This is a genomic window from Ruegeria sp. AF1, from assembly GCF_056542125.1.
The window spans coordinates 1-57,671 of sequence record NZ_JBQFZG010000015.1; the positions used below are offsets into that span (position 1 = coordinate 1).

Annotated in this window: 50 protein-coding genes and 1 tRNA gene; 25 read left to right on the forward strand and 26 right to left on the reverse strand. The window is 56.1% G+C overall.

The window, feature by feature from the left end; genetic code table 11:
• Positions 1-34: 34 nt before the first annotated feature.
• Positions 35-111 (forward strand) — tRNA-Met (locus ACR0BK_RS16475).
• On the opposite strand, the gene ACR0BK_RS16480 is transcribed toward ACR0BK_RS16475, so the two are convergent.
• From ACR0BK_RS16480 to ACR0BK_RS16530, 11 genes are all read right to left on the reverse strand, one after another.
• Positions 68-1,720 (reverse strand): recombinase family protein, encoded by a 1,653-nt coding sequence (locus ACR0BK_RS16480; RefSeq protein WP_480555556.1) that lies wholly within the window; start codon positions 1,718-1,720, stop codon positions 68-70. The genes ACR0BK_RS16475 and ACR0BK_RS16480 overlap by 44 nt on opposite strands.
• Positions 1,717-2,760 (reverse strand): tyrosine-type recombinase/integrase, encoded by a 1,044-nt coding sequence (locus ACR0BK_RS16485; protein WP_480521523.1) that lies wholly within the window; start codon positions 2,758-2,760, stop codon positions 1,717-1,719. The genes ACR0BK_RS16480 and ACR0BK_RS16485 overlap by 4 nt, the downstream gene beginning before the upstream one ends.
• Positions 2,760-4,457 carry a tyrosine-type recombinase/integrase gene (locus tag ACR0BK_RS16490; protein WP_480521525.1) on the reverse strand — a complete coding sequence of 566 codons (1,698 nt, stop codon included), beginning with the start codon at positions 4,455-4,457 and terminating at the stop codon, positions 2,760-2,762. The genes ACR0BK_RS16485 and ACR0BK_RS16490 overlap by 1 nt, the downstream gene beginning before the upstream one ends.
• A 166-nt stretch (positions 4,458-4,623) precedes the next feature.
• Positions 4,624-4,830: a helix-turn-helix domain-containing protein gene (locus ACR0BK_RS16495; protein WP_480442453.1), complete on the reverse strand. Its 207-nt coding sequence runs from the start codon at positions 4,828-4,830 to the stop codon at positions 4,624-4,626.
• A 180-nt stretch (positions 4,831-5,010) separates the two neighbouring features.
• Positions 5,011-5,844: a hypothetical protein gene (locus ACR0BK_RS16500; protein WP_480555495.1), complete on the reverse strand. Its 834-nt coding sequence runs from the start codon at positions 5,842-5,844 to the stop codon at positions 5,011-5,013.
• A 971-nt stretch (positions 5,845-6,815) separates the two neighbouring features.
• Positions 6,816-7,673: a DUF302 domain-containing protein gene (locus tag ACR0BK_RS16505; RefSeq protein WP_480521425.1), complete on the reverse strand. Its 858-nt coding sequence runs from the start codon at positions 7,671-7,673 to the stop codon at positions 6,816-6,818.
• Between the two features lie 16 nt (positions 7,674-7,689).
• Entirely contained in the window at positions 7,690-8,064 is a 375-nt protein-coding gene (locus tag ACR0BK_RS16510; protein WP_480521427.1) for a DUF4345 domain-containing protein, read from the reverse strand.
• A 126-nt stretch (positions 8,065-8,190) separates the two neighbouring features.
• Positions 8,191-9,753 (reverse strand): arylsulfatase, encoded by a 1,563-nt coding sequence (locus ACR0BK_RS16515; RefSeq protein ID WP_480521429.1) that lies wholly within the window; start codon positions 9,751-9,753, stop codon positions 8,191-8,193.
• A gap of 279 nt (positions 9,754-10,032) precedes the next feature.
• A complete protein-coding gene (locus ACR0BK_RS16520) occupies positions 10,033-10,491 on the reverse strand; it encodes a hypothetical protein (protein WP_480474019.1) in 459 nt (152 codons plus the stop codon).
• Positions 10,492-11,174: 683 nt separating this feature from the next.
• Positions 11,175-11,498, reverse strand: coding sequence for a DUF4440 domain-containing protein (locus tag ACR0BK_RS16525; protein ID WP_480555496.1), 324 nt, complete (start codon positions 11,496-11,498; stop codon positions 11,175-11,177).
• 96 nt (positions 11,499-11,594) lie between these two features.
• Positions 11,595-12,497: a LysR family transcriptional regulator gene (locus ACR0BK_RS16530; protein ID WP_480555498.1), complete on the reverse strand. Its 903-nt coding sequence runs from the start codon at positions 12,495-12,497 to the stop codon at positions 11,595-11,597.
• 231 nt (positions 12,498-12,728) lie between these two features.
• On the opposite strand from ACR0BK_RS16530, the gene ACR0BK_RS16535 reads away from it, so the two are divergent.
• The 4 genes from ACR0BK_RS16535 to ACR0BK_RS16550 all read left to right on the forward strand — a co-directional run bounded on the left by ACR0BK_RS16535 (position 12,729) and on the right by ACR0BK_RS16550 (position 17,671).
• Complete coding sequence (locus ACR0BK_RS16535) at positions 12,729-13,151, forward strand: hypothetical protein (RefSeq protein ID WP_480555500.1); 423 nt, start codon at positions 12,729-12,731, stop codon at positions 13,149-13,151.
• Positions 13,152-13,191: 40 nt separating this feature from the next.
• The gene (locus ACR0BK_RS16540) at positions 13,192-14,775 is read left to right on the forward strand and encodes a sulfatase-like hydrolase/transferase (RefSeq protein WP_480521047.1); all 1,584 of its coding nucleotides are present in this window, start codon (positions 13,192-13,194) and stop codon (positions 14,773-14,775) included.
• A gap of 60 nt (positions 14,776-14,835) precedes the next feature.
• A complete protein-coding gene (locus ACR0BK_RS16545; protein ID WP_480521049.1) occupies positions 14,836-15,636 on the forward strand; it encodes an outer membrane protein in 801 nt (266 codons plus the stop codon).
• A gap of 334 nt (positions 15,637-15,970) precedes the next feature.
• Positions 15,971-17,671: a tetratricopeptide repeat protein gene (locus ACR0BK_RS16550; protein WP_170442127.1), complete on the forward strand. Its 1,701-nt coding sequence runs from the start codon at positions 15,971-15,973 to the stop codon at positions 17,669-17,671.
• A gap of 57 nt (positions 17,672-17,728) precedes the next feature.
• Here the strand turns inward: ACR0BK_RS16550 and ACR0BK_RS16555 are convergent, their stop codons facing one another.
• Positions 17,729-17,881 carry a hypothetical protein gene (locus ACR0BK_RS16555; RefSeq protein ID WP_480555502.1) on the reverse strand — a complete coding sequence of 51 codons (153 nt, stop codon included), beginning with the start codon at positions 17,879-17,881 and terminating at the stop codon, positions 17,729-17,731.
• A gap of 261 nt (positions 17,882-18,142) precedes the next feature.
• On the opposite strand from ACR0BK_RS16555, the gene ACR0BK_RS16560 reads away from it, so the two are divergent.
• A complete protein-coding gene (locus ACR0BK_RS16560) occupies positions 18,143-18,658 on the forward strand; it encodes a GNAT family N-acetyltransferase (RefSeq protein ID WP_480473656.1) in 516 nt (171 codons plus the stop codon).
• Between the two features lie 100 nt (positions 18,659-18,758).
• Here ACR0BK_RS16560 and ACR0BK_RS16565 read toward each other — a convergent pair whose 3' ends face one another.
• Both ACR0BK_RS16565 and ACR0BK_RS16570 read right to left on the reverse strand, forming a co-directional pair.
• The gene (locus ACR0BK_RS16565; protein ID WP_480521566.1) at positions 18,759-19,391 is read right to left on the reverse strand and encodes a tyrosine-type recombinase/integrase; all 633 of its coding nucleotides are present in this window, start codon (positions 19,389-19,391) and stop codon (positions 18,759-18,761) included.
• A 201-nt stretch (positions 19,392-19,592) separates the two neighbouring features.
• Entirely contained in the window at positions 19,593-20,273 is a 681-nt protein-coding gene (locus tag ACR0BK_RS16570) for a DUF6629 family protein (RefSeq protein ID WP_480521568.1), read from the reverse strand.
• 674 nt (positions 20,274-20,947) lie between these two features.
• On the opposite strand from ACR0BK_RS16570, the gene ACR0BK_RS16575 reads away from it, so the two are divergent.
• The gene (locus tag ACR0BK_RS16575; protein ID WP_480555504.1) at positions 20,948-21,700 is read left to right on the forward strand and encodes a hypothetical protein; all 753 of its coding nucleotides are present in this window, start codon (positions 20,948-20,950) and stop codon (positions 21,698-21,700) included.
• Between the two features lie 73 nt (positions 21,701-21,773).
• Here the strand turns inward: ACR0BK_RS16575 and ACR0BK_RS16580 are convergent, their stop codons facing one another.
• The 3 genes from ACR0BK_RS16580 to ACR0BK_RS16590 all read right to left on the reverse strand — a co-directional run bounded on the left by ACR0BK_RS16580 (position 21,774) and on the right by ACR0BK_RS16590 (position 24,944).
• A complete protein-coding gene (locus ACR0BK_RS16580; protein WP_480519221.1) occupies positions 21,774-22,421 on the reverse strand; it encodes a response regulator in 648 nt (215 codons plus the stop codon).
• Positions 22,418-23,743, reverse strand: coding sequence for a sensor histidine kinase (locus ACR0BK_RS16585; RefSeq protein ID WP_480555505.1), 1,326 nt, complete (start codon positions 23,741-23,743; stop codon positions 22,418-22,420). Before ACR0BK_RS16585 ends, ACR0BK_RS16580 begins: the two co-directional genes overlap by 4 nt.
• 229 nt (positions 23,744-23,972) lie before the next feature.
• On the reverse strand, positions 23,973-24,944 hold the full coding sequence (locus tag ACR0BK_RS16590) for a zinc ABC transporter substrate-binding protein (RefSeq protein ID WP_480475368.1): 972 nt from the start codon (positions 24,942-24,944) through the stop codon (positions 23,973-23,975).
• 57 nt (positions 24,945-25,001) lie between these two features.
• Between ACR0BK_RS16590 and ACR0BK_RS16595 the strand changes: the two genes are divergently transcribed.
• Genes ACR0BK_RS16595 through ACR0BK_RS16605 form a run of 3 tightly spaced genes read left to right on the forward strand, consistent with a single transcriptional unit; the run spans position 25,002 to position 27,066 of the window.
• Positions 25,002-25,514 carry a Fur family transcriptional regulator gene (locus tag ACR0BK_RS16595; protein ID WP_480555507.1) on the forward strand — a complete coding sequence of 171 codons (513 nt, stop codon included), beginning with the start codon at positions 25,002-25,004 and terminating at the stop codon, positions 25,512-25,514.
• A 2-nt stretch (positions 25,515-25,516) separates the two neighbouring features.
• Positions 25,517-26,269, forward strand: coding sequence for a metal ABC transporter ATP-binding protein (locus tag ACR0BK_RS16600; protein ID WP_480555509.1), 753 nt, complete (start codon positions 25,517-25,519; stop codon positions 26,267-26,269).
• Complete coding sequence (locus ACR0BK_RS16605) at positions 26,269-27,066, forward strand: metal ABC transporter permease (RefSeq protein ID WP_480555510.1); 798 nt, start codon at positions 26,269-26,271, stop codon at positions 27,064-27,066. The genes ACR0BK_RS16600 and ACR0BK_RS16605 overlap by 1 nt, the downstream gene beginning before the upstream one ends.
• A 119-nt stretch (positions 27,067-27,185) precedes the next feature.
• Here ACR0BK_RS16605 and ACR0BK_RS16610 read toward each other — a convergent pair whose 3' ends face one another.
• The 7 genes from ACR0BK_RS16610 to xdhA all read right to left on the reverse strand — a co-directional run bounded on the left by ACR0BK_RS16610 (position 27,186) and on the right by xdhA (position 36,570).
• Positions 27,186-28,259, reverse strand: a complete 1,074-nt coding sequence (locus ACR0BK_RS16610) for a BMP family ABC transporter substrate-binding protein (protein ID WP_480555512.1) — start codon at positions 28,257-28,259, stop codon at positions 27,186-27,188.
• A gap of 32 nt (positions 28,260-28,291) precedes the next feature.
• Entirely contained in the window at positions 28,292-29,212 is a 921-nt protein-coding gene (locus ACR0BK_RS16615) for an ABC transporter permease (protein ID WP_209598075.1), read from the reverse strand.
• A gap of 2 nt (positions 29,213-29,214) precedes the next feature.
• Positions 29,215-30,297 carry an ABC transporter permease gene (locus tag ACR0BK_RS16620; protein WP_480496425.1) on the reverse strand — a complete coding sequence of 361 codons (1,083 nt, stop codon included), beginning with the start codon at positions 30,295-30,297 and terminating at the stop codon, positions 29,215-29,217.
• Between the two features lie 63 nt (positions 30,298-30,360).
• Positions 30,361-31,878, reverse strand: coding sequence for an ABC transporter ATP-binding protein (locus ACR0BK_RS16625; RefSeq protein ID WP_480496423.1), 1,518 nt, complete (start codon positions 31,876-31,878; stop codon positions 30,361-30,363).
• Positions 31,875-32,810: a xanthine dehydrogenase accessory protein XdhC gene (xdhC, locus tag ACR0BK_RS16630; RefSeq protein ID WP_480519212.1), complete on the reverse strand. Its 936-nt coding sequence runs from the start codon at positions 32,808-32,810 to the stop codon at positions 31,875-31,877. The genes ACR0BK_RS16625 and xdhC overlap by 4 nt, the downstream gene beginning before the upstream one ends.
• A complete protein-coding gene (xdhB, locus tag ACR0BK_RS16635; RefSeq protein WP_480555513.1) occupies positions 32,810-35,212 on the reverse strand; it encodes a xanthine dehydrogenase molybdopterin binding subunit in 2,403 nt (800 codons plus the stop codon). The genes xdhC and xdhB overlap by 1 nt, the downstream gene beginning before the upstream one ends.
• Positions 35,209-36,570 carry a xanthine dehydrogenase small subunit gene (xdhA, locus tag ACR0BK_RS16640; protein ID WP_480555514.1) on the reverse strand — a complete coding sequence of 454 codons (1,362 nt, stop codon included), beginning with the start codon at positions 36,568-36,570 and terminating at the stop codon, positions 35,209-35,211. The genes xdhB and xdhA overlap by 4 nt, the downstream gene beginning before the upstream one ends.
• A gap of 345 nt (positions 36,571-36,915) precedes the next feature.
• Between xdhA and dnaE the strand changes: the two genes are divergently transcribed.
• From dnaE to ACR0BK_RS16655, 3 genes are all read left to right on the forward strand, one after another.
• Positions 36,916-40,419 (forward strand): DNA polymerase III subunit alpha, encoded by a 3,504-nt coding sequence (gene dnaE, locus ACR0BK_RS16645; protein WP_480555515.1) that lies wholly within the window; start codon positions 36,916-36,918, stop codon positions 40,417-40,419.
• Positions 40,420-40,504: 85 nt separating this feature from the next.
• Positions 40,505-40,723, forward strand: coding sequence for a YMGG-like glycine zipper-containing protein (locus tag ACR0BK_RS16650; protein ID WP_480475390.1), 219 nt, complete (start codon positions 40,505-40,507; stop codon positions 40,721-40,723).
• Positions 40,724-40,734: 11 nt separating this feature from the next.
• Positions 40,735-41,106: a hypothetical protein gene (locus tag ACR0BK_RS16655; RefSeq protein WP_480475392.1), complete on the forward strand. Its 372-nt coding sequence runs from the start codon at positions 40,735-40,737 to the stop codon at positions 41,104-41,106.
• Between the two features lie 4 nt (positions 41,107-41,110).
• On the opposite strand, the gene ACR0BK_RS16660 is transcribed toward ACR0BK_RS16655, so the two are convergent.
• Positions 41,111-41,305, reverse strand: a complete 195-nt coding sequence (locus ACR0BK_RS16660) for a SlyX family protein (protein WP_209598067.1) — start codon at positions 41,303-41,305, stop codon at positions 41,111-41,113.
• 131 nt (positions 41,306-41,436) lie between these two features.
• Here ACR0BK_RS16660 and hisS point away from each other — a divergent pair, with 131 nt between their 5' ends.
• From hisS to hisG, 3 genes are read left to right on the forward strand one after another with little or no spacing between them, the layout of a single operon-like run.
• A complete protein-coding gene (gene hisS / locus ACR0BK_RS16665; RefSeq protein WP_480555517.1) occupies positions 41,437-42,924 on the forward strand; it encodes a histidine--tRNA ligase in 1,488 nt (495 codons plus the stop codon).
• 3 nt (positions 42,925-42,927) lie between these two features.
• Complete coding sequence (locus ACR0BK_RS16670; protein ID WP_209598065.1) at positions 42,928-44,016, forward strand: ATP phosphoribosyltransferase regulatory subunit; 1,089 nt, start codon at positions 42,928-42,930, stop codon at positions 44,014-44,016.
• Complete coding sequence (hisG, locus tag ACR0BK_RS16675) at positions 44,013-44,702, forward strand: ATP phosphoribosyltransferase (RefSeq protein WP_480505868.1); 690 nt, start codon at positions 44,013-44,015, stop codon at positions 44,700-44,702. The genes ACR0BK_RS16670 and hisG overlap by 4 nt, the downstream gene beginning before the upstream one ends.
• Here the strand turns inward: hisG and ACR0BK_RS16680 are convergent, their stop codons facing one another.
• Positions 44,703-45,134, reverse strand: coding sequence for a DUF1489 family protein (locus tag ACR0BK_RS16680; RefSeq protein WP_480505870.1), 432 nt, complete (start codon positions 45,132-45,134; stop codon positions 44,703-44,705).
• Between the two features lie 114 nt (positions 45,135-45,248).
• On the opposite strand from ACR0BK_RS16680, the gene ACR0BK_RS16685 reads away from it, so the two are divergent.
• The 9 genes from ACR0BK_RS16685 to ACR0BK_RS16725 all read left to right on the forward strand — a co-directional run bounded on the left by ACR0BK_RS16685 (position 45,249) and on the right by ACR0BK_RS16725 (position 57,161).
• On the forward strand, positions 45,249-47,531 hold the full coding sequence (locus ACR0BK_RS16685) for an adenosylcobalamin-dependent ribonucleoside-diphosphate reductase (RefSeq protein ID WP_480555518.1): 2,283 nt from the start codon (positions 45,249-45,251) through the stop codon (positions 47,529-47,531).
• Positions 47,532-47,935: 404 nt separating this feature from the next.
• On the forward strand, positions 47,936-49,096 hold the full coding sequence (locus tag ACR0BK_RS16690; RefSeq protein ID WP_226689775.1) for an abortive infection family protein: 1,161 nt from the start codon (positions 47,936-47,938) through the stop codon (positions 49,094-49,096).
• Positions 49,097-49,418: 322 nt separating this feature from the next.
• A complete protein-coding gene (locus tag ACR0BK_RS16695) occupies positions 49,419-50,900 on the forward strand; it encodes a hypothetical protein (protein ID WP_480555520.1) in 1,482 nt (493 codons plus the stop codon).
• Positions 50,900-51,733 carry a hypothetical protein gene (locus ACR0BK_RS16700; protein WP_480555522.1) on the forward strand — a complete coding sequence of 278 codons (834 nt, stop codon included), beginning with the start codon at positions 50,900-50,902 and terminating at the stop codon, positions 51,731-51,733. The genes ACR0BK_RS16695 and ACR0BK_RS16700 overlap by 1 nt, the downstream gene beginning before the upstream one ends.
• A gap of 31 nt (positions 51,734-51,764) precedes the next feature.
• The gene (locus tag ACR0BK_RS16705; RefSeq protein WP_480555523.1) at positions 51,765-52,850 is read left to right on the forward strand and encodes a hypothetical protein; all 1,086 of its coding nucleotides are present in this window, start codon (positions 51,765-51,767) and stop codon (positions 52,848-52,850) included.
• Positions 52,851-52,909: 59 nt separating this feature from the next.
• Entirely contained in the window at positions 52,910-54,358 is a 1,449-nt protein-coding gene (locus ACR0BK_RS16710; RefSeq protein ID WP_480555524.1) for a GmrSD restriction endonuclease domain-containing protein, read from the forward strand.
• A gap of 393 nt (positions 54,359-54,751) precedes the next feature.
• Positions 54,752-55,036, forward strand: coding sequence for a hypothetical protein (locus ACR0BK_RS16715; RefSeq protein WP_480555525.1), 285 nt, complete (start codon positions 54,752-54,754; stop codon positions 55,034-55,036).
• Positions 55,037-55,042: 6 nt separating this feature from the next.
• Positions 55,043-55,942, forward strand: a complete 900-nt coding sequence (locus tag ACR0BK_RS16720; protein ID WP_480555526.1) for a hypothetical protein — start codon at positions 55,043-55,045, stop codon at positions 55,940-55,942.
• Positions 55,902-57,161: an HNH endonuclease gene (locus ACR0BK_RS16725; RefSeq protein ID WP_480555527.1), complete on the forward strand. Its 1,260-nt coding sequence runs from the start codon at positions 55,902-55,904 to the stop codon at positions 57,159-57,161. The genes ACR0BK_RS16720 and ACR0BK_RS16725 overlap by 41 nt, the downstream gene beginning before the upstream one ends.
• The last annotated feature ends 510 nt before the right edge of the window (positions 57,162-57,671 follow it).

Consider the following 57,671-nt stretch of genomic DNA (forward strand, 5'->3'; position numbering starts at 1 on the left):
AAGTAGCCGAACAGGCAATAGACCACTAAAGTGTCGCGGGATGGAGCAGCCCGGTAGCTCGTCAGGCTCATAACCTGAAGGTCGTAGGTTCAAATCCTACTCCCGCAACCACTTCGGTCGAACAGAGTCTCGAACAAGCCGCCTCAGGGCGGCTTTGTTCGTTCTGGGCCAGACCAATCATCGCTGAAAGTGTCCCTTCCAGTTCGATCTGAACGCCCTCGTTGGTGTGCTCGACCGTGACACGTTCGATAAGGCCCCGGATGATCTCCAAAGCCCCGGTGCGGATCGAAGGATCCAATAGCGCCTGCGCAAGATCGGCGACCTTGGAGCGATAGAGTTCCGACAGGTTAGGGTGAAGGCGCACAGGGGGCGGTGCGGGTTCGGAGAGTTTTGCGTCCAGATCTGCGATCTGCGCTTCGAGATCTTCAAGCCTGGCCTGAAGACCTGAGGTGCGAATGCCTTCTGCAATCGCGTCATAAAACCCATTCAGTTTGCGCGCAGCTTTGTCCCGCTCGGATTGCAGACGGGTCCGGGCTACCTCCGCTGTGCCTGCTTCTGCGTTGGCGGCTTCGCTGAAGGACTTGATAAAAGCGGCCACTGCGTCGGGCTGCATCAGACGCTGACGAAGCAAATCCAGAACGGCGTCTTCCAGGACATTGCGGCGAATGGATTGCTTATGGGAACAAGTACCGAGTTTGCGAGCGGCAGAGCAGGCGAGGTAGTCGCGCCCGACAGTGGCGAGTGGCCCTCCGCAGGTTCCGCAGAATGCAAGTCCTGTCAGAAGGTGCTTCTTGCGACGCTTCTCCCAAAACTTGGTTTCCTTGATGGCTTTGACGCGGGGATCAGCCTCGATCTCGCCTTGCCGCTGCTTGACCGCCTCCCAAAGTTCATCCCCGACGATCCGCAGTTCGGGGACTTCCGTGATGATCCATTTGGACGGATCGTTGAGACGGGAAACACGTCTGCCGGTCTCCGGGTCCTTGATGTAGCGCAGCCGGTTCCAAACAAGGCGGCCGATGTAGAGCTCATTGTTGAGAAGGCCCGTCCCACGCACTCTGTGCCCTCGAATGGCCGTGTCACGCCATAACTTGCCACGGGGACCGGGAATACCTTCGGCGTTCAGGCGGCGCCCGATGGATTTGGGAGAATGCCCTTCGGAGAACTCTTGAAGCACCCGCCGGACAATCTCAGCTTCTGCTGCATTGATCATTCGTTCTCCCGTGACGGGTTGGCCGTCGGCCCCAAGACGCCGGACGACGTCGTAACCGTAGCTGTTGCCGCCGCCGGAACGGCCAAGCTCGACCCGTCCGCGCAGACCACGTCGAGTTTTGTCGGCCAGATCTTTGAGGAACAGTTGGTTCATGGTCCCCTTGAGACCCACATGCAACTCACTGATCTCGCCTTCGGTCAGAGTCATGATGCCGACCCCTGCAAAGCTCAGGCGTTTGAAAATCGCAGCGATGTCTGCCTGGTCCCGGCTCAACCGATCCAGCGCCTCTGCCAAGATCAGATCAACCCGTCCTTCCTGAGTTGCATTGAAGAGTGCTTGCAGCCCGGGACGCAACATGGACGCACCAGAGACCGCCCGATCAGAATAGGCGTCGACAACAGTCCAGCCTTCCCGCTCTGCACGTTCCCGGCACAAACGCATCTGGTCATCGATGGATGCGTCTCTCTGCATCTGGCTGGAGAAGCGGGCATAGATTGCAACTCGGGTCATCGTCTGGCCTTTCTCTTTAGGTCGATCAAAGCCGCGTAGTCGCGGCCCGCTTCAATGGTTTGGGCGTGGATGTAGTGGTGCTCGGCGGTTCCGAAGCTCGTATGCGCAAGAATTGGTCGAATTAGCTTGGCGTGTTCCGGAGAAGAGCGGGCCAAGGTTGTCGCGGCAGCATCCCGGAAGAAATGCGGTGGGATGCGGCGACCCGTCAGCTTCAGGGTCTGCTCCGCGATCCGGGGGCTCAGCGCATCTTGCTTTAATGGTGCGCCTGTCCTGCCGACCCACAAGACATCGTGTTGTTGTTGGCCACGCTCCATTAAAAAGGGACGGGCTTCGTTGACATAGCGACGCAAGAGCGGCTCAACGCTCTGGGGAACATCAGCCTCCCATGGCTGCCCTGATTTGGTCAGATCCCCCGGGAGCGCGACGGTCATGGTGTCTGCTGTGACATGCAAGGATATGCCAATTTGAAGGCCTGCGAAGGCGCGTCGCCGCATCGGCATCAAAGCCAGCATGGCTATCATGGTGCCATCCCGCAGGCACATCATACGGCGCAGCGGTGTTGGCGCCGCTTCTGCATGACCCGTCGCCAGAATCAGACCTACACGGAATAGAACCTCGCTGGACAACACACGCCCAAGTTTGCGATCCCGATCACCTCGACCCGCGGCGCGCTTCAATCCCGCTTTCAACTTCCGCTGAGCGGACCAGTCCTGCGTAGGGTCAGCCGCGGAGAGGATACGCAAAACGCCGTCAATGAACATCAACTGGGTCATTGGCCGGGTGTGTGAGAGGTCCCGAAGCCAAGCGGACATGCGCGGCAGAGTCGCGCGTCGAGCCGGAGGCAGTGTGATCGCCTTCGCATCGCATGTAATCAGCCATTGCAGCCATCGGGCATAGCGCAACTCCAAAGTCTTCAACGAGGTCGCGCGTAGATGTGAGAGCGCGCCGCAATCGTCAAGCGGTCCACCTCCCGCCTGAAGGTTGAGCCACATCTCCCGGTCTTGCGCGGGCCATTCGTCGAGCGGCAGAACAAGGCTCATCATCGACGCCCTTTCTTAGATTCTATCAGGTCGGCAAAGGCACGTGTTGCCGACCGTGCCTCAAGACCGGAATACATGTTGATGGTGTGGCTGACCTCCGAATGCCCGAGCAACCGGCGCGCAACCTCGTAGCCGCCGGGATTAGCGTCGAGCCAGTTCATCACCGCGAAATGTCGAAACAGGTGGGCGTTCATCTCCAACCCCGTCTCTTTCCGGATCCGTTTGGAGATGCGCGCAGCCAGAACGCCGGGATCAACCGAATGCTGACCATCCCTGCGGGGAAACAGCCAAGGCGTTCCAGCGGGGCAGAGTTCCGGACAGCGAGATTTGAGATGAACGTCGATCATGCGCAATACATCACGCGGGATCTCGAACTCGACAGGTCGCTCATTTTTTGTCTCGCCGTCTTCCAGAACCAGGTAGGCTCGGCCATCACCGGGACGGTGCAGGTGGCGTTCCAGGTGGATGTCAGCCAGGTTCTTCACGCGAACCGGGCAGACCAGCAAGATGGCGATGGCGAGCGCATCTTCGCGTGCCAGAGCCCAGCCATACGGCTTGGACGTGCCGCGTGGTCGCGCGAAAATCCGTTCAGGCAGGAGCAGCAGGCGCTGCTGATGCCGGTCCTCCTGCAACACCCGCAGCCGGCTTCGGTTTTTTTGGGTCATGCCAATCTGAGGCTTGACGGCCAGGCGCGCGGCAAGCCCGGCCAATGCATCGCGGGCGTCATCGGGTGCATTGAGTATCCGGGCCAGGTTGCGGAGCAACGCGGCTATCTCACTGATCATCTTTGTGGCCTGGTTGTTGGTGCGCGATAACATCTGGCGCAAACCCCGTTCAGCCATCACCGGATTGATCAGGACGTCCAATCCGCCAATCTCCGCGATCGGGATACCAGAGTGAACGAGTTCGGAGGCAAACCGAACCAACTGTCTTTGGTATTGGGACAGGGTCGCGGATCGGAGTGCTCTGTTCTGACCGTCATCTGCCAAGGGGTCTGGATTGGACAGACGATGCATCAGCTTTGCAAGAGCAGTTTGGAATGGCGCCGGAAAATCAGTCGCTGGAAAGGTGATGACCTTCCGACGCGTTTCCAGAGGCAGGATGGCCTTGGGCCATGCAGAAATACGTCGGACCGCCAGGTTCCAGCCGTTGACCGCAGCCCGATATGCGACATCCGGTGATTTGCTGATCTCATTATGCGCAAGGGCTTCTCGATAGGCCGCGGCATGGTCTGAACATACGTTGGCAGGCTCAACGCCCTGCCGGTTTAGAAAGTGCACGAAGCGGCAGAGCGCGGGTTGCAATGTCTTGTCACCGGACGCCAGTACATTCGCCCAGAGCGCTTTCCAGGCAGGACGCAGATCTTCGATCCGGTTGAAGCGCCGTTCCACCAGCCCGAAGTGAGAGAGCGCAGCCCGCGCATCACTGACCGCGTTTTGCCAACTCTTTGGTGTGAGACCGAGTGTGGCTGGGGCGATTTTGGCCAAACGAGGTTGCAACCAGCGGCTATCGCAGGGCACATCCTCTGGCGGCAGCCCAAGGGCTTTGGCCACACGGCGCAGGCCGGAGATCAAGTCGCGGCGGCGCGCGTCAGAAAGAGAGGTGTCGGAGTGCAGCTGTTCGATAAGGTCGGCAAACATCGGTGTGTCGGCTTTGACGAAGGCCAATGTCAATGGAACGGGTCTCTGCTTAGTCATCGGGTTTGCGTTCCTTTGGACATGTCAGGTCTCGGGTGGACGGGTGTGGACAGGGGGTCCGATTCGGGAAAAGCGTAGCACAGAAAGTTAGAAACTTACGGGGATGCCCTCTTCCCGAAATGCGCTTAACACATTGACATTAATAGACATTAATGGTCGCGATTACCTACCAGCACTGTGCCTGCCGGTAGGCGGCATGAGCTGCCGGATCAATGCGGATGAGGCGTCCGCCAGGGCCCACCCGAATAACCTCAAGCAGGCCAGCCGCAATCGCACGGCGCACCGTCTTCTCCGAGCAATTGTCCAGTTCAGCGACGTCTTTCACCGACAGAAGTTTGCGGATTTGTTTATTCTTTGCTTTGATCTGTGGCATCCTGATGCGCCTCCTTTTGGTCAGAGGCGTTCCGGCCCAGTTCCCGTACTGTCTGGGCAGCCAACAATCGGACCAACTGGTCAATCGCTGTCTCAACCTGCCGGTGCGCGTGGTTGTCTGAAGGGGGTATGGCAGGAACGCGTGTCATGACATGACCATGACAACGCAGGCTTGCTCATTCTAAGTGTATTGATTGCTTGTTTCCGGCGGGGCCCAACGCTCTTTCTCTTCGCGCTCAAGCCTGTCGCGAAAATCGTCAATATCCACGCGGATCGTCTCACCGCTCAGGATTTGCCCCGGCTCGGTGATCATCTTCACGACGGACTGGATGAAGGTAATCAGTGGCCCTTGCCGTTGTCCTCCCGGGCGGCCGTCTGAGTATGTCGTGTAGGTCAGGGGGCGACCGGCATCTTTCCAGATATAGCAGCAGCTCTCGACGATGTACTGACGGCGTTTGTCGCGTGAGAACCGCTTGTCACGCGGCGACATCTCCGCAGCCGCACCGGGTGTCTCGAAGATGTGTCGAATGTCATCGTTGATGTCCTGAGTAAACGTTGTCGCAGTCTCAAGTTTGTCGAGCATTTGGGGAAGAAGTTCTGCATCATTCGGTGTCGACGCGAAATAGGTCGAAAGCGTGCCCAATGCGTTCCGGAGCTCTTGTGCAGTAATTGTGCCCCGTTTGGCTTCCCGCAGGAGTGTCTTGAGGTGCTTTTGACCTCGTTCAATCGCTTGCGAGCGCCGGACCTCGGTCAGGTTGATTGCGATGTCTTCATCGTTGTTGAGGCAATTCCCAAGAAGCACAGAGAGCTCGCGTACGAGCTTAGTTGGCAGGTCAAACCGTTCAGCCAAGCTCTCGATCATGTCATCAGAGAGAGCACCGCGTTCGCCATAACTGCCGAGCTTCCATGACATCGAGCATTTGATCCCATCCATGTGCGGATAAATGGAGTAGTCACCCTCGGTATCTGCAACGTCATGGTTGCCACTCTGACCGCTGTTCGAATTGGCGCTCATTATATTCTCCGTTTGGAACACTTCAGGGTCAGGCGACTCGTTCAACAGCGGTTGCGCACAACGTCAACGCTGTTTGCTGAGAAAGCGTGCTGATTAAGACGAGTCGACTTTGTCAAAAATTACATACAAATATGAGAACGGAAAGCGAACAATTTGGCTTCGGATTCAGTATCGAACCGCTGGCCCGAACCGCCTGCGCTATTTGGGGGCTGCGGCGCTTCGGGCCAGCTACTAATTGTGGAGAGGGTGACCGTGTGAAACCCAACGAGTAAAAAAACCAGATCAATACACTTAGTTAGCACGAACACAAAATCGGACGTTCCGGGCCGGGATGGGTCTTCCCCGTCTCCGTTGCGCCCGGTTTATTCTTGCTGCTTCCCCTGGTGAACGATCAAAAAAAGCGGTGACCACGGTACGTTCACCAACCGGCCTCCAAAGGTGAACTATGGTTCGGGGACTACCCCAACCCGCACCGATGCGGCTCCTTCTGGCCCGGTGCAGAAACGCGACAACGGAACCCACCGGCCGATGGTTGTCATTCGACACCAGACGGATCGGGGACCGCCGAGACCGTGCGCGGTCAGAGCGGGGCAGGTGAGAAGCCTGTGGGGAAGCGGCTGGCCACCGACAAAAGGCATCGCGTGGATACGAACCTGAAAGCGAAGGGCCTTCTCCCGCATGACGGGGGGAAGGAGCGGGGGCCGGGTATTGTCTGATGGCAAGTCGGGATGTTTGTGGGCTGTGACCAGCCTTTGATGCGCGGCGCAGAGAACGGCAACTCCGAGCCCACTTTGACCGATGCTGCTCTATGCCCCAATGACAGCAATGCGCAGAAAGCGGCCTTTGCAAAGTCTAACGAACGGCCCAAAGCGTGGTAGGCCTGTTGCGTTGAGAACCGCTGAAATCAACCCAAAGCGGACGACGAAAAGATGGCCAATCGGCAAAGGTTTTTTGCGTTTTCCTAACAGCGGCTACTCAATTGCCTTGCGAAATGTCTCGGTCAGCCGTTTGTTCAATCCGTGATGAGGTTCGGCTGAAGAACCGTAGTGCAACTCCGCCAAGGCAGCGATGTCATTGAAAATGACTACGGAGCCGCCCTCTTCATTCGCATAAACCAATAGTTTTTGGCAAAAGGCATCCAAACCAATTGTCGGAAAGTCCGCCATAGCCACACCACCGGGCGCTGGTCCGCCGAACAGTAAGAGAACAGCATCCGGCAGCTCCGTCCCCAGTTGGGACGCTTCGGCCGCAAAATCGATTTCTCCAAACCAGACAGTATCGTCCTGCCCCATCACGGCTGTCCTGAGACGTTCGACTGCCTCTGGTACGCTGAGCTGAGATCGCAGCTCGATGATCCCGTAGTCGGCAAACAACCCGTTGGTCGGCGCTGGTGTTGCTTCCAAGTCGTTTAGAACTTCGAGCATCTTACTCTGAAACGCACGCAACGAAGAAGCGTCCGTGAGTCCATGCCGGACTTTGAGAAATTGCGAGTCTGTGTAAGAGATCTGTGGGCCACCATCCTGAGCGAAGGAAAGTACGCGAAAAGGAAGGTCCAGTCCTGCTCGCACGTTCCCTTTCAGAATGGGCGTGTTTATCTCTGGAACAGAGAAAATGAGTACGCGAGATGCTGGCATTTCTACGCCTTCGGCTTTGGCCAGGCGCGCGTGATCTATCGATGCGATTGGAGTAGCTCCCGCTTCGGCAACGGCAGTCTCAATCCCTAAGAAGTTTTCGTCCACCGCAGTCTGGGCAGATGAAGATTGTGCAAAAGCGGATGTCGAAACTGATAGAGTTGCAATCATCGAGAAAACAAAGCCAAACCTCACCATTTTACTACTTCCTATTTCACCGTACTTTTTTAAGAGAAACCGCCGCCAGAGCTGCAAAAGCTATCTCGGCTGCAAGATAAAAGAGAAGTATCCCGTTCGGAACTCCATCGATAAGGATGCTTAGTATGCGCCCAACGGCCAGTCCTGACATAAACAAAAAAAGAACCCACAGCGCGGGGCGTTGTAATTCTGGTTTTGAAGCGGCTGCCAACCAAAACAAAGCGTTTGCCAGATAAAGACCCATAATCGCTCGGAACACGTGGGTTTGGTTCGTCCCTTCCACTGGAAATCCCAGCAAAACTGGGATCGAACGGCCGGGCATCAGACCGTATGACAACGCAATTGGCACGAGGCCGACGGCCGCAAGCAGAAGGACTAATCTAGCACTCATGGAGGACTCCTTCTCGTAGAGGTTTCGCTTTTTGCGAAATTCCTAGTCGGTTATTTTGGGCATCCGATGATCCGAGCCGGATGCCCACGCTGCGGTGGGAAAGGCGTATTGGTTGACTCGCTTCCTCTACTGAGAGATGCCGCCTTCGGTTGATGTTTGTTCTTCAACATGGTCTTGATTGGCGACCGGCTTCCCGCGCGGAGGGAACTCCTCGAAAGTAGCGAGATGTGCCTGCACTAACCGGGCGGCTGGGCCGAATGCCCACATTTTCTCACCCATCCAGCGGACGTACATACCGCTTTCCTCCGCAGCTTTTTCGTAGGGATCGCGGCGGAGGTTGAAAAGCAAGGGGGCGACCAGTTCTTCCTTCGGGCCTGACCAGCCGTGGTTTTGAACGACAAAGTGCGCTTTCCAATCGTTGTAGCGTACTGCTTGGAGGTCCGTACCCTGATAGTAAATCAGCTCGCGGCGATTGCTCTCTTCATCCTCACCCGTCAGGTAAGATAGTTGATTGTAGCCATCGAGATGCACTTTATAGCCTTCATATCCCTCTAGGAGCTTTTCTCTTAGATCTGTCGGACCTCCAGCCGCAGCTACAAATGTTGGCATCCAGTCCATTCCGCTGAAGATGCCATTCAAGACTTGACCTTCTGGAATTTTGCCCGGCCAGCGAATAATCGCAGGAACTCTAAAGCCACCTTCCCAAGTAGTACCCTTTTCCCCATGAAACGGTGTCGTACCACCATCAGGCCACGTCAGTGTTTCCGGGCCATTGTCGGCGGTGAACATCACTATGGTATTATCGGCAACTCCTAGATCCTCAAGGTGGCTGAGAACGTTACCAACGTTGTTGTCCAACTCCTTCATGACAACATCCTGAAGTCCGCGCCCATTGCCCAACATAGCTTCGTATTCGGGGCTGAGGTGGGTCCAGACGTGTGCACGGGCTGGAGCCATCCAGACAAAAAACGGAGTGTCCGACTCTACTGCACGAGAAATGAAGTCCTTCGTGTAAGATGTCACTTCGTCATCCAAAGTCTTTTGGCGCTCAGGAGGCGCAGGCCCGTCATCAATAATGCGCTGCTTCCCGACTTTTCCAAATCGCGGGTCGACTGTTTCGTCTACTTCCTCTGTTGCAAATGAATGAATGATGTTGCGAGGCGCAAATTGCGCGTTGAATTCTGGGTCGTCTGGCCAATCCGGATCAGACGTATATTCCATAGCATTCAAGTGATACAGCCAGCCCCAATACTCGTCGAAACCTTTTGTAGTCGGTAGGAACTCATTGAGATCGCCTAGGTGGTTTTTTCCGAACTGCCCCGTCGTATACCCCAACTTTTTCAGGAACATCGGAAGCGTTGGGTCATCTGGGTTTAAACCTATCGGATCTCCCGGCAGTCCAACCGTGTGCATACCAGTCCGTATTGGCAATTGTCCGGTCATGAAAGCTGATCGACCGGCAGTACAACTTGGCTCGGCATAATAATCTGTGAGACGAGCACCCTCAGAGGAGAGGCGATCCAAGTTCGGCGTCTCGATGCTTTTGACACCTCCGTGGTAAACGCCGACGCTCGCCCAACCCACGTCATCTGCCATGATGACAAGAATGTTGGGCGGGGTATGTTCGTCGGCCCAAGCTCCAGTGAAAGCAAAGCAGACGGCACCCGTTACTGAGATAAGTTTTTTCATTAAGACCTCCCGACTTGGTACTTCTTACCAACCATAGGAAAAACATCGGCTTAGAGGAACGGTCTGATTTGTTAACTTTTTGGGCTCAGCACCTTGGTGCAAGAAATTTCTTCGACCAAAAAGCCCGCCAAGCCGGAATTGCAAAGTCCTGGGTTGAATGTCCGGTTTGGGCTGCCACCGGTCATTAATGTGAAAAGTAACGAAAGGCGACAACAAGCCCAATGCGGGCTTTGCCAACCTTTCAAATCAGCATCATCCCCGACCATTTCAGTTCGAGTTTCAATCCCTAGCGGGCAAGGCAACCTCGCCTTCCCAGTCAGAAATACGGTGCGGTAGCGCCAGGAGTTTTGACGCCACACGTGTTTTGGTCGTTCCACTTCCAGTCATCCCCGAATATTTGCCGGTGGAGGAAACAATCCGCCAGTTGTTGACGCCGAAGGCAACAACCTCCCATCTCATGGTGAACGTGTCCTCTTCTTCACCATAAACACAGACGCCACCGCCGCTGACACCGCTGGGTCCGCCGAAACCCGAGCCCACGCACCGGACAAAACCAGGATCGATTGGTCCCTCGTCAACGGTATAAGTCCCATAGTTGTCCTCTTTCCAGAACACGTCCTCGCCCGCGGAAATTTGCTCTTGGTTGACGACATAGAAGTTCGTTGCCGACACTTTCTCTGCAGCAGTCAGACAATGAGGCGCAAAGAGAACTGCGGGGATAAGCATTGAACGCAACATGTTGTTTCCTTCGACAGTGGGGCAAAACCAGCATGATAGAGACTACGAAATTTATTGCTAGGAAAGGAACGCATAGCCGGACCTGAAAAGTCAGCTTCGTCCCGCATCTCAGAGATTGCAAAGCTTAGTGATGAAGGTCCGCTTTGGGCTGATTGTGGTCCTTTAGAGCAAGAATGCGGATGGCTGCAAAGTCCGCACAGCAGACCTTGAGCGTTCTTCGCCAAATGTCCGCTATGCGGGACAATCGGACCGATGTACGAGCGGCAAGCCTGATCGTCCAGATCACCATCAGACGGTCAGCCCATCGCTGCAGCGCAGCTTGGTTTCACAAAAGCGGTCGTTCGAGCATCGCCGTAAGGGCCAGATCGGAAGCGGTCGTTCGCCGCGCGGCAGCTTGATGTCTCACAAGCGGACCTTGCCGACGTACAGCTTTCCGGCTTGAACGACTGGTATCTGCAGTTCGCGACTGTGGCTCGCGTCTCTGAAGGCGCGACTGGAGGCTGCTGCGGGTGCAAAAGAGAAAGCCGGACGAAAGAAGAAGCGGTCGTTCAAGCATCCAATTTCTGACCGAAAGACTCGGATGACCGGGTCGAGCCCAAAGCGGGCGTTCCTTTAATTCAATACCCTCCTTATTATCGCCCCCCAAAAAAGCACGCGCAGTTATCCGCCAGTATATACCCGCCTCACCCGATCGGTGTCGCGCCAGTTTCCATCCGATACAACTGTCCGTCCGATAGCAGCATCACCACCATCACTGACTCCTTGTCGCCGCTGGGAAATTCAATGAACTGGTGCGTGACGAGAATATCGTCGTTCTCATAGACGACGCGATAGTTCCGGCGTACCGGCCTTGGTCCGTCAGCGGACCAAATGTTTACCATTTCGGCCTTGTGCAGGTCTTTTCCAAGCTGATGGCGGACAAATGCGAAGTCGTCGTGAATCATGGCTTCAAATGCTTGCCTATCGCGAGCGTCAAAGGCGGCTTTCCATCTGGCGGAGAATTTCATGCACATCCTTTCGGCCGTAACCTCATCACCTTGCAACAGATATTGATGCTCCTTTTGGTGTTCCAACCATGATCTGCATCAAAACAGTGCTGGCACTCAGCGAGGGAGTATAGCTTTGCTGCGCACTTCGCGCCGGATGAAATCGATCAGCAGCCTCGTGCGCAAGGGTACAGCCGCGCTGGTAGAAAATACGATGTGCAGCGGGATGTTTGGCGGTTCCCACTCTGGCAGAACGCGCTCAAGCTGTCCGCTTGCCAGTTCTTTCGCCATCACCCACTCCGGCATCATTACGATCCCGGCACCGTTTCTCGCATATTCAACAAGCGTGTCGCCCTGATCGGCTGCAAACCCGCCTGCCACCACTACGTCTCGCTCCTTGCGCCCTTTAGTTAGACGCCATGTTTGTGTCGCGCGCATACGTGAGAATACGAGACATTTATGATTGGCCAAATCTTCGGGCTGATCCAGCCGTCCCGCTTGTTCCAGATACGAAGGCGCAGCTGCCAGGATCAGAGGGTTGGAGGATAGGCGTGATGCAACGAGTGCTGAGTCCTCCATGTGTCGTGCGCGAAAAGCAACATCAATACCCTCACCTATGATGTCGATGTGATCCTCGGTCAGAAACGAGGCGACGCGTATTTCGGGATATTCCCGACAAAACGCGACCAGAAGCGGGGTGATCACCAGGCGCGACAGAACAGGTGACATGGAAAGGCGCACTGTGCCAGCGGGTGTTCCTGCATCGGTTCGAATGCGGGAATCCGCCGCGTCAACGTCTTCAAGGATTTGGAGGCAGCTCTCGAAATAGGTCTCCCCCAAAGCAGTTAGAGTGATGCCGCGCTGGTTGCGCCGCAGCAGTTGTGTGCCGAGATGTTTCTCCAACGCTGCGACCCTTTTGCTGATGGTGCCCTGCGCCATACCTTCCAGCCTTGCAGCTTCTTGGAAGCTCTTAGTCTGGGCGACTCGCACAAAGGCGCTCATTGCAAAAAGCTGATCCAATTATAAAATTCCTTTTTAGAATTTTAGTTATTCTAATTGAGATATTGATTTAATTGCATGCGTTATGCAACTCCGGTGGCAGCAATACAGCCAGTCAACTGAAATCAGGATCCAAGCGCAGACCTGCCGGAACCCCTTTGGCAGGTGCCGGGAGAGCTTTGTTTTCGGCCTTTCCGGACAACAAAATAGAAAGGAACCGGAGTGACAAAACTATCTGAACGACTCTCGGATTTGTCGATTCTGATCGGTGACGTCGAGGCGCGAGCAGAAGCCTTTTTCGCCGAAACCGGTGACAGGCGCGAGCAGCGTATCAAGGCGCTCAAAGACACTCTTCGAAGGCATCGAAGCCAAATGGAGTCGCGCATTCAATCGACTGAAAGCGAGATCGCAGTGGCCTGGCAAGACCTAGCCGAACGTCTAACAAAGCGCTCCGAAATGGCGCGCGCGCAGTTGGTTTCAATCAAAACACGGGCCGATGCCCATCTCGCAGATCGTTGCACCGCGCAACTTGAGCAAAACGCAGCTCTGGCATTGGACTTCGCGTTGGTTGCGATGGAAGATGCCGAGCTCTCCGCCCTTGAAGCAGTAGATGCGCGTCTTTTGGCAGACGAACTTGCACGTTTGTCGGACCTGACAAAACAACGCTCCGATTGACCCGAACTCACCGACATGCTCAGTTCTAGGAGGCAATACGATGAATCTTCCCCACAAACTTGGGCTTACTACGGCCGTGTTCTTCGCCGGGGTCCAATCTACCCTTGCTATTGAACCCGATGGTCCGCACATGGCTCATTCTGAACGTAACGCTGCCGCTTGGGCTGCCGAAGACGAAGCCATTGACGCCAAGCTGGCTGAGCTGGAAGCTAAGTTCGGCAAGAAGCCCAACATCATATACATTCTAACCGACGATGTCGGCTGGGGCGAACTGGGTTGGCAAGGTGGTGGTAAGCACCGCGGAACACCCTCGGATGCTCTTGACCAGATGGCCTTTGAAGGAATGCGCTTCTGGTCGGGCTATGCTGAGCCCTCATGCACGCCCACACGGATTGCGATCAACACCGGTCGACACCCTGTGCGCACAGGCCTTTTGAGCGTGCTTTGGCCTGGCTCGGTGGAGGGGCTTTCTCCTGAAGAAGTCACCACTGCCGAGATTCTTTCGGAGGTAGGTTACAACACTGCCATGTGGGGCAAATGGCACCTCGGTGACCTGCCTGAACACGCGCCTGAGAATCAAGGTTATGACTATGCCTACTATGGCCTCTTCAACGGTGCTCCGGACTACTGGCAAGCCTCATACGAGGACCCGAACGGAACTTTCCCTTTTGCTGACTTCCCCGGCTACGATCAGTACGAGGAACTCACAGGGATCGACCTGTCCATCGGTGGCTATGTCGGTCGCAAGGGTGAGGGACGAACTCCTATCGAAGGCGTTGCAGGTGACCTTTCCCCCGAGCGTCAAGAAGCCTTTGAAAACGAGTCCATCGCTCAGATCACCCAATTCGTAAAAGATCACGCCAACGACGAGAATCCCTTTTACATCTACTGGGCTTCCTACGCGCAGCAGATTGCGCCAAGCCAAGAGTTTGCAGACGTCGATCACGTGGACAAGAACAATCGCCAAGCGTCGTTCATGGCGATGCATAACCAGCATGTCGATCAGCTTTTGACGACGCTGAAGGCTGAGGGCATTGCCGAGAATACATTGGTTGTCTGGACCAGCGACAACGGGCCAATGTACGCCTTCTGGCCAACCGCCGGTTACACGCTTCTGCGTGGTGCCAAAGGGGACGTACTAGAAGGTGGTGTGCGCGTGCCAGTAATGGCCTGGTGGCCGGGTATGATCGAGCCAGGTCAGCATCCGACGGATATTGTGCACGTGACCGATTGGTTTACCACGGCTGCGCGTATCGGTGGTGCGATGGACCTGATACCCGACGACCGGATCACCGACGGTGTGGATCAGACTTCACTTCTTCTGAACGGTGAAGGCCACGGACGTCGCCAGTTCATGGCTCACTACAGCGCCGACACGCTTGGAGCCTTCCGCTTCGAAGATCACAAGATCCACATCACCGAGGGGCATGGCGGTCTGCCTGGCATGGATTTCTACAATGTCATGCGCGATCCCGGCGAGAAGTATGGGGCGCTCTACCCAGGTCTATGGGTGGTGCAGCCAATGCAGCAGATCCTGCAACAGCACATGGGTCGTGTAGAGCAGTTCCCGCACCGCGCCCCAATGACCCCAGAAGAGGCCCGCCTCAGCGCCGAAGGTCATTGAAACAGGTTGGCGGGTCATCCCTGAGATGGCCCGCTTCGCTTCCATTCTTAGGACAAGACAATGAAAACCACTTTGCTCAATACTGCCATCACCATTGCGCTTCTAAGCGTTGGTACGGCCGCCCAATCCGAGGCAATTCCCCTCAGCGGCCAGAGTGAAACAGAATGGCGTCACACCCTTTCGATCTACGCGTTTCTACCGGTTAAAACAAAGGGAGACTCAACGGTTGCAGGAACAACCGTTCCACTCGATCTCGATTTTGGCGATGCACTGGAACTCCTTGATTTCGCCGCAGCCGGTAGATTCGAAGCCTGGCGCGCCGATTGGGGTTTCATAATTGACGCCAACTATGTTTCGCTTGAAGCCGATGGCAGCTTGCCCACACCTGGAAGCGCCTCGTTCAGCGCTGATATTCGTCAAGAATGGCTGGGTTTATATGCAGCGTACAAGGCCGTTGACGCAATCAGGGGGAATGGGCAGCGCTACGCCATCGATCTACAGGCTGGCGCGCGCTACAACTCGTTGCGTCAGGAGATTACAGTAACATCTCCGGCACCAATCCCTGTGTTGGGCGGCGATGAAGGCTGGTGGGAACCGGTAATCGGTGCACGCGGCACTTGGGTGCTTAACGAGCGGTGGACTGCAATTGCATCCTTGGAGCTTGGCGGCTTTGGCGCAGGCGGCAACGACCTGCAAATCGGAGCCAATGTTGGTGTAGATTGGCGTCCGTGGGAGACAACTTCGCTGTTCTTTGGGTGGCGATATTTCAGCATGGACTACAGCGACACGCTGTCCACGGGGGCGTTCGAATATGACGTCGATCAGCACGGGCCGGTTCTTGGAGTCAAATTCAGGTTCTGATTTGGGTCTATACAGCCAGTTTTGTGATTTTGATTGGTAGATCTGACGCTCTTAGAGATTATCAAAATTCCGCCAAAGACAAAGTATTTGTATGGCGGCTTCGTCCCGCGACTCGGTCGTTCGGTGCGAGAGGCGTTCTCAGTTCCTGACAAAATTTCTCAGATGACCGGGTCGAGCCCGAAGCGGTCTCTCGGTGTCGGGGATCTCGGGCGTGGACCCGAGACCACTGCGGCAGACAGTTTCCGCGTGATTCACTGGCGCGTGCCGCAAAACCACTTAAACAATGGCTTTCCGCCACTCGTTTGGGTAGCTTCGGGTTCGAATAGGACGGGACATGGCGCGACGGCTGGCAGCAATATTGATAGCAGACGTGGTCGGCTATTCTCGTTTGATGAGCGAGGATGAAGAAGGCACTCTGGCGGCCTTGCAAGCGTATTGGAGTGAAGAATTCAACCCCGTTATCGCGGACCGTCGAGGCCGGATCGTAAAGATGATGGGTGACGGAGCGCTTGTCGAGTTTTCCAGTGTGGTCGATGCCGTCGATGCGGCACTGAAGATACAGCGTCGGATTGTCGAAGCCAAAAGTAGGATCAGATTGCGCATTGGTATCAATTTGGGTGACATCATCGGCGATGGTGATGACATCTTCGGTGACGGCGTGAACATTGCCGCCCGCTTGGAAGCGTTGGCTGAGCCCGATGGAATATGCATCTCCTCACTTGTTCATGACAGTGTCGGGAAACGGGTGGCAGACGGTTTCGTCGACGCGGGTGAGCACGATATAAAGGGGATTGAGCAACCGATCAGGGTCTTCCGTTGGCCTGCAAAAGGGCCGGTTCAGGCAAAGCAGGAAAAACCGTCTATCGCGATCCTTCCATTCGAAAACATGTCGAACGACCGGGAGGACGAATATTTTTCCGAGGGCGTCGCTGACGACATCGCCACCGATCTATCCAAGATTTCGGGGCTTGTCGTCATCGCTCGCAACGCGACCCGAGATTACAAGAAACGGCCTCACTCCGCTGGGGAAGCAGCCCGAGAGCTTGGGGTCCGGTACGTACTCGAGGGAAGTTTGCGCCGGGGCGGCGGCCGAGTTCGCGTCAACGCGACGCTGATCGATACGGAGAACTCCAACCAGCTGTGGGCCGACCGGTTCGATGGAGAACTGGCGGAAATCTTCGACTTTCAGGACCGTATCACCGAGAGCATTGTCTCGACGTTGGCGGTGACGCTTACTCGAGCGGAACAAGAACGGGCATTTCGAAAAGAAGTCAAAAGCCTTCAGGCGTACGATTATGTCCTGCAAGGCAACGCGTTTCATGCGCTTACGACCAAGGCTGACAATGCAAGAGCGCGCGAACTCTACGAGCGTGCAATCGAGCTCGACGCAGCATACGCTCCGGCATACGCGGGGCTCGCCTGGGCTTTGGTGCATGATGCATTTCGGTGGAGCCCAGATCCTGAAGCGACACTTGAGCTTGCTCTGAAGCATGCCAAGCAAGCCGTTAAGTTGGATACCGGGTTAGCCAAAGCCCATATGGTTCTTGGCGACGTCTATTGTTGGACGAGGCGAAACTCGTTGTCCGTGGTAGAGGGACAAAAAGCGGTAGAGTTGGAGCCCAGCAATGCTGATGCACATTTCGCGCTCGGGTACTACCTGCTTGCGTCCGGTGCCTCGGAAGACGCGGTCAAAGAGGCGCGGCTTGCCTTACAGTATAATCCGGTATTCGCCATGGGTTTCTACTACGAAGTGTTGGGGACGGCGCTCTATCTCACCCAGAGTTACGATGACGCTATCGCAGCACTTGAACAGGGACTGGCACGATATCCGGACCATGATGGTTTGCACCAGATACTGGCGGCAGCCTATGCAAAGCTGGATAACCTGGATGCTGCTCGAGTGCATGCCGAAGAGTATCTGAGGCTGCGGCCAGACGAGTCGCTGTCGAAGATTTCTGAAAGGCTTCCCTACAAAAACAAAGATGATCTAGAGCACCTGATTGAAGGCTTGCGTCGAGCTGGTGTGCCCGAATAACTTGGCTGGCCGGTTTGTTGTCTCAATGACTGCTTCGTCCGCGACTCAGTCATTCGCCTAGCCCATCGCGCTGCGCAGCGCGCCAACGGCCGGTTCGGTGAAGCTGCATTGCAGCGACGCGGCGACCGAGGAGAGATCGCAATCGGCTGCCTCTTTCACAAGCGATGTCCGCAAAGCGCGCATCGCGTCGGTTTCTGCGCGATTCAGCATAGTCTGCACCGGGCTCCGAGCAGCCGTTCGCCGCTCTTTGCATGAGTGACCGCTTCGCGGACGATGCTGCCGTTCGCTGCGTGGCGGCGCCAATCGTCTCGGTGGTTGTCAGCTTTGCGGACGAAGCTGGCATCGCCGACACTAGACGCATCATTCCTTTCCAGGCTGTGCCGTTGGCTGATGCCCTCGATGATTTTACTATGTCGGCGCGGAACAGCGGAGTAAGCTGCCGATCTTTATTGGGCATGAAAAGAGGTCGGTATGGAATATCGGATAGCTTCGGTTACCGAAGTAGACGACAAACCCGCATTCGAAGAACTTCTGACCGAGTATTACGCCGTCGTCTTTCATAAACTGGCCTTGGCAGGCGGGTCTGCGAGAAAAGAACCAAAAGATATGGCATCATCCGTTCTGGCAAATATTCAGACGTTCTTGCCGCCAACCGGCCGCCTCGTTCTGGCATATGGTGAACAAAACCGCCTTGTGGGGTGTGGCACGCTGCAACAGGCCCGACCAGATGCCGGAGAGCTAAAGCGTCTTTTTGTTCGACCGGAAGCAAGTGGAAACCGCCTTGGCCGAGCTTTGGTCGATGCACGGATGGAGGCCGCTCGGGAGATGGGTTGGCGCACCCTTTTGGTGAATACTGTAAAAGGCAATCAAGATATGCTCCGCATCTATGAGCGCATCGGCTTTAGATTCATCGAAAGATACCCGGAGTGTTCCGATCCCATCGAGCTAACTGACTACTTTGATTATATGCAATTCGACTTTTATTAAGTTCTGCTCTGCCCGCTTCGGGCTCTGAGCGGCCGCTACGGTCAATCATGAGAGACGTCCGGTATGAGATGGCGGACGACTGCGGCCGTCCGCCAAGGCCTCAGATGTCGATCTTCTCGGCGATGCTGAGCGCGTCATCGAGTTCGACGCCGAGGTATCGCACCGTGCTGTCCACCTTGGTGTGACCCAGCAGGAGCTGGACGGCGCGGAGATTGCCGGTCTTCCTGTAGATCAGTGCGGCCTTGGTCCGTCGCAGCGAATGCGTGCCGTAGCCGCTTGGATCCAGTCCGATTGCACACACCCAGTCATGAACAAGGCGCGCATACTGCCTTGTCGAGATGTGCGGTGAGCCGTGGAACCTGCTTGGGAACAGGTTGACCTGTCCAAGCATTTGGGACGATGTGACCCATGCGAGCACGCTTCTGCGTGTATTCTCGGACACCTCGAACTGAACTGGACGCCCGGTCTTGCTCTGGATGACCGACACGCGGTCCCGGACGTTTCCACCAGCGACGAGGTCCACGACCTTGAGTCGAACCAAGTCACACCCGCGGAGCTTGCTGTCTATGGCGAGATTGAACAATGCCAAGTCGCGCAGGTTATCCGCGAGCTCTAGCCGAGCGCGAATGGCCCAAACCTGCCTTGGCAGGAGCGGGCGTTTCTGGCCGATCAGCCGCCCCTTGTTCCACGGCGGACGTGATGGTCGGATTGCCGGTAGCTGTTTACTGGACATGATGGAGTCTCCGTCCAGCCCTCCCACACCAGGCATCGGCACCGTGCCAACGCGCGGATTTTACCTTAAGAGGACGAGTGTCCGCTTCGCGAACATCTGTTTCTTCAAGCCTAGCTGCGGTGCGTTGGTCTGCTCGGAGCCCAGAACAGTCGCTCCATAAGACATCAATCGGAGCCTGCAGCCGATGCGGTAAGAAGAGAATTAGAGGGCTGGAGCGGTTCCAGTTTTCTTTTCCAGTGACCGCAGTACAACAATCATGTAAGCGGAAAGACCGGCCGCGAAAAAACACCAAATCGATGTAAAAGCGTGGGACGCGAAGAAAAAGCCGACCAAGACTGAGATCAGGATAAGAAGTCCAAAAACTCTGATTTTAGGGTGAGAAGACAACAGCAGCGGGACACAGATGATCACGGCATATATCACCCGCGCCACCATTTTGCTCGTTTCATTAGTGAACATCTCCGGATTCAAATAACGGATCGAATTGTGAATGAGGTCAATCTGCAGAATGCTTGGATTCAACATGATAGGCAGGTACAAGAGCGACCCTCCAGCAATGCCCAAAACTGTAAAGGCGATGAAGAGGCGTTGCCGAAAACGGTACGGCTCGCAAGCAGCAGCTGAAAATGGCACCCAAGTTGGCCAAAACCAGTACGCAAAGAACAGAAAAACCATCGCCGCTGAGACACTTTCATAACCTTGGTGCTTTTCAATTCCTAGCCACACAAAACCTTCCGCAACCTGCTGCATTCCAAAGAAAAGTGGATAAGTCGCTAGCGGTAAGATACGTACACCGACCCGCCAAGCAAGCGGAATTGTGATCGCGCTACTTGCGATCAAGACGCCGCCTACAGCAAAACTGGCATTTGCAGAAAAACACATACTCTTACAACTTTAGCACGCTTTGTCTTGCACGTCTCGTAGCAGCAAATTGGCTCGACAAATCACCCTAAACTGTCCCATTGGCGCTGACGTCAGACATCTTCGTCGCAAGTATCACCTCGGTTCAATGCGGACCTGGAAACGGGTTTCTTGATTGTCACTTTTTCCGTCCAAAGCGACCATTATTTCAAACAGACAGGGAATGCGTAGAGATGGCTTTTTAGATTAATAATTCCGTTAACGTTCGGTATAGGCCAAATCCTGCTCCCGCAACCAAAAAATACCTCAATAAACACAATATGCTAGCGTCCAACAGGGCGATTTCCGCGTGGGGCATCCTCGCCCGGTGCTACAACGGTGCTACGCCAGAGAGCAAAGATTAGCTATCAAAGCGCACCCATTCTGACGCTTCCTCAAGCCGACTCTTACCCCATCATGAAAACCAACCCGCCTCCACCGTCAGTGCTGTCGGCACCGACATGCGGTCCCTCGTTGCTCAAAGCCAAAATAGGAGTGTTGGATCAGGTTGAGTTTCGGGAATTGTAATTCTTAGCTTCTTCGGTCCGGACATTCGGCCGGAAATTCATCAGACCTAAGCCCGATGTAGCGAAGCCGGGACTGGGATATTCTGCCTCCAATGCAGGAAAACGCCTCGAACAGGATTGGAGACGATAATGAATACCCGGAAAAGAACTGGTCAGCTTCTGAGCTCAGCAGCGCTGGCGTCGCTGATTGTGATGACACCCTATGTGCCGACATTTGACGCAGACGGTCATCTGCGGTTGGAACCTGCTTACGCGTTTGCAAAAAGCGGGAAGGGGAGTGACGGCAACGGCGGGGATGATAATCATGACAGCAATTCCGGGTCGGGCAGCGGCGGAGATAGCGACGACAATTCCGGATCGGGTAAAGGTGGTCACGACGACGATGATGACGATGATGACGATGACGATGGCTCGTCACGCTCGGGTCGGGGCGGGGATAAGAAGGACCGGTCTCAGTCTGGGGGGCAGTCATCGGGATCGGCTGGAATAACAAAGGTCGAGACAAGCGCGAGCGGCATCGAAGTACGCTATGCTGACGGCACCAAAGAAGAGATCGAAAACGGTCGGTACGAAAGAAAAAACGCGCAGAACCGAACCATCGAGGAACGACCGGCCACAGGTGCCGACGTTTCGCGCCTTCGGTCACTGGCAAACGGTATCTCAATCGATAGTGTGCGCTCGCCAGGGCAGAGCGGCGGTGCTGGAAGTAACCCGGCAAAAATCGAAATTCAGGGCAACAATATCGAAGTTAGTTACGCAAACGGCTGGAAAGAAGAGATCGAGGGCGGACGTTACGAACTGAAAGACCCGTTCAACCGAACCGTTGTTGAAAGAACCGCAACCGCGGCGGATCGCAGCAGACTTCAGGCGATTGCCAACTGAACAACGAACTTTGACGAATGTGCGGGGCGGTTTCTTTTCTTGAGAGACCGCCCCGGTCTTTGAGCGCCTGACCCTAGTCTTTCTTGTTCCAGGCCTCATGCGCGATGAGAGCGGCCTCCACCCGGTTCCGCGCATGGAGCTTGGACAGGATCGCCGTCATGTAATGCTTGACGGTTTTCTCTTGAATCCCCAACTCATCGGCTATTTCCCGATTGCTCAGCCCTTTGGCGACGCGCCGAAGAATCTCCTCCTCGCGATGGGTAAGATCATCGATGGCGTCAGTTTCTTTCTGCGGCCCACTTCCGCGATTGATCTGAAGTAGCATGCGCGAAGCCAGACCCGGCGAGACGAACCCTTCGCCCGAGGCGATACTGCGCAGTGAATCTGTCAATTCGCGCGCTGTCACGCCCTTGACGATATAGCCAATGGCACCCGCCTCCAAAGCGTCTGCGACGTCACTGCTGTTTTCAGAGACCGTCAATATCGCGATGAAAGGCGGGTTCGCCATTTCAGCAATTCGACGGGTCGCGCTAATGCCGCCACCGGGCATCGACAGGTCGAGGATGGCGATGTCTGGTTGATGGGTTCGGACAAGGGAAACGGCCTCATCCGCATTTGATCCGGCGGCGAGAACCTTGAAACCGTCAGCCTCTTCTAATGTGCGGTGCAAACCGTCCCGGAAAATCGGGTGATCATCTGCGATAACGACGGATGTTGTCATGATGCACTCATCTTTCTGGGAAACAATGTCATAGCAACGGTGGTGCCCTTGCCCGGGGTTGATGTCACCACGAACCGGCCACCGATGCTTTCGACCCGGTCACGCAAACCGACAAGGCCCTGGCCCCCGTCGTCTCGCAGCACAGTCTCGCCTGACGGATCGAACCCGGGGCCGTCGTCGCTGACCTGAACGGTGATGCGATCATCATGTACGTCGCAGGTGACAATGCATCGGGACGTGGGCGCATATCTTGCGGCATTGGAAATCGTTTCCTGCAGGAACCGGAAAACGCACAACTTGCCCGAGATCGACAAGTCGGGCGACGGATTGCCCTGAAAGGAAATACCGGGGCGAAAAGGGCTGTGTTCCGCGTGGTCCTCGACAGCTCTTTTCACGACATCAACGAGCGCCAGGTTTTCGATGTCTGGCGCGAACAACCCCCGTGACAGGGCGCGAATTTCTGCCAAAGACTTCTGCAACGACTGTTGAATTTCTTCGGCCTCGGTGGGCATCTCCGGCCTGTCGCCGAATGCGGCCTCCAATCGAAGGGCAGCGAGCGATAGGTATTGGGCAGGACCGTCATGCAGTTCCGCGCCGAGTTTCCTGAGGAACCTGTCCGTTTGCGCAGCATATCTTTCTGATGCATCAATGACGCGCGACCGCAGCATGGCATTCTGCGCGGCCATCTTTTCACTTTCGGCAAGGCGGTCGTTCAGAAGGCGCCCCTGCCGTCGAATGGTATTGTCGCCGATTGCGACAATGGAAAACAGAACAATCGTGCTTGCCGCAAAAGCCGAGCCAACGATCAACCAGCTTGTTCTTCGGGCTCTGGCCATGTCCAGTTCCAACTGATCGGCTTTTTCATAGAACTCGGCGACCGCGATGATTTTCCCCGACCAGATTTCGCGAATAGGGCTGTAGACTTCCAGCAATGGAATGCCAAGCGCAGCCTCTGCCGCGCTTTCTTCGTCGTCCAGCTCTTCAAATGAGCCCGAGATTTCTCCAGCCCATGCGCGTTTCAGGTCATCTGTCGGCTCGAACCGACGACCGATGATGGCGGAATCCGATGCGTATGCAATCTCGCCATCCTGTTTCCAGAACTTGTACGAGGCAATGCGTTCGCGCATCGGCTGGGTCATGAAAATCTCGTCCAGCGCCCGGCTGGCCTGTTCGGACAGTCGATCTCCATGCGCCAGCTCCTGGCTGAGAGGAGACAGAATGCTTTCCATGTACAGTGCGGCCGAGTTGGCGGAGTTCTGTACAACCGCGTTTTCGATCCGGTTCGACACCCAGTGACCAACAAACACCGTAGCAGTCCCCATTACGACTATGCTGGCCGCGAGAAAAACGCGCGACAAAGACCAGTTGCCAATTGTCAGGTCAGAAATTTTGGGTCTCATTTCGCAATCGACTATGAACGACAATTGCTTGACGCGCTACAGACCATGGTCTGATGCGCTTCTCCAATGTTCGAAACCTGATGCGCGGGCCGGGACTTGGCCTTTTTGGGTGCACCCCGGCAGGTTCCCGCGTCCCGATCCCAGTCCCGGTTCAACGGGTTTTCAAACACTCCGACAGGGTTTGCGCCATGTTACGAATGACTTGCGGGTACAGAGACGGCCCCGGTTCCAGTGCCGAGCCCAGTGGATCGATCACACCGGATTGCGCCGATGTTCCATCCAACACGGTCTCGACGATGCCCGGATTGAACTGTGGTTCAGATAATACGCAGTTGATGCCTTCAGCGCGAATGCGACCTTGAATGGCGGCAATACGCGCGGGGCTTGGGTCGGACGCATCGCTCAGGGAAATCGCGCCTGATGCCGGGAAACCAAACGCGACCTCGAAATACTGATAAGCATCATGAAACACGATGAAGCTGCCGCCGCGAACCGGCTCAAGCAACCCCGCCACTTCTGCGGAAAGCGCGGTCATTTCTTCGCGCGCCGCTTCGGCGTTTGCCAAATACGCAGCGGCATTGTCGGGATCCGCTGACGACAATTGATCTGCGATCAGGTTCAGCCAGGCTTTGGCATTCGTTGGCGACAGCCAGGCATGTGGGTCATGAGAATCATGATCGTTATGATCATCATGGCCTTCGTGATCGTCATGGTCGTCATGGTCTTCGTGACCCGCATCGTCCGCGTGATCATGCGCCTCAAACAATGTGTCTTCCCGGAACTCAAGAAGCTCCGTGCCCTTTGCGTCCAATAGGGCAGTGGCAGTCGCGCCTTGGGCAAGGGTTTCTATCGCGCTTTCCAACCATGGCGTCAGGTCTTCTCCTACCCAGAACACCAGATCGGCGTTTTGCAACGCGGCTGCCTCGGACGGGCGCAGATTGTATTCATGCGGCGAGGCACCCGGTGCGACGATCAGGGCAGGTGTTCCCACACCCTCCATTACACGGGCCACCAGCGAATGAACCGGGGCAATGTCCGCGGCAACGTTTGGCGCATCTGCGCGGGCCGGTCCACCCAGCAATGCAACTGTGATCGACAATGGAAGAAGAAGCGTTCTGGACATAGAGCTCTCTGTGTGATTTTATAACATTTCAAGTGGCAATACATGATATGAAATAACATGACAAGTGATGTGCACCCAGTACCTGGCAAAGACACCGCCCCGGTCGGGTTTCAGGAACATGACCACCAGAGCTGTGTCGCAACGGCCCTGGCATCTGCCGAAGCCCGGTGCAAAGAGGAAGGGCTGCGTCTGACGCCGGTTCGCCGCAAGGTTCTTGAGATGTTGTTGCAGGAACATCGCGCCCTTGGCGCCTACGCAATCCTTGATAGGTTGCGCGACGAAGGATTCGGGTCCCAGCCTCCGGTCGCTTATCGGGCGTTGGAGTTTCTTGTACAGAACGGCTTTGTCCACAAGATCGAGCGGCTGAACGCGTTTGTCGCCTGCTCTCATCCCGGCGCGGCGCATTCACCTGCTTTCATGATCTGCCGAAAATGTGATGCCGTAGCCGAGGCGCAGTCCGCCCCCTCCAAAGGTGTTCTTGGCGCTGCCGCGCGCGCGGCAGGTTTCGAGATCGAGCGAACGGTTGCAGAGGCTGAAGGTCTCTGCCCTGACTGCACCGAAAAGGCATAAAGATGGCCCTAATCACTGTCGAGAAAATCAGCGTCCGCTATGGCGCGCATACCGTGCTGCATCATGTGGATATGGTCGTTGAACCGGGTGAAATCGTGACCATCGTTGGCCCGAACGGATCAGGCAAGACCAGCCTGCTGCGGGCCATTATCGGTGCGACACGGCCTTCCGCCGGTCACGTGTCACTGAAGCCCGGATTGAAAATCGGATATGTGCCGCAGAAGCTGCATGTCGATCCGACTTTGCCAATTTCCGTCGAAAGGTTCATGCGTCTGACCGATCCTGTGTCGCGCAGGCAATGTGTCGAGGCGCTTGAATCCGCGGGTGTGCCGGATCTGTTGAAACGCCAGATGTCGCAGCTGTCCGGCGGACAGTTCCAGCGGGTGCTGTTGGCCAGAGCCTTGATCAACCACCCGGACATCTTGTTGCTGGACGAAGCGACACAGGGGTTGGACCAACGGGGATCGGCTAGCTTTTACCAGCAGATCGAGGCAGTCCGACGCGAGTCCGGATGCGCCATTCTGATGATCAGCCACGAACTGCACGTGGTCATGAGCGCGTCGGACCGGGTGATATGCCTCAATGGGCATGTCTGTTGCGAAGGATCGCCGGCCGTGGTCGCCTCGGCACCAGAGTATCGGGCCTTGTTCGGAACCGGAACAGGCGGTGCGCTTGCCCTTTATCGTCATGAACATGATCACCATCATGATCATGATCATGATCATGATGCGAACCCACAGGAAGCGGCGGAATAATGCTGGATGATTTCATGATGCGGGCAACGCTCGCCGGTATTGGCGTGGCGTTTGCGGCGGCCCCCCTTGGATGTTTTGTCGTGTGGCGTCGCATGGCGTATTTCGGCGACGCGACCGCGCATGCCGCAATTCTGGGCGTGGCCCTGTCCCTGACGTTTCAGATGTCGATCTTCACGGGCGCGCTGGCTATCGCTTTGGTCATGGCGCTGACCGTTTCGCTTTTGGCCGGTCGCGGTTATGCGATGGACACGCTGCTGGGGGTGCTGGCGCATTCTGCGCTGGCCTTCGGGCTGGTTGCAGTTTCATTCCTGTCCGGTGTCCGGATTGACCTGATGGCGTATCTGTTTGGGGATATTCTGGCGGTCTCCCGTTCTGATCTGGTCGTGATCTGGGGCGGTGCGGCGCTTGTCGTGGCTCTGATTGTCTGGCGTTGGTCGCAACTTCTGACCGCGACACTGAACGAAGAACTGGCCTATGCCAGCGGCTTCGATCCAAGGCGAGAACAACTGATCCTGACCCTGTCACTTGCTGTGACCGTAGCGGTGGCAATCAAGGTTGTGGGCGTGTTGCTGATCGCCGCGATGCTGATTATTCCGGCGGCAGCTGCGCGAAACCTGGCACGGTCACCAGAATCCATGGCCCTGATTGCTGCGGGAATAGGTGCGCTTTCGGCCATCACAGGGCTAAGGGCTGCGTATGTATTCGACACTCCGGCAGGGCCCTCGATTGTCTGCGTTGCCGCGATCGTTTTTGCGTGTCTCAGCCTGATCGGGTGGCGAACGCAGGGCAGAGTCTAAAGTTTCTGTGGCTCGTCGCGGCCGTAGCATCCCGGTCATCCGGTAATGTGACCGAAACGAAAACGCCACAAAAAAGGCCCGCAATCCTGCGGGCCTTTATGCATTTCTATCCGCGCCGTTTATTGCGGGATATCGCCTTCCAGCCCTTCGACATAGAAGTTCATACCGGCCAGAGTACCGTCGTCGGCCACTTCGCCCTCGGCCAGCCAGTCGCTGCCGTCCTGCTTTTTCAGCGGTCCGGTAAAGGCATGATAGCTGCCATCGGCCAGCGCGGCTTTCAGGGCCAGTGCCTCTTCCTTGATGTCCGCGGGAACTGCATCCGAAATCTCACCGATTTCTACCATGCCCGGCCCGATTCCGTCCCAGGTGTTGGACGAGGCCCAGGTGCCGTCCATCACGGCTCGCGTGCGCGCAATGTAATAGGGTCCCCAGTTGTCGATGATCGAGGAAACACGCGGTTTGGGGGCGTATTCGCTCATATCCGAAGCCTGACCGAAGGTGATCACGTTGCCCGCCTCTTGTGCGGCGGCCTGCGGTGCGGTCGAGTCAGTGTGCTGCAGGATCACGTCGGCGCCCTGTTCGATCAGAACCGATGCAGCGTCAGCCTCTTTCGCCGGGTCGAACCATGTATAGGCCCAGACGATCTTGAACTGTACATCCGGGTTCGCTTTCTTGGCGTGGATATAGGCCGAGTTGATACCGCGGATCACCTCGGGGATCGGGTAGGACCCGATATAGCCGATGATGTTCGATTCGGTCATTCTACCCGCGATATGCCCCTGAACCGCGCGGCCTTCGTAGAAACGCGCTGAATAGACCGAGACGTTGTCGGCGGTCTTGTAGCCGGTCGCGTGCTCGAACTTCACGTTCGGGAATTTCTTGGCCACATTGATGGTTGGATCCATATAGCCGAACGAGGTGGTAAAGATCAGATCCGCGCCTTCCAGCGCCATCTGGGTCATCACGCGCTCGGCGTCGGGGCCTTCGGGTACTGATTCAACGAATACAGTCTCGACCTTGTCGCCGAACTCTTCTTCGATCGCCAAACGGCCTTTGTTGTGTTCATAGGTCCAGCCGCCGTCGCCGACAGGGCCGACATAAACAAAACCGACCTTGGTTTTGTCTTGTGCCACTGCACCGGTCGCAAGACCAAGCGCTATCGCGGCAGTTGTCAGAAGCGATTTTAATTTCATGTAGTTACTCCCCAAGTTGGTTCAGTTGGCCCCTAGTGTGAGGCATGGAAGGTCCGGCCCAGTGAGGCAGGTGCGCTGCTCTTGTCGGCCGAAAGGATCACAAGCACAAGGATCGTGATAAGATAGGGTGACATTGCCAGATACTCGACGGGAATGGCAACGCCCGCTGCCTGCAAATTAAGCTGCAAGACGGTGATGCCGCCGAACAAATATGCACCCAGCAGGACCCGCCACGGTTTCCAGCTGGCAAACACCACCAGCGCCAGTGCGATCCAGCCGACACCTGCGGTCATGCCCTCGGTCCATTGCGGCACACGTATCAGACTGATGTAAGCTCCACCCAGACCCGCGCAGGCCCCGCCAAACAGGATCGCCATGATACGGATTTTGATGACCTTGTAGCCAAGCGCATGGGCGGCATCGTGGTTTTCACCAACCGCCCGCAGGATCAACCCGACGCGGGTGTACTTCAGGACGGCCCAGACCACAGCGGTCAGCGCAATGCCCAGATACAGGATGGGATCGTGCCGAAACAGGATCGGGCCGATGACCGGAATATCGCTGATCAAGGGGATGTGTATATCGCCCATGCTGGGTGGTTTGACGCCCACATAGCTTTGCCCCATCAGGGCGCTGAACCCCAGGCCAAACAGGGTCAGCGCAAGGCCGCTGGCAACCTGGTTGGCCAACGCAAACTGTGTCAGCAAGACGAACAGCAGCGACAGCACGGCCCCGCCAATGGCGGCAGCAACAAAGCCCAGCCAGGGCGATCCGGTTTCGACCGAGATCGCAAAACCGCTGATCGCGCCAACGATCATCATGCCCTCGACACCAAGGTTCAGAACGCCTGCCTTTTCCACGACAAGCTCTCCGATCGCGGCCAGCAGAAGGGGGGTTGCGGCCACCATAAGCGAAGCAACCAGAAGAACGGGATTGATTTGACCAAGATCCATGATCACGCCACCTCGCTACGAGCCGCACGGATGCGGAAGTTTGTCAGAAGATCGAAGGCCAGCAGGAAAAACAGCAGCATTCCCTGAAACACCTGAATGGCTGCGGCAGGCAGGCCCAGCTGCGATTGTGCGATTTCACCGCCAATATAGGTCAGCGCCATCAGGCCCCCGGCCAAAAGAATACCCACCGGATGCAGTCGGCCCAGAAAGGCGACGATGATCGCTGTAAAGCCATAACCCACATTGAAATCGATGCTGATCTGACCGGACGGGCCGGACACCTCGAACATCCCGGCCAACCCGGCCAAAGCGCCCGAAATTCCAAGGCAGAACAGGATCAGGCGCGCTGGATTCACACCTGCAAACTTTGCGGCGCGGGGGGCCTCACCCGTCAGACGGATATGGAACCCCAGCATGTGACGGTTCAGCAAAACATAGGCAAAGATCACCGCGATGAAGGCCGCGACAACACCCCAATGCATCCCGGAACCGGCAATCAGCTCGGCATTGTGCGCGCTTTCATAGGATTGCAGGTTGCGCGAGCCGGGAAAGCCGAACCCTTCGGGGTTCTTGAGCAAACCCAGCGAGACCGAGGCCAGCATCTGTTCGGCCACGTAGACCAGCATCAGCGACACGAGGATTTCGTTGGTGCCGAAACGCACTTTCAGCAAAGCCGGGATCGTTGCCCACAGCCACCCGCCAAATGCGCCTGCGGCCACCATGATCGGGAAGATGTACCAGGCGTCGAGCGGATAGAAGGCCAGACCTGCGCCCGCACCGAATATGGCGCCCATGATGTATTGCCCTTCGGCCCCGATATTCCAGATACCGGCCCGAAATCCCAGCGACAATCCGATAGCGATCAACACAAGCGGGGCGCCCTTGACCAGCAATTGAGGGCGGTAATAGAATGCGAACTCGCCAAAAAGCGGCTCCCAGAAGATGGTACCGATGGCTTCGACCGGGTTTTTCCCCAATATGGCAAACAGCAACCCGCCAAACACCATTGTCGCCAGCACCGCCACAAGGGGGGTCGCATAAGACCAGGCCCTGGACGGCTGTGGCCGTTTCTCCAATACAATCATCTGCTCATCCCCCCAGATGTTTCATCTTTTTGCAAATACTCTTGCCGAAGGCGGCTCAGCAGATCACACATGTGCCACCTCCATGCCATGGGCACCGCCCATCATGAGGCCAATCTCATCCACGGTCAGGCCGGTGGTCGGGCGCGGTGCGCTCAGCCGACCTTCGTTTAAGGCCGCAAAACTGTCCGAGATTTCCATCAGCTCATCCAGATCCTGCGAGATGCAAACCACCGCTGTGCCTTTCGCCGCAAGATCGAGTATGGCTTGCCGAATCGACGCGGCCGCCGCGGCATCCACCCCCCAGGTTGGCTGGTTTACCACCAACACATCAGGGTTTTGCAGCACTTCGCGTCCAATCACGAATTTCTGCAGATTGCCGCCGGACAAGGACCGCGCTGCGTTTTCGGGCCCGGGCGTACGTACGTCGAAGGCTTCGATGATCTTTTCGGCAAAACTCCGGGTTTCGGACCATTTCAAGAAGCCGTTTTTCTCAAGCCCTTCCCGCACAGATCCGGTCAGCAAAGCGTTTTCGGTCAGGCTCATGTCGGGCGCCGCCGCGTGGCCGAGCCGTTCCTCGGGCGCGGTCAGAACGCCCAGCTTGCGGCGCGCTGTCGGGCCGAGCTTGCCGATTGCCTGACCGTTGAACTTGATCGCATCCGCCGATGTCAGGATTTCCCCGGACAGCACGCCCAGCAATTCATCCTGCCCGTTTCCGGCAACACCGCCGACGCCCAGAACCTCGCCCTTGCGGACCGTCATGTGCACATTGCGCAATGCGGTGCCGAATTCCGAAGGCGAGGGGACTGACAGCCCGCTGACATCCAGCGCGACCTCGCCCAGTTCCCGGCCCGAGCGTTCAGGCGTCTGCAACGTCGACCCGACCATCATCTCGGCCATGTCGCGCGCCGAGGTTTCAGCGGGAACACATTCGCCCACGTTCTTGCCCAGACGCAGGATCGTGGCATGGTCGCACAGCGTTCGGATCTCCTCCAGTTTATGCGAGATATAAAGGATCGAGGTTCCCTCGGAGCGTAGCTTGTTCAGCGTCTCAAACAGGATATTGACCTCTTGCGGGGTCAGAACCGAGGTCGGTTCGTCCATGATCAGCAGTTTGGGGTCCTGCAGCAGGCAGCGAATGATCTCGACCCGCTGGCGTTCGCCTGCGGACAGATCGCCAACCGTGCGGAACGGGTCCAGCGGCAGACCATAGGTTTCCGAGACTTCGCGAATGCGCGATGCCAGATCCCCCATCGGGGGCGGATTCTCCATCCCCAGCGCGATATTCTCGGCCACGTTCAGCGCGTCAAACAGCGAAAAATGCTGGAACACCATCGCGATCCCATCGGCACGGGCCGCGCGCGGTTCGGGCGGCGCAAACGGATTGCCGCGCAGCTTCATGGTGCCGCTGTCCGGCTTCACAAGCCCATAGATCATTTTCACCAGCGTGGATTTCCCCGCGCCGTTTTCACCCAGCAGCGCGTGCACTTCGCCTTCACCGATGTCAAAGGACACCTGATCATTGGCCACAACACCGGGGTAGGCTTTGGTCAGCCCTTGCAAGCTCAAAAGTGGAATGGTCACGCGCTCAGGTCCTTCTTCAACTCGTTTTGCAGGGCCGGGCGCAGCAATTGTGCGGCGACGCCCACGGCGATCATATGTGGATGCTTCCCCATCGACGGGTCACCGATCGGGCAGGTGATCCGGCTTATCCGTTCAGGCGGATGCCCAAGAGCGGCCAGACGCGACCGGAATCGCGCCCATTTCGTAGCCGAGCCGATCAGCCCCGCAAAGCCAAAATCGTGCAAAAGCAGTCTGTTGCACAGTTCAAAGTCAAGGCTATGCGAGTATGTCAGCACAAGATGTTCGGCGTCGGATGGGGCATGGCGGATCAGCTCGGCCGGTTTTGTGGCCGGAACAATTGTCACGCCCGCTGGCACAGTGGCCGGAAAGCGCTGACGGCTGGTGTCCACCCAGGTGATCGCAAGATCGGGAAGCGGGGACAGCACATCCACCAGCGCCCGGCCGACATGGCCCGCGCCCCAGATCCACAGATTGCGTGTCGGCTTGTGAACAGGTTCAACCATCCAGCCATCGATCAGCTGCGGTTCTGGCGCAATCCCCTGTCCGCGCGCCGTCGCCAGCATTCGCTTGACCGACAGGGGCATCTCGTCACCCGTGGCCGGGCGCGCGATGACCGTATCGTCCAGATCATTGACAGTGTTTGCGTCGTAGACCTCGCTCAGCAACGACACGGCACCGCCGCAGCATTGCCCCAACTCGGGTCCAAGTGCATGATGCGTCAGGCGGGTTTGCGTGGTTTGCAACCGTGCGGCATTTGCCGCCTGGTATTCCAGTGTTCCGCCACCAATTGTGCCGCTTTGCCCGCCGCCCCAGACCAGCATGGCGGCACCAACTTCGCGTGGAGACGACCCTTTGATCCCGGCGATGACCACCCGAACCACTTTGCCGTGGGTTTTGACCGCCTCCCTCAAAGCCTCTAGGTCAAATCCCATCAGATATCTCCCTTCATCCTCTGGACGCCGCGCCAGACCTCTTCGGCGGTGGCGGGCGCGTTGAGTGCCGGATAGGTGTCCCCGCAGGCTGCCACCGCATTCGAAAGCGCCAGCCAGGCCGATATTCCCAGCATGAACGGGGGTTCCCCCACGGCTTTCGAGCGATAGATGGTGTCCTCTCGGTTCTCGCCATCCCAAAGTGCGACGTTGAAAATGTCGGGCCGGTCGGAACAGGCCGGGATCTTGTAGGTCGAGGGCGCATGTGTGCGCAGGTTGCCCTTGCCGTCCCAGACCAGTTCCTCGGTCGTCAGCCAGCCCGCGCCCTGCACGTAACCGCCTTCGACCTGTCCGACATCCAGCGCCGGGTTCAGCGAAGCGCCCGCGTCATGCAGGATATCTGTGCGCAGAATGCGGTTCTCGCCCGTCAACGTGTCCACAGCGACCTCGGTGACCGAAGCGCCATAGGCGAAGTAGTAAAACGGGCGACCGCGTCCCGCGATCCTGTCCCATTCGATCTTGGGCGTTTTATAAAAGCCGGTGGCCGACAGGCTTATGCGACCCTGATAGGCCAGTGCGGCAGCTTCGGCAAACGTGTACCGTTCTTCACCAACCGAAACGTGGCCATCCGTGAAAGTGACCGCGGAGGGGTCGGCCTGATGCCGTTCAGCCAGATAATCGGCCATCCGGTCGCGGATCGTATCGCAAGCCGCTTTCACCGCCATGCCGTTCAGATCGCTGCCCGAAGACGCTGCCGTGGCTGACGTATTCGGCACTTTGGCCGTATCGGTGGCGGTGATCTTGACCATCTCAAGCGGGATGCCGAAACGCGACGCGGCCACTTGCGCGACCTTCTGGAACAGGCCCTGACCCATCTCGGTGCCGCCATGATTCAGGTGGACCGAACCATCCTGATACACATGCACCAGCGCACCGGCTTGGTTCAGATGGGTCAGCGTGAAGGAAATTCCGAACTTGACCGGAGAAAAGGCGATGCCCTTCTTGATCACGCTGTTTTCGGCGTTCCATTTCTCGATGGCCGCTTTGCGCGCGGCATAGTTGCTGGACTTCATCAGCGCTTCGGTCATGCCATGCAGTTCGAAATCGCTGACCTCCATTCCGTAGGGCGTCGTGTTGCCGCCAGCGGGCAGGGGGCGGACCGGGGCCGTCCCTGTTTCCACCGCGCCACGGCTGGTCAGGTCTTCGTGCGGGTCGGGATGACCCAGCGGTTTCTCGTGGGGTTGGACTTCGGCAACCTTATGCGCGGGCTCGTAATAGTTGCGGCGGCGCAATTCCACCGGGTCCAACCCAAGTTCATGCGCGGCGTGGTCCATCACACGTTCGATGGCAACCATCCCCTGCGGGCCACCAAACCCACGATAGGCGGTGGCTGACTGCGTGTTGGTCTTCAACCGATGGCTTTCAATCCGGGCATTGGGCAGCAGGTAGGCATTGTCCGAATGCAGCATCGCACGGTCGGCGACGGGCAGGGACAGGTCCTGTGCCCAGCCGCAGATCGCGTATTGCAGAAAGGACACGCCCTGAATGTGACCCTGTTCGTCAAATCCCGCGCGATAGGAAATCCGGAAGGCGTGGCGTTTGCCGGTGATGATCATGTCATCATCGCGGTCATAGCGCATCTTGCAGGCTTTGCCGGTTGCCCGCGCCGCCACTGCGCAGGCGACGGCCAGCGCATTCCCCTGGCTTTCCTTGCCACCGAATCCGCCACCCATGCGCCGGGTTTCGACGCGGATCGCATGCATGGGCAGGCCCAGAGCGTCCGCCACCTTGTGCTGTATCTCGGTCGGGTGCTGGGTCGAGCTGTGGACCAGCATGTCGCCGCCTTCATTCGGCACGGCAAGGGCTGCCTGACCTTCCAGATAGAAATGCTCCTGACCGCCGATCTCGAATGTTCCGTCGATGACGTGGGCTGCGCTTTCAATCGCGGCGTCCGCGTCGCCCTTGGCATAGATACGGGGCCCGTCTTCAAATCGGCTGTCTGCTGCCAGAGCTTCTTCCACCGTCAGGATCGGTGTTTCCTCTGCATAGTCGATCTTGCCCAACCGAACCGCCTTGCGGGCGGCCAGATGGCTGGTGGCAACCACAAGGAAAACAGGCTGGCCGATATAGTGAACCGTCCCGTCGGACAGCAACGGTTCATCGTGGATCGAGGGCGAAACATCGTTGGCAAAGGGCAGGTCCTGTGCCGTCATGACCTTGACGACCCCGGCTGCTGCTTTCACGGCAGACAGGTCCATCGCGGTAATCGTGCCCTTGGCGATCGGGCTCAGGCCAAAGGCCAGATGCAATGTGCCCTTTGGCGTCGGGATGTCGTCCACATATCGGGCGGAACCGGATACGTGCAGCGGTGCCGCGTCGTGGGAAAGGGGTTTGGTTACGCTCATGCCGATACCTCCAGCACGTTGGTCACTTGGCCCTGATCCTCAAGGAAGTACCGTTCCAGCATCGCTTTGGCGGTCTCAAGCCTGTACGTGGCCGAGGCGCGCATATCGGTAAGCGGTGAATAATCGTCGTCAAAAGCGGGCAGAGCGGCGTCAATCGTCTCGCGCGTCCATGGCTTGCCGATCAACGCGGCCTCGACATGGTTTGCCCGTTTCGGAATGCCAGCCATACCGCCAAACGCGATGCGCGCAGCCGCCACCCGTCCGTCTGAAATGGTAATGTTGAAACATCCGCACACGGCCGAGATATCCTGATCGAACCGTTTGCTCAGCTTGTAGCATTTCAATCGGTCCGCCTGACGCGGGAAGCTGACGGCTTCGACAAACTCACCCGGCGCGCGGTCCTGTTTCCCGTAATCGATGAAGAAGTCTTCCAGCAGGACTGACCGGCGTTCATCACCTTTGCGCAGGTGCAGCGTCGCACCCAATGCGATGAGCGCGGGCGGGTTGTCTCCGATTGGTGAGCCATTGGCGATGTTGCCACCCACAGTGGCCGCGTGACGGACCTGAACACTGGCATAGCGCCGGATCATTTCGGCATACGATGGGTGAATGTCCGCCAAGGCTTCGCCCATGCGGTTCATATCGACCATGGCACCGAAACGAAATTCTACGTCGGTGATCGTGATCTCTTTCAAATCGTCACAGCGGTTCAGGAAGATCACCGGATCAAGATCGCGCAGTTGCTTGGTCACCCAAAGCCCAACATCAGTTGCGCCCGCGACCAAAGTGGCATTTGGGTTCTCGGCATACACAGCAGCCAGCGCGTCGGACGAGCCCGGCAGCATGGGTGAGGCGGCGGGCGTTGCGACAGGCTTGTCCTTGACCCAGACAGGCACGGGATGCTTCTCGGCCGCTTCGGCTGCGCGAATAATGGGTGCATAACCCGTGCAACGGCACAGATTACCGGCAAGCTGTGTGTCGTGATCCGTCGCGCCATTGGTGTGACCGGCCACCATAGACATGACAAAACCGGGTGTGCAAAAGCCGCATTGCGACCCGTGCAAGTCAACCATGGCCTGCTGAACCGGATGGACCTCACCATCGGGGCTGCAGGCGCCTTCGACGGTTCGAACCGCCTTGCCATGCAACTGCGGCAGGAACAGGATGCACGAGTTCAGGGCCTTTGCGCCACCCGCATCCGTCACCATGACAGTGCAGGCACCGCAATCGCCTTCGTTGCAGCCTTCTTTGGTGCCGGTCAGGCCACGATCTTCACGCAGCCAATCCAGCAGAGTGGCTGTCGGATTGATATCCGTCAGCTCCACTGTCTCTCCATTCAGAAGAAACGTGATGTCCATTCGAGAAACCCGTCGCCTTACCCGGTTGCGCCCTGGTGGTGCCCTCCTTCGATGCGACGTAGAAAGAGTGGCGGGCGGATAGCTTGCAAATGGATGTTAGAAACAGCATGCGTGATCTGGCAAGAAAAACTGCCTGTATGATGCATCATTACAGCCAAGTGGCGTGGATTTGCGCACCCTGTGTAAATATCAGTTGCTTGAAACTAAAGCGTTTTTTTGTCAGTGAAGATGTCGCTTTCCGAAGCACCTTCTGGAAAATCCGAATAATCGAAAATGATTATTTTGCCAAACAATGGCGCAGGTTCCGGCTTTTGCATGCCTCGCGGCTAGGGTAGCGTGCCGTTCATGAGCAGAAACCCCCGATTCATTCACCTACGTGTTCACACCGAATACTCCCTTCTGGAAGGCGCTGTGCGGCTGAAAAAACTGCCCGCCCTGTGCGAGAAGATGGAGATGCCTGCCGTCGCGGTGACTGACACGAGTTCCATGTTTTCGGCGCTGGAATTTTCGGTGACAGCCAGCCAGGCCGGTGTCCAGCCGATCATGGGCTGTCAGGTTGATCTGACTTACGTTCAATCGCAACCGGGGGAAAAGCCAAAAACGCCCGCGCCGCTTGTTCTGCTGGCACAGTCCGAGGCGGGGTACGAGAACCTGATGAAGCTGAGCACGTGCCTTTACGTGGACAAGAGCGGGCAGTTGCCGCAGGTCACGCTGGACGAGCTTGCGGGCCGCTCCGACGGGCTGATCTGCCTGTCCGGAGGGCCCGATGGGCCGGTGGGCCGCCTGTTGCAGCAGGGGCAACGCCCGGCGGCCGAGGCGCTGGTGGATCGGCTGGCCGCGATCTTTCCGGATCGTCTGTATATCGAACTCCAGCGTCATCCGGGCGAGGACGGCCAACCAGAGGCCGAACGCCAGACCGAGCGCGGCCATATCGAGATGGCCTATGCCAAGAACCTGCCGCTGGTTGCCACCAATGACGTTTATTTTCCGACCTCGGATATGTACGAGGCCCATGATGCGCTGATCTGTATCGCCGAAGGGGCCTATGTCGACCAGCAGGAAGGTCGCCGCCGCCTGACCGCGCAGCATTATTTCAAGTCGCAGCAGGAAATGGTGACGCTGTTTGCCGATCTGCCCGAGGCCATCGAGAACACTGTCGAGATTGCCAAACGCTGCGCTTTCATGGCCTATCGGCGTGATCCGATCCTGCCGAAATTCGCCGATGACGAGGTCGCTGAACTACGCCGCATTGCCAACGAGGGCTTGCAGAAACGTCTGGCCGTGATCCCCCATGCGGTGACGCCCGAGGAATATCAGGAACGGCTGGATTTCGAGCTTGGCATCATCGAAGGAATGGGGTTCCCTGGCTACTTCCTGATCGTTGCCGACTTTATCCAATGGGCCAAGGATCACGATATTCCGGTTGGGCCGGGGCGGGGGTCGGGTGCGGGCTCGCTGGTGGCTTATGCGCTGACAATTACCGATCTCGATCCGCTGCGTTACAGCCTGCTGTTTGAACGGTTCCTGAATCCCGAACGGGTTTCGATGCCCGACTTCGATATCGACTTCTGTATGGATCGCCGCGAAGAGGTGATCCGTTACGTGCAGCAGAAATACGGGCGCGACAAGGTGGGGCAGATCATCACTTTTGGTGCCTTGCTGTCAAAGGCCGCCGTGCGCGACATCGGGCGGGTGCTGCAAATGCCGTACGGGCAGGTGGACCGTCTGTCCAAGATGATCCCGGTTGAAGGGGTAAAACCGGTTTCCATCGAAAAAGCCCTGAAGGATGAGCCGCGTCTGCGGGAGGAAGCTCGTAACGAAGAGGTGGTGGATCGTTTGCTGACGTATGGACAGCAGGTCGAAGGGCTGCTGCGCAACGCCTCGACCCACGCGGCTGGGGTTGTGATTGGCGACCGGCCTCTGGACGCGCTGGTGCCGATCTATCAGGACCCGCGATCCGACATGCCTGCAACCCAGTTCAACATGAAATGGGTGGAACAGGCCGGGCTGGTAAAGTTCGACTTTCTGGGTCTGAAAACCCTGACCGTGATCCAGAACGCGATGGACTTGATCTTCAAGTCCGGGCGGAAGTTGCACATCGCCGCCGATGGCACCGAGCTTTATGAACCTGCCGAGGGGGCCGAGAACCAGATCAACGCCATCCCACTGGATGACGAGGCGACGTATAAGCTCTATTCAGCGGCCAAGACGGTCGCGGTGTTCCAGGTTGAATCTTCGGGCATGATGGACGCGCTCAAGCGCATGAAACCCACCTGTATCGAGGATATCGTGGCCCTCGTCGCGCTCTATCGTCCCGGCCCGATGGAGAACATCCCGACCTATTGCGAGGTCAAGAACGGGCTGCGCGAAATCACATCCGTTCACCCGCTGATCGACCACATTCTTGAGGAAACTCAAGGTATTATCGTCTATCAGGAACAGGTGATGCAGATCGCGCAAGTCATGGCGGGGTACAGCCTGGGCGGTGCAGACCTGCTGCGCCGCGCGATGGGTAAGAAGATCAAAGAGGCGATGGATGCCGAACGCCCCAAGTTCGAAAAAGGCGCGGCAGAAAACGGGGTGGATGCCAAGAAAGCCAGCGAAGTCTTCGACCTTCTCGAGAAATTCGCCAATTACGGCTTCAACAAATCCCACGCCGCCGCCTATGCGGTGGTCAGCTATCAAACCGGCTGGTTGAAGGCGAACCATCCGGTCGAGTTCATGGCGGGCGTCATGAATTGTGATATCCATCTGACCGACAAGCTGGCGATCTATTTCGAAGAGGTCCGAAAAGGGCTGGAACTGCCGTATGTCCCACCTTGTGTGAACCGATCTCAGGCCACGTTCGATGTTGATAACGGACATCTGGTCTATGCGCTGGGCGCGCTCAAGAATGTGGGTGTCGAGGCGATGAATCTGATCGTTGCGGGTCGCGCGGACAAGCCGTTTGTCAACCTGTTCGATTTCGCCCGCCGCATTGATCTGAAGAAAGTGGGCAAACGCCCGCTTGAGATGCTGGCCCGCGCCGGGGCCTTTGATGAGCTGGACCGGAACCGCCGCCGTGTGTTTGAAAGCCTAGATGCGTTGGTGCAATATTCGGCCGCTATCCAAGAACAGAAGAATTCGAACCAGGTGTCACTGTTTGGCGAGGCCGGAGATGACCTGCCCGAACCGCGCCTGTCACCGACCCCCGACTGGTTGCCCGCGGAACGTTTGAGCGAAGAGTTCAAGGCGATTGGTTTCTACCTCTCTGGTCATCCGCTGGATGACTATATGCCTACACTTAAACGCAAAGACGTATTGACATTGGAGCAAGTGACAGAACGCTTGCGGCAAGAGCGTTTGAAAATTGTGAAGATGGCCGGTGTAGTTGCAGGGCGGCAAGAGCGTAAGTCGGCTAAAGGTAACCGTTTTGCGTTCGTTCAACTTTCCGATCCAACCGGGGCATATGAAGTCACTTTATTCTCGGAGACACTTGAGAACTCTCGCCAGTATCTAGAGAGCGGATCGCAAGTAGTGTTGACTGCAAAGGCAGAGATGGAAGCCGACCAGCTTAAACTGCTAGTTAATTCCGTGGGTCCGGTGGATTCTGTAGTGGCCGAAGCCGGGGCGACGGGACTGCGCATATTTGTCGACGAAGCGCGGGCAGTGTCGACGATTGCAACGGTTCTTGAAGAAGCCGCAACCGCTGCCAAGGGTGCGGCCCGCGGCCCGATCCAGCTGCTGTTGCTGGACCCCGGCCTGCCCGGCGACGTCGAAATCGACCTTGGGCGTGTGTTTCCGATCAACCCGCAGATCAAGGGCGCGATCAAATCGCTGGAAGGTGTTATGACCGTCGAAGAGATCTGACACCGCTTTGTTGCCAGACAGTTAGCGCATCGCTAGGCTGACCTTGCAAATATGTCTTCTACTCATGCCACGGGAGGGCGTTGTTATGACGATTGCAGGTCTCAATCTCAGAACGATTGTATTGGGGGCGGCGGCATCGCTGGCTTTGGTTTCGGCGACAGCCACGCTTGCGGACGACAAAAAGAAAGAGAACACGATCAAAGGTGCTGTGATTGGGGCCGGGGTTGGGGCCTTGATCGGCGACGGCAAAGGCGCCGCCGCAGGGGCAATTGTTGGTGCGCTAATCGGCGCGAACTCGAAATAAGCGGGGGCGGGATGATGCGTTTGAACGCGATGAAAGTGATCACCACCACAGCGCTGCTTACAGGGCCCGGTTTTGCCCTTGCGGACGAGGAAGCCGAACAGATGGTACAAGCGGCGCTGCCGCTTATGTACCACACCTGCGCGTCGGTCATCGAAGAGGCTGATGGGAATGAAGAATACATTGTGGACGTGGTCGGCAAGATGACGGCGTTGTCACTTTATAACCGTCAGGTCGACCTCGAAGCTCATGCCAGTTCGGACGAGGAAAAGGCCGCGCTGCGCGAAACATTTGTGGCGGCTCTGAAAGAGGGTTGCGCCGGGGATGAAAACGCCCTGCTGGGTGGCGTCGTCGACAACGCGGTGAAATCAACGCTGGGGCTGTAAGCCTTCAGTAATGTGGCGGGCGTTCGTCACCAAGGACAACGCCGCCTGACCCTTCCTGTGCGCGTTCAGCCTCGCGGTGCAGCAGCATCTCGACACGGCGGGTCAGCCTGTCAATCTCGGCCTGTTGCCTGGTGACAACCGCGTTCAGATCGTCAACCGTGCGGGTCAGATGGGCAATCTGTTCTTCCAGATGCTGCATGGGATGCTCCTGTCTTTCAGGCTGCACATAGCGACCCTGTGACGCCTTGGCCAGAGAAAGCGCGCCTTGCCCAGATGCGGGCCATGGGATAGACCGCGCGCGGAACAGGTACACTCCCAAGGACGCCCCACATGGCCAAGCCCAAGAAACAGCCCCGCCCCAAGGCCGAAACGCCGAAAGGGTTCCGTGACTATTTCGGCGAGGAAGTCACGCAGCGCACCGAGATGCTGCGGACGATTGCGGGCGTGTATCATCGGTACGGGTTTGACGCGCTGGAAAGCAGCGCGGTGGAAACCGTCGAGGCGCTGGGCAAGTTCCTGCCCGACGTGGATCGCCCGAACGAAGGCGTCTTTGCATGGCAGGAGTTTGACGAGGGCGGAAATGGCGACTGGATGGCCCTGCGCTATGACCTGACCGCACCACTGGCCCGTGTCTATGCCCAGCACCGCAACGACCTGCCGACGCCTTACCGCCGCTATGCAATGGGTCCGGTCTGGCGCAACGAAAAGCCGGGGCCGGGGCGGTACCGTCAGTTCTATCAATGCGATGCGGATACGGTCGGAACCGCCTCGATGGCTGCTGACGCCGAGATCTGTGCAATGCTGGCTGACACGCTGGAAGAGGTTGGCATCCCGCGCGGCGACTACCTGATCCGGGTGAACAACCGGAAGGTTTTGAACGGTGTGTTGGAGGCGATGGGTCTTGGCGATGATCAAGCAGCACGAGACAATGTCCTTCGCACGATCGACAAGTTCGATAAGGTGGGTGAACAGGGTGTACGCGAGTTGCTGACCAAGGGTCGTCTGGACGCGTCGGGCGCGTTTATCGACGGCGTTGGCCTCAGCGATGACCAGGCAGACCCGGTTATCGCTTTCTTGACCTCCAAGGCCGTCGATACGGCCGGTACGCTGGCCAACCTCCGCATTGCTGTTGGTGACAGCGAGATCGGGGCGGATGGGATTACTGAACTGGAACAGATCGCTGAACTTCTCTCCGCTGGCGGCTACGGCCCTGACCGCATTGTCATTGACCCCTCCGTCGTACGTGGCCTCGGCTATTACACCGGTCCGGTCTACGAGGCCGAGCTGACGTTCGAAATCTTCGACGAAAAGGGTCGCAAGCGGCAATTCGGCTCGGTTGCGGGCGGTGGGCGCTATGACGATCTGGTCAAGCGGTTCACCGGGCAGGAAGTGCCCGCGACTGGCGTGTCCATTGGCGTCGATCGGCTGCTGGCGGCGCTGCGCGAAAAGGGCCGGATCAGCGCCCAGTCCAAAGGCCCCGTGGTCGTCACCGTCATGGATCGCGATAGGATGGCCGATTATCAGGCGATGGTGGCCGAGCTGCGCAACGCGGGCATCCGGGCCGAGGTGTATCTGGGCAATCCCAAGAACTTTGGCAATCAGTTGAAATACGCGGACAAGCGCAACTCTCCGGTTGCGGTGATCGAAGGCGGGGACGAGAAGGCAAAAGGCATCGTGCAGATCAAGGACCTGATCCTAGGGGCCAAAATCGCCGAAAGCGCCACGCTGGAGGAATGGAAAGAACGCCCCAGCCAGTTCGAAGTATCGCGCGCTGATCTGGTCGCGAAAGTGCGTGAAATTCTGGACAGTCAGGACTGACCCATGCCCAACCGTTCCCAGATACAGGCCCGTGCCGCGATGATGCGTGTCCGGTTCGAGGCTGCGGGCGCGCAGGTGGTGGATACGCCCCTGTTGCAACCCGCTGAAATGTTGCTGGACCTCTATGGTGAAGATATCCGCGCCCGTGCCTACGTGACCTCGGACGCGCTGCGGGGCGAGCAGATGCTGCGCCCGGATTTCACCCTGCCTGTTGTTCAGATGCACATGCGGGACGGGGCCGAGCCTGCGCGCTATACCTATTCAGGTGAGGTGTTCCGCCGTCAGGAACACGACCCGGACCGCTCGAACGAGTATATTCAGGTGGGGTACGAGGTTTTTGACCGCGATGATCCCGCTGGTGCCGATGCCGAAGTGTTTTCGCTGATGGCGCTGCAACTGCGCGGGCTGCCCCTGCGCGCAGCCACCGGGGATATCGGTATCCTGACCGCGGCTGTCGAAGGGCTTCGGACCACAGACCGCCGCAAGGCCGCGCTGATGCGGCACCTGTGGCGGCCGCGCCGGTTCCGTGCGCTGCTGGACCGGTTTGCAGGGCGTAAACCGGGGCCAGAAGGCCGTGATGCGCTTTTGGACGCGGACGACCCGATGGCGGTTGATGTTCCGATGATCGGCAAGCGTCGCGCGCCCGAGATTGCCGACAGGATCAAAGCCCTGCGCGAAGATCGCGCTGCGCCGCCGATCTCTGACAATGAGCTGGCCGGGTTGGAAACGCTGCTGAATGTGCGTGAAACCATGCCCTTCGCGCTGGAACAGCTGCGGGATGTGGCAGTGGATCTGCCGCAGATCACCCCGGCGCTGGACCGGTTAGAGGCGCGGATCGCCGCCCTGCAAGCGCGTGGTGTCGATGTCGCCCGACTGGATTTCGAAGCGTCTTATGGCCGGACATCGATGGAATATTATGACGGGTTTGTCTTTGGGTTCTACGCCGAAGGCCGTCCCGACCTGCCGCCCGTCGCCACCGGTGGGCGCTATGATGCGCTGACGCGCCGTTTGGGGGATGGGGCCGAAATCCCCGCGATCGGCGGCGTGATCCGCCCGGACCTGATGCTTGAAATCGAGGAGGCCGCGCTGTGAGTTTGAAACTGGGCGTGCCCTCGAAAGGCCGGTTGATGGAAAAGACCGTATCATGGTTCGAAAAACATGGCATCATGCTGTCCCGCAACGGCTCAGACCGGGAATATGCGGGTAGGGTTGACGGGATTGACGGCGTCTCGCTGGTTCTGTTGTCGGCGGGTGAGATTCCGCGCGAACTTGCGTCGGGCCGTATTCATCTGGGCGTCACCGGCATCGATCTGGTGCATGAGAAGCTGCCGCGCTGGGAACAGCAGGTCGAAGAGATTGCGCAGCTGGGCTTTGGCAAAGCCGATCTGATCATTGCCGCACCCGCCTGCTGGGTCGATGTGGACACGCTGGACGATCTCGATGCGGCAGCAGCAGCATTTCGCAACACCCATGGCCACCGGTTGCGGATCGCCACCAAATATCACCGACTGGTGCGTGAGTTCCTGACCGACGCGGGCGTGGCCGACTACACTCTGGTCGACAGCCAGGGGGCGACCGAAGGTACGGTCATGAACGAAACAGCCGAGGCAATTGCCGATATCACCTCCTCAGGTGAAACCCTGCGGGCGAACCACCTCAAGGTCCTGTCGGATGGCCTGATCCTGCAATCGCAAGCCACATTGTGGCGCAGCCGGGTTGCAGAGGTAGACGCGGCGGACAAGGCGGTTCTGACGGAATTGCTGGATCGGTTGCAGTAATTACAACACACCGATATCCGCAAGGGCACGGTTCAGATCATCGGGCAGGGCGTCGTCCTGCGCGCGCCCTTTCGGCAGGTCGGCTGGTGTATCTTCGGGTTTCAGATACCGCCAACCCTGAAACGGGCGTTTCAAGGCGTTCTGGGTCCGATGTACGTTAGGGTCGAGCACGATGGCGCAGCGGCGGATACCGTCTTCGCCGATCACCTCATCCAGGCGCAGAATGCGCTGACGGCACTGTACGACACCCTTGATGACCCAATAGATTGATCCGCCATTCAGAATCTCGGCATCACGTTTGGGCCACATGCGGGTTACGTGGCGCGGATATCCGTCCTCATAAAGCGACATTCGGCTGTCCTGCCAAGCGATCAGAGAGTCCACGCTTTCCGAACCAACCGAAAGCTTGATGAGGTTCACGTACTTATCCACAGCTTTCCCACAGAGTCGTCCCTTTGCTATCTATCCATTGTAGCTCAGGATTGGCTTTCATCAAGGTGTAGTGGGTGTTAGTCTGGATACCTCTTTCAGCACAGGGAATCACCAATGAGCCGCTTTGCCGCCCCCATCGCCGAGCAGATCTGGGACATGAAATACCGCTTTAAACAGGCGGATGGCACGCCCATCGATCAGACGGTTGAAGACAGCTGGCGACGCATCGCCCGTGACCTCGCGCGGGTCGAGGACAACCCAGATCATTGGGAAGACAGGTTCTACGAGGCACTGGAAGATTTCAAATATCTGCCCGCCGGGCGCATCACTGCTGGCGCAGGTACCGCGCGGCAGGTGACGCTGTTCAACTGTTTCGTCATGGGAACCATCCCCGACAGCATGGGTGGTATCTTTGACATGCTGAAAGAGGCCGCGCTGACCATGCAGCAGGGGGGCGGGATCGGCTATGATTTCTCGACCATCCGCCCGCGCGGCGCGGATGTGAAGGGCGTGGCGGCAGATGCTTCGGGCCCGCTCAGCTTTATGGATGTGTGGGACGCAATGTGCCGCACGATCATGTCCGCGGGCTCGCGCCGGGGGGCGATGATGGCCACCATGCGCTGTGACCATCCCGATATCGAACAGTTCATCACCGCCAAATCTGACCCGGCCCGCCTACGCATGTTCAATATGTCGGTGCTGGTGACCGATCCCTTCATGGAGGCGGTCAAGGACGACGGCCCGTGGGAGTTGCAGTTCGACGGCAAGATCTATCACACCGTTCAGGCGCGTGATCTGTGGAACAAGATCATGCAGGCCACGTATGATTATGCCGAACCGGGCGTGATCTTCATCGACCGCATCAATCAGGCCAACAACCTGAGCTATGTTGAAACCATCGCCGCGACGAACCCCTGTGGCGAGCAGCCTCTGCCGCCTTACGGGGCTTGCCTGCTTGGCTCGATCAATCTGGCGCGGCTGGTTGCCGAACCGTTCGGGGATGCCGCGCATCTGGATGAACCGGCATTGCAGGAACTGGTCGCGACAGCCGTGCGCATGATGGATAACGTCGTGGACGCCTCGAAATTCCCGCTGGCCGAGCAAGAGGCGGAAGCGCAGGACAAGCGCCGCATCGGGCTGGGCGTGACGGGTCTTGCGGATGCGTTGCTGATGCTGGGCCTGCGCTATGGGTCCGACGAGGCGGCGCGCCAGACGGAACGCTGGTTGCACGCAATCGCCCGCGCCGCATATCTGGCCTCGGTCGATCTGGCTAAGGAGAAAGGCGCGTTCCCCCTGTTCGACGCTGAGAAATATTTGGCCAGCGGCACGATGCAGCAAATGGATGACGACGTCCGCGATGCGATCCGCGAACATGGTATCCGCAACGCTCTGCTGACCTCGATTGCGCCCACGGGCACGATTTCGCTTTATGCCGGGAATGTGTCGTCGGGGATTGAACCGGTCTTTGCCTATGCCTACACCCGCAAGGTTCTGCAAAAAGACGGCTCGCGAACCGAGGAAGAGGTTGTGGATTACGCCGTTCAGATGTGGCGCGACAAGTTCGGCGACGCAGCGCTGCCCGACTATTTCGTCAATGCCCAGACCCTGACACCCCTTGATCATGTCAAGATGCAGGCGGCGGCGCAGAAATGGATCGACAGCTCGATTTCCAAGACCATCAACTGCCCCGAGGATATCAGCTTTGACGCCTTCAAGGATGTCTACATGCAGGCCTGGGATCAGGGCTGCAAAGGGTGCACGACGTACCGGCCCAACGATGTGACGGGGTCGGTTCTGACCGTTTCGGAAAGCGACGACAAGGTGCCGGGGGAAAGCGCGAATGCGCCTCATGAAATTGAAAGCGGCGACGTCATCTACATGTCCGAACCGCTTGATCGCCCGCAATCGCTGGAGGGGTCGACCTACAAGCTGAAATGGCCCGATAGCGAGCACGCGATTTATCTGACCATCAACGACATCATCATCTCGGGCCGCCGCCGCCCGTTCGAAGTGTTCATCAACTCCAAGAACATGGAGCATTACGCCTGGACACTGGCGCTGACGCGGATGATCTCGGCCGTGTTCCGCCGGGGTGGGGACGTGTCCTTTGTGGTCGAGGAGCTGAAAGCCGTTTTCGACCCGCGCGGCGGGGCGTGGGTCAAAGGCAAGTATATCCCATCGATCCTGGCCGCGATCGGGGGCGTGATCGAACAGCACATGGTTGCCATCGGCTTTCTGGAAGGCGAGGGGATGGGGTTGAAATCCGACCCCCAGGCGCAAGTGGTGAACCTGGACGCGCCACGCGGCAAAGCCTGTCCGTCCTGTGGTCAGTATGACATGGTCATGATCGAAGGCTGCATGACCTGCCGCAGCTGCGGTCATTCCAAATGCGGGTAGATATGAGGCGCGACACGAAAGTCTGAACCGCCAGGCAATACGAACCCATTTCGGCGGTTTTGGCGCCCATAAACAAGGTCATTAGCGCCCACAACTCGCAAATCTAAGGATTTATAGGGAAACAAGGCGCCGGATCGTTGATCAACGGCGCCTTGTTTTTTGCGTGATTGGGAGTGTACGCAGAAGTCTTACGAGAATTGATGGCAACAAGCTTCAGAAAGCGATGACTACTGCGACTGCCGTCAATGTCCGAGTTGTGCAGGAAGCCGACCTTGCAAAGTTTGGTGGCCATCTCTGCTGTGCTGCTTCGTCAAATCAGACATATGAAAGCCGTTGCGTTAATGCTGGGTATCAGTGACAGATTGTAGCACGTTTATGCGAGTTTGGTTTCAGCAAAGAATACGATGAGCAGAGCAATTCCGACAAAACTGATACAAAGTTTGAGGGATGAGTTAGCATCCGCGATATCAGATTATAAGGCCTATGAAGTGCCGGGTGTCTGCGCACGATTGGGTTTGGCCGAAGGAAGCGAAGAAGAAGCGTTTCAGAGTAAGTACAAGTATGCGTCCAGCAGGTTGGCAGCAGTTGAGGTCGAACCACTCGTAAAAATGGCTCGTTCGCTTCTTCAAGAGATCGACGCTTTCAACCTCCTTGAGTTGGTAGATAAGATCGCGGATCTGGAACGGCCCGAGATTACTAGCATCACGCGCCGAAGATTAGTCAAACTGCTGACCGTGGGCCCACTGGTGAGTGAAGTTGATGATTTTACGTTTGTGGCGGCTGTCTTTCCACTGGAAAACATGTCCGCACCCCATCGAAATGATAATCGCACACTCGAAGAATACTTAATCCAACACACAATTCGAAACGATGATCTGACTCAACAGGAGTACTTGGAAGCTCTTGGGCTGCTGACTTGCTCCACCCGTTTGTTGTTTAGCTTTATCGAACAGCTCACCTCTGCCGAATATCAAAGTGAGGAACGCCAGAGGATACTATCTGGGAAGGTCGACGATTTGCTGCGCCATGATGGGTACACGCTGTCTGAAGCCGGAAGAATCTCAGGATCACCGATTTTCGAGGTAAACCCGCTGCCAGAAGGAAATCCGGCTGATATTGAGATCACGGCGACCTTGAGCACCTTTAACCCGGATCAAATTGGCGAAAGATGGCAAAGTGCACTCGACAGCAGGTCAAAAGACGCTGAACGCGCAATCACATTGGCCCGAACTCTATTGGAAGACGTTTGCAAGTGGATCTTGCACGAGGCAGGTGAAAGCTGGGAAGAAAAAGATGATCTTCCAGTTCTATACAAAAAACTCTCCAAGACGCTAAGGTTGGCCCCTGATGATTACACGGAACAAGTATTCAAACAGATTTTGAGTGGGTCACAATCGGTTGTGACGGCACTCGGTGCGCTCAGAAATAAGCTGGGAGATGCTCATAGTATTGGACCGAAGCGCATCAAACCAGCGGCTAGACACGCAGAGTTGGCCGTCAACTTGTCAGGTACTATGGCCACGTTTCTTGTTTCCACTTGGAACGCCAGGCAAGCAGAAAAGTAGAAACACAGATACTGGTTGGCAGGTTTGGCAATATGTTTAATCACCAAGATTTCCCCAGAAATCCCATCCAGCCTGAACGCTCGATTCTGCACTCACTCGGCTTCGAGCCAGTTTAGTCGATATCAATCTTGCGGCTCGGTATCAGTATGATAGCGTCCGTTATGGACGATTCAGCGGATTCTTGCGCAACCATTCTGAGCGTTTCTGTTGTATCAAAATTAGTTGTTTCGCGGACGTAGTTTGCTTGGGTGAAGCCACCCTGATGGCAGTTCGATACGCCCAATTGCGAGTTAGGTAAGAGGGCACCTCTTTGCTAAAATCATTGACAGATATTTTCAAGTCGGACGAGTTTCTACCGACTTCAGCAGTCTTTCCGGACATCGATAAAGATCGGTTGGCGAAGGACTTGGATCTGAGGTCTGAGGGAGCGTCCAGGGGTTCAGCAAATCAACCCGAGACGACTGCGAAGACGCTTGATCATGTAGAACTCAAAGCGATAGCGCGTGTGGAGGATCTTCGGCGCCGGGGACTTGAGAACTACGAGACCAACCGCCGAGTTTACGCTGAACGTTTGAACAAGGCGGTATCGGCCCGAATGCTTGTGGAAACAGAAGCAAGTGACTCAAAAGCAAAATTTGCTGAGGAAGTGACAAAATGGAAATCCATGATGGTCACCCCGCGAGAGCGGGTTCAAGAGACGTTCCGGTGGCGCAACAAGTTTAGAGAGATCAACCAGCTGGAAAGGCCTGCGAAGAACGCCTCCAGTTGGGTCGCTTTGGTCGGATTGTCGCTTGTTTTGATCATTTTGGAATCTGGTGGAAACGCTTATCTTTTCGCCCAAAAGAACACCTTGGGACTTTTGGGGGGGCTACTCGCGGCTCTTCTCGTTTCAGTGGGTAACGTATCCCTAAGCGTCCTTTTTGGGATGGGCACCAGATACATAAACTGTAAAGGTATCGCCAATCTCATTAAAAAATTCTTCGGCCTGGTTTTCTTCCTGTCATGGGTATTGTTTGCCCTGACTTACAACGCAGGTGTGGCGCATTTCAGAGATGCTGTAGAACGCATTGGTGATTGGCGCCAAGCGGGTGCCACAGCCATTGAGACCATGATCGAAAACCCCGTTGGTCTGTATACCATGGAATCTTATGTTCTGTTTATTTTAGGCTTGTTCATTTCGATCATGTCCTTCCTAAAAGGTTACAACCACTCAGACCCATACCCTGGTTATTCAAAAGTCGCACAGGATGTGATCGATGCAAGGGATGACTACGTCGAAAATCTTGAGGAATCTATTGAAACGCTGGCGGAGCATCGAGACGATGCTGTGAACGGCTTACGTGCGGCCAATGATGAGGTTCGCAGAAACATAAATGATTCAATTGATGCGCTTTATGGTCAAAAAGCTTTGCAATCAAATCTAAAGCCGTTCTTGGAACAGTGCGACATAGCCGCCAACTATCTCTTGTCGGTGTATCGGGACGCGAACAGAGCCGCGCGGAGTGAAGAGCCGCCTGAGTACTTCAACAAAGAATATGTCTTTGAGAAGTTCGAAACCGCTCAAGAAGACTTAACACGACGTCAGGAGGCGGAAGAGCAAGCCAAGGAAGTCTCAGAAATGGTGACGAAGTCGATCCATGAAATATTCGAAGTTTTTCATAAAGCCGTGAAATCACACTACGAAATAGATGAGCTAGAAGGCACATTTATCGACCGGGCTGAAAGAACTTCGTCTCGGAGTCTCACCCACGAAGGTGACCCGCCTCTCAAGGTGGTTACTGAAGAGAGGCATGTATCGTCATAATGGCAAGAAAACGAAGTTACTCCAAACGCCGCCGAACTAGCCGCAGAAAGGGTGCCAAGGCGAACAACCTTATTTGGGGAATAGTTATTGTCGCGTGTATTGGATTGGTGGCCGGTATAGGCTTTATTTCCCAAAAGCTCATCGCAAAAGCGACAGTTGACGAGGTAACGCTGTGCCATGCTGAAGGCGTCCATAATGTAGTCTCAATTCTTCTGGATTTGACAGATCCATTGAGCGAAACCCAGCAAGCTCGACTAAAGACGATTATCGCCCGAGAGGTGAGTGAAGCATCCGTTGATACAATGATTGCCTTAGGCGTCGTGAGCGAAGCGAGCGGCAACTGGGGTGCGAAATTCGCAAAGTGCAAGCCCGCGACTGGTGTTGATGCCAATGGTCTTTACGAGAACCCGACAATAATCGCAGAACGGTATGAGCGCGAGTTCACTGTTCCTATTCAGGTCACGTTGGAGTCAATGATGTCTGGTGAGAAAGAGAATCAATCTCCAATAATGGAAGCGCTTCAGTCCCTTGTCTCCGAAACTCCTTACTTTTCAGACACAGGTGGCAACCGAAAGATAATCGTTGTGTCGGACATGCTCCAACACAGTGATAATTTGAGCTTCTACCGGAACCAAGGATGGGACTATTTTGTGCAACAAAATGGCCCGCAAAGGCTGGCTGGAAACCTCTCAGGTGTCGCCATTCAAATCCTGCGCGTACCAAGACTGGCTGCTAGCACACCTTCAAATGATATCGTTGAAGATTTTTGGGTGAGGTATTTCGACAAACAAGGCAGTCGCCCGCCTAGTGTTACTTCCTTGGGGGACCTTTGAAATGGTGTTGAGAACTTCCAAGCTTCATGATGTGGCGCCACGTGAAAACCTGGACCGAATTGCGTTCATGTTGGCCTTCGTTCTTGGGATATTCGGAGGCGTTTTTCTAAAAGTCATAGGAGCTCACCCGTTCGTTGCGGCGGGATATTCAGCTGCGGTCTTGGCAGCATATGCGTTTGTCGCTTGGGCCGGCGGCCGCCTCAAAATCGAGCCCGAAGCCATTGGTGACAACTGCTATTACCTTGGATTTCTGTTTACCTTGGCTAGTTTGGCGTTCACTCTTTATCAGATGGCTGATCCCGCAACCAATCAGGGCAAGCCAATAGCCATTCCAGAAGTTATTTCTGGATTTGGCGTAGCATTGTCGTCAACGATTGTTGGCGTTTTTTTGCGGGTTCTTCTTATGCAGATGCGTCCAGATTTTGTCGCTAAGGATCGCGCAGTTCGTGCCGATCTCAATCGGGCGTACGCCGAATTTCGCAAAGATCTCTCCGGTACGATGTCGCAGATGAAAGCATTTTCTACCGAGTCCATTCAAATGGCGACGGAACGAGACAATCGACTTCGAGATGCAACTGAAGACTTTGTGAAAGATCATCAGGAGGCGTTGCAACAATCAGCTGACACATTGGCTCAAAACATCGAGAAGTCCTTCTTAGAGGCGTCCAAGAGAGCAATAGACGACATTGCCGCGTCAATTCGAGAAACCAATCAAGAAAACCAGGCTGCACTCATTGACCTGGTGTCTGAAATTCAGAGCCTCAAAAACCGTTTGAATGAGCAAGAAATCCAGTCCTTCGAGGAAATCCAAAACCGCCGGAAGCGATTAAATGCCGAACTAGAGACTGCCGAAAAGCGGCTTAAAGCTCATGATGAAGCGATGTTGGCAAACATCAAAATCACACGCCGTACCGCAGACGCGATGGAAAAGAGGATTGTGCCTGCTTTAGACCGTTTCAAGGAAAGGTTGGACGAGTTGCCTAAGGACGCAGTTTTTGAGCAAGGCGAGTCCAGGCAAACCGCCTCGACGGAAGATCTTGAGGCGGTTGTGGAAGAGTCATTTACTGTCACGCCAGTAAGGCCCCGGTTTTGGGGCACGAAGAGGTCTGATACTTAGTGTCCAGTGTTCAACAGTCGGATCGCAACTACCGTCGCGGTGCCATCATGGGGCTCACGATGGCAGAAGCCTTTATTTTGATTGCCTTTGCGCTTCTTCTCTTGTTTGCCTTCTGGCAATGGGAGGAAGAAAAGAAGAACACCCCAGATGTGAATGCATTCAGGCAACTGACAGAGGTGCAAAGGCAAACTGTACTGGCCTCTATCAATGATGGGTCAATTGATGCATTCGTAGCGCTTAAGGAAAACGGCATGGATTTTTCCACGCCATCTAGCATTGAAAATCCTCAAGAAAAGTGGCGGTTCATCGACGAAGACGATTTGCGGCGCCTGACAGATGCCGCGGCAAGCCTGCCTGAAGATATCCAAAGGGATCTTGCAGATCTTGTCGAAGCGGGGCAGGCAAAAAAGCTGTTGCAGGAAATGGCCGTCCTTGATGACCTGATTAAGGCTGGTCAGACATTGGAGGGGATATCAGGGAAGATCAGGGACGCTGAAGCCCAAGAAGCGGCACTTGTCGGAGCATTGAAATCAGAGCTTGGCAGTGTTGTTGCCAACATTGGCGGCCATATAGATGATACAGGTGCAATAATCCTTCCCGACAGGGTGCTCTTTGACCAGGGGAAAGCAAATATTACCCCAAGCTTGGGTAAGTTTCTAGCAGACGCTTGCCAGCCTTGGCTGTCTACTCTCCGCAATTCAGGTGTCGATATCGCGGAAGTAAAGATTGAAGGCCATGCCTCGTCAGAATGGCGGAGTAATTCATCGCCGCGGGAAGCCTTTCTGGGAAACTTGGACCTTAGTCAACGAAGGTCACAAGCTGTCCTACGTACCTGCTTGGACTTCGTAAGAGACGCCGAACTTCTGGAATGGTCCAGGAAACACCTGATTGCAGTTGGCTACTCGTCAGTTCGCCCAATACTTCGTGAGGATGGACAAGAAGATCAAGCGTCTTCGCGCAGAGTGGTATTCAGTGCTACACCAAATAGGCAGTCCTTGATTGAAGAGATCGAGACGGAAGCAAAAACTGCACGTTACGACCGGTCGCTGTTTGGTGGTTGGTCCGACGACGATGGTGACTGTCAAAACACTCGACAAGAAATTCTGCAAGAGATGTCGACAGGGGCCGTAACTTTATCGCAGAACGATTGTACAGTTATTCGAGGAAAGTGGGTCGATCCTTATACTGGCAATGCTCAGACTATCGCGCAGAATGTAGAAGTTGACCACTTAGTTCCTCTGAAGTGGGCGTGGGATCGAGGGGCTCACTCATGGCGTGATGAAAAAAGATCCGACTTCGCCAATGATCCGGCCAACTTGTTTGTAGTGTCGAGCTACGTCAATCAAGACAAAGGAGCCAATGGGCCGCTTGATTGGCTTCCACCACTAGGCGGGTTTCATTGTGAATACGTAACTAGGTTCGTTCGTGTGACGCAAAAGTACAATCTTGAGATTTCTGAACGTGAGCAAAATGAAATTGAAGCGCTGCGAGCGAGTTTGTGTGAGTAGGTGGCATTAATGACGACTGGTACAACGCTCTCGGCGGCAGGAGAGCCGGATAACGGCATCAGGAATAGTTATTTCGCGGTCTGAGTACGGAAGGTCAGGGGAGGTATTGTGGTAATTCTTGATGCACCCCAGGAGCTATTGGATGACTTTAAGAATCATGAAATGTCCGAAGGGACTTGGACGCAGATTTCGTTTTGATTGTTCCAATCCCGAGTCCTCTGCATTGTAGTTCCAAACCCACCGCTCCCTTAGGAGATTGATTGCAGAAATAGAAGGCAAAACCCTGTAACCGCCCAATTCCGAACACTTTTAGCTTACAGATAAGTCGGCAATAAACACCTCATGGAGCTCCTAATTTTGAAGACCCTATTTATCTCAGCCGCGGCACTGGCAATGAGTGCAATGGCAGCACATGCAGAAATTTGTTTTTTGGAGATAGATGGAACGATTGAGATGCAAGGGCCATGTGTTTTTGACCCTATGGGTGATGGCGACTTCTTTGCGGCTGATGAAGACGACCGCTCGGCCTTTGTATATTTCTACTTAGAAGATACGGGGATTGGCATCGCTGCGTGGAGTGACCGAGACAGCAGAGCCAATTCGATGCTGGGTACTCTGTATCGTGATGGTGCATGCTGGCAAAACTCAGAAGTGACTCTGTGCGCTTGGGACTCATAATCCTCAATGAAGAAAATTGAGTATCTCAACCTGCCAATTATTGTCGACTTCGTTGAGTGGTTGGCAAGTTCATCTGAGACGATCCGCTGTGACCTTCGCGTGCGCCATTCCCCCAAGGTTCCAGGTGGTATCCAAGCTGACTGTGTTGGATTGCAAGACATACTTCGCCACTACACTTGGAAAGCGTCATGGAACAATGAAAACCAAGCGTTCAAGTCTTCTGATTGGCAATCCACACAGCGGTCACTTCATGCAATGTCGGCGCTTCTCAAGGCTTCGGTTGCTTCCGATGATCAACAAAGGGTCTTGCGTGCCTGCCTCAGCATTTTGGATTGGGGAGGAGATCGAAACCCCAGAAACGGTGCAGGTCCCAAACTCAAAGCACTGGCGAACGAAAGCGATCTCGTCCGGTATCTGAAGTCTTCAAAACAGGTGTTTGATTTGGACAGTTGCGATCTCGATCAACTGGGCGCCCTAAAGTACGCCGGGTCAATGTGGACAAAGATATACGCTCTTCATTCGAGCGACGGGTTGCCCATCTATGATTCCAGAGTAGGTGCAGCCATAGCAGCGCTCGTTGAAGTGTTTAGGTGCCAATCCCGGCAATCCTGGAAGCAGGTTCCCGAGGTATTGAGGTTCGGGATTGAGAGATACAAAAACAGAAGTGTTGAGCGGCTGAACCCAGAGGGCATCCGTCCCGCATATTTTCGCAGAACGTCCAAAAATTTTGCAAAAGAGTGGTCTTCGGCAACAGTGCGGCTGGCGTGGCTCATGCAAGCGGTGCTGGAAAATCAGCCGTCCCTGTACGCCTCCGAAGGAACACACCTGAACAGAATGCACGCGTTTGAAGCTACGTTGTTCATGATTGGATACGACCTTCAATCGCTTAGGGGGAACTTGTCGTAGGCGAGCGCCAAACCCGCTTTTCACGTTTGAAAACACAAGAAATCAGGAGCCTGAAAAACTTCAATGTGTTCTTAATTCGGCGAAATTTTTCGCCGCACGACTGCAAAGGAATAGAGAATTGCCGAGCTTTTTTATCAAGCCAGTATTTTGGAATACCTCAGGGTATGAAAGGCCATCAGGGGCACAAGCCACGTCCGGGTTTCCAAAAGAACATGGCTTCGGGCATGAAGAATGGAACAACTCGGAGAGAATGGTATTTTCCGAAGACGGTGTGCAATACCGTGCGTTTCATACTGAACAGTTTCGAAACGCTAAACCCGAACCCTCTGCGTCATTCGTCTTTCTCATTGCCTCCCATCATGGCGTCCAAGATTTGGTTGGCATCGCGGGAAACGCCACCTGCTTGATTGATGAAAAAACTCGACGCAAAAAATTGGCTAAGAAACTGAATCTTGACAACCTATGGCTTCAGGCTTGGGACGTTGACGTTGTCAGGAAACGCTTTTCGAACGATCAGGCTGCCTTTCGCAAGTGTTGGGAACCGGATGTCAAATGGATCCCAAACTGGATTTGCCCAACGGATATGTTCCTCTGGCTTGAAACACCGATCACCCTGAATGCCATGGACATTGTTAAGAAAAAACGCTTCATCACCATGTACAGTAGCTACCAAGGAATTGAAGCTGAGCAGGCTCTAGCGATCCTGGAATGCATACCTGAGCGAGATCGATCCTCGACTTGGCATCGGCTATATTCCACAATCCGTCGCTGCGATCCGTTGGCGCAAAGCAAAGACCTGAAGGAAATCAGGAAAAGGAAGAAAATCCCCAAGACGACCCGCGAAGCACTGGCGCAGGCCCGCATCGGACAGGGCGGGTTCCGCAGCGGCCTAGAAGAACGATGGGGTGCCAAATGCGCTGTCACCGGAAGCGGGGTTCGAGAGATTCTTCGCGCATCTCATATCAAGAGTTGGAAGTTGAGCAGCGATGAGGAGCGTCTGGACGTGAGCAACGGCCTGCTACTTTCGGCACATATCGATGCTCTTTTTGACAAGGGTCTTATCAGCTTCGACGGTGGCGGAGATATGCTGATTTCAAACCGCGTACCAGAAAGCGAGCGCGCGCTATTGGGCATCCCGGCGCCGTTGCAGGGTGAACTCACCAATACAGAACGCGAATACCTGTCATTTCACCGGAGAGCGTATGGTTTTGAAACCTGAGAACATCAGTTGATAGCTACAAAACATACGCATTTTGGGGATGAGACACTGGCATCAAGTCACTTCTCTTGATCTGGCTTTGGTTATGGCTCGCCGAGCAACGGGTGAACAGTTGCAGTCGAGGAAAGTCCAGAGTCAGTGCGCTTGACTGCAACTCATAGATGGAAGGATGAGCATTGAAAAAACAAGACTGGCTTGAAGCCAACAGGCCCGACGTTTGGCGTGACGTCATAAAAGCAACCCATGCCCCGCTTTTTGACGCGGAGTATCTTTTTGAGATGGGTGACATCTACCGGCGCGAATTTGCAGGTGAGAGCTTTGATGAGGATGGTGTCACAATCCCCGTCGTCCCATTAAGTGCCTGCCGTTTTTCCCAGGCCCCCGATATCTGCGCCGTCCGATCCGGTTTCGACCTTCCCTTGTTGGTCACGCCGAAGGAAAACTGGAATCGCAGGGTGGTTGCGTTTGTTTCCCAAGACCCGCTTCGGAAGGGAGATCATTGGCCCAGTG

Excerpts from the sequence above, each read along its gene's own strand:
- xdhA (WP_480555514.1), bottom strand. The coding sequence starts at position 36,570 with ATGGACATCACGTTTCTTCTGAATGGAGAGACAGTGGAGCTGACGGAT.
- ACR0BK_RS16515 (WP_480521429.1), bottom strand. The coding sequence starts at position 9,753 with ATGAAAAAACTTATCTCAGTAACGGGTGCCGTCTGCTTTGCTTTCACT.
- ACR0BK_RS16595 (WP_480555507.1), top strand. The coding sequence starts at position 25,002 with ATGACAAGTGATGTGCACCCAGTACCTGGCAAAGACACCGCCCCGGTC.
- ACR0BK_RS16525 (WP_480555496.1), bottom strand. The coding sequence starts at position 11,498 with ATGAAATTCTCCGCCAGATGGAAAGCCGCCTTTGACGCTCGCGATAGG.
- ACR0BK_RS16715 (WP_480555525.1), top strand. The coding sequence starts at position 54,752 with ATGAGTGCAATGGCAGCACATGCAGAAATTTGTTTTTTGGAGATAGAT.
- dnaE (WP_480555515.1), top strand. The coding sequence starts at position 36,916 with ATGAGCAGAAACCCCCGATTCATTCACCTACGTGTTCACACCGAATAC.
- ACR0BK_RS16490 (WP_480521525.1), bottom strand. The coding sequence starts at position 4,457 with ATGACTAAGCAGAGACCCGTTCCATTGACATTGGCCTTCGTCAAAGCC.
- ACR0BK_RS16710 (WP_480555524.1), top strand. The coding sequence starts at position 52,910 with ATGGCAGAAGCCTTTATTTTGATTGCCTTTGCGCTTCTTCTCTTGTTT.
- ACR0BK_RS16485 (WP_480521523.1), bottom strand. The coding sequence starts at position 2,760 with ATGAGCCTTGTTCTGCCGCTCGACGAATGGCCCGCGCAAGACCGGGAG.
- ACR0BK_RS16540 (WP_480521047.1), top strand. The coding sequence starts at position 13,192 with ATGAATCTTCCCCACAAACTTGGGCTTACTACGGCCGTGTTCTTCGCC.
- xdhB (WP_480555513.1), bottom strand. The coding sequence starts at position 35,212 with ATGAGCGTAACCAAACCCCTTTCCCACGACGCGGCACCGCTGCACGTA.
- ACR0BK_RS16685 (WP_480555518.1), top strand. The coding sequence starts at position 45,249 with ATGAGCCGCTTTGCCGCCCCCATCGCCGAGCAGATCTGGGACATGAAA.
- ACR0BK_RS16510 (WP_480521427.1), bottom strand. The coding sequence starts at position 8,064 with ATGAGTGCTAGATTAGTCCTTCTGCTTGCGGCCGTCGGCCTCGTGCCA.
- ACR0BK_RS16495 (WP_480442453.1), bottom strand. The coding sequence starts at position 4,830 with ATGCCACAGATCAAAGCAAAGAATAAACAAATCCGCAAACTTCTGTCG.
- ACR0BK_RS16660 (WP_209598067.1), bottom strand. The coding sequence starts at position 41,305 with ATGCAGCATCTGGAAGAACAGATTGCCCATCTGACCCGCACGGTTGAC.
- ACR0BK_RS16575 (WP_480555504.1), top strand. The coding sequence starts at position 20,948 with ATGAATACCCGGAAAAGAACTGGTCAGCTTCTGAGCTCAGCAGCGCTG.
- ACR0BK_RS16555 (WP_480555502.1), bottom strand. The coding sequence starts at position 17,881 with ATGCTGAATCGCGCAGAAACCGACGCGATGCGCGCTTTGCGGACATCG.
- ACR0BK_RS16655 (WP_480475392.1), top strand. The coding sequence starts at position 40,735 with ATGATGCGTTTGAACGCGATGAAAGTGATCACCACCACAGCGCTGCTT.
- ACR0BK_RS16580 (WP_480519221.1), bottom strand. The coding sequence starts at position 22,421 with ATGACAACATCCGTCGTTATCGCAGATGATCACCCGATTTTCCGGGAC.
- ACR0BK_RS16600 (WP_480555509.1), top strand. The coding sequence starts at position 25,517 with ATGGCCCTAATCACTGTCGAGAAAATCAGCGTCCGCTATGGCGCGCAT.
- ACR0BK_RS16585 (WP_480555505.1), bottom strand. The coding sequence starts at position 23,743 with ATGGGGACTGCTACGGTGTTTGTTGGTCACTGGGTGTCGAACCGGATC.
- ACR0BK_RS16650 (WP_480475390.1), top strand. The coding sequence starts at position 40,505 with ATGACGATTGCAGGTCTCAATCTCAGAACGATTGTATTGGGGGCGGCG.
- ACR0BK_RS16560 (WP_480473656.1), top strand. The coding sequence starts at position 18,143 with ATGGAATATCGGATAGCTTCGGTTACCGAAGTAGACGACAAACCCGCA.
- ACR0BK_RS16615 (WP_209598075.1), bottom strand. The coding sequence starts at position 29,212 with ATGGATCTTGGTCAAATCAATCCCGTTCTTCTGGTTGCTTCGCTTATG.
- ACR0BK_RS16690 (WP_226689775.1), top strand. The coding sequence starts at position 47,936 with ATGAGCAGAGCAATTCCGACAAAACTGATACAAAGTTTGAGGGATGAG.
- ACR0BK_RS16520 (WP_480474019.1), bottom strand. The coding sequence starts at position 10,491 with ATGTTGCGTTCAATGCTTATCCCCGCAGTTCTCTTTGCGCCTCATTGT.
- ACR0BK_RS16480 (WP_480555556.1), bottom strand. The coding sequence starts at position 1,720 with ATGACCCGAGTTGCAATCTATGCCCGCTTCTCCAGCCAGATGCAGAGA.
- ACR0BK_RS16565 (WP_480521566.1), bottom strand. The coding sequence starts at position 19,391 with ATGTCCAGTAAACAGCTACCGGCAATCCGACCATCACGTCCGCCGTGG.
- ACR0BK_RS16610 (WP_480555512.1), bottom strand. The coding sequence starts at position 28,259 with ATGAAATTAAAATCGCTTCTGACAACTGCCGCGATAGCGCTTGGTCTT.
- ACR0BK_RS16620 (WP_480496425.1), bottom strand. The coding sequence starts at position 30,297 with ATGATTGTATTGGAGAAACGGCCACAGCCGTCCAGGGCCTGGTCTTAT.
- ACR0BK_RS16605 (WP_480555510.1), top strand. The coding sequence starts at position 26,269 with ATGCTGGATGATTTCATGATGCGGGCAACGCTCGCCGGTATTGGCGTG.
- ACR0BK_RS16505 (WP_480521425.1), bottom strand. The coding sequence starts at position 7,673 with ATGGTGAGGTTTGGCTTTGTTTTCTCGATGATTGCAACTCTATCAGTT.
- ACR0BK_RS16700 (WP_480555522.1), top strand. The coding sequence starts at position 50,900 with ATGGCAAGAAAACGAAGTTACTCCAAACGCCGCCGAACTAGCCGCAGA.
- ACR0BK_RS16550 (WP_170442127.1), top strand. The coding sequence starts at position 15,971 with ATGGCGCGACGGCTGGCAGCAATATTGATAGCAGACGTGGTCGGCTAT.
- ACR0BK_RS16545 (WP_480521049.1), top strand. The coding sequence starts at position 14,836 with ATGAAAACCACTTTGCTCAATACTGCCATCACCATTGCGCTTCTAAGC.
- ACR0BK_RS16670 (WP_209598065.1), top strand. The coding sequence starts at position 42,928 with ATGCCCAACCGTTCCCAGATACAGGCCCGTGCCGCGATGATGCGTGTC.
- ACR0BK_RS16590 (WP_480475368.1), bottom strand. The coding sequence starts at position 24,944 with ATGTCCAGAACGCTTCTTCTTCCATTGTCGATCACAGTTGCATTGCTG.
- ACR0BK_RS16570 (WP_480521568.1), bottom strand. The coding sequence starts at position 20,273 with ATGTGTTTTTCTGCAAATGCCAGTTTTGCTGTAGGCGGCGTCTTGATC.
- ACR0BK_RS16720 (WP_480555526.1), top strand. The coding sequence starts at position 55,043 with ATGAAGAAAATTGAGTATCTCAACCTGCCAATTATTGTCGACTTCGTT.
- hisS (WP_480555517.1), top strand. The coding sequence starts at position 41,437 with ATGGCCAAGCCCAAGAAACAGCCCCGCCCCAAGGCCGAAACGCCGAAA.
- ACR0BK_RS16500 (WP_480555495.1), bottom strand. The coding sequence starts at position 5,844 with ATGAGCGCCAATTCGAACAGCGGTCAGAGTGGCAACCATGACGTTGCA.
- xdhC (WP_480519212.1), bottom strand. The coding sequence starts at position 32,810 with ATGGGATTTGACCTAGAGGCTTTGAGGGAGGCGGTCAAAACCCACGGC.